The 56,221-nt window shown below is 64.5% G+C and carries 52 protein-coding genes and 1 tRNA gene (1 of these 53 running past the window's edge); 31 read left to right on the top strand and 22 right to left on the bottom strand.

The features are described 5' to 3' along the window. Positions 1 to 312: 312 nt before the first annotated feature. From QF118_RS13790 to QF118_RS13775, 4 genes are all read left to right on the top strand, one after another. Positions 313 to 1,557 carry an enolase C-terminal domain-like protein gene (locus tag QF118_RS13790; RefSeq protein WP_282299627.1) on the top strand — a complete coding sequence of 415 codons (1,245 nt, stop codon included), beginning with the start codon at positions 313 to 315 and terminating at the stop codon, positions 1,555 to 1,557. Between the two features lie 83 nt (positions 1,558 to 1,640). After that, positions 1,641 to 2,351: a FadR/GntR family transcriptional regulator gene (locus QF118_RS13785; protein WP_282299626.1), complete on the top strand. Its 711-nt coding sequence runs from the start codon at positions 1,641 to 1,643 to the stop codon at positions 2,349 to 2,351. Positions 2,352 to 2,412: 61 nt separating this feature from the next. Next, positions 2,413 to 3,573, top strand: coding sequence for an RsmB/NOP family class I SAM-dependent RNA methyltransferase (locus QF118_RS13780; protein ID WP_282299625.1), 1,161 nt, complete (start codon positions 2,413 to 2,415; stop codon positions 3,571 to 3,573). Positions 3,574 to 3,722: 149 nt separating this feature from the next. Next, on the top strand, positions 3,723 to 5,984 hold the full coding sequence (locus tag QF118_RS13775) for a hybrid sensor histidine kinase/response regulator (RefSeq protein ID WP_394357096.1): 2,262 nt from the start codon (positions 3,723 to 3,725) through the stop codon (positions 5,982 to 5,984). A gap of 64 nt (positions 5,985 to 6,048) precedes the next feature. On the opposite strand, the gene QF118_RS13770 is transcribed toward QF118_RS13775, so the two are convergent. Beyond that, complete coding sequence (locus QF118_RS13770) at positions 6,049 to 6,642, bottom strand: sulfotransferase family protein (RefSeq protein ID WP_282299623.1); 594 nt, start codon at positions 6,640 to 6,642, stop codon at positions 6,049 to 6,051. Positions 6,643 to 6,823: 181 nt separating this feature from the next. On the opposite strand from QF118_RS13770, the gene recA reads away from it, so the two are divergent. The 4 genes from recA (at position 6,824) to QF118_RS13750 (ending at position 11,866) form a co-directional block, all read left to right on the top strand. Then, positions 6,824 to 7,894 carry a recombinase RecA gene (recA, locus tag QF118_RS13765; RefSeq protein ID WP_282299622.1) on the top strand — a complete coding sequence of 357 codons (1,071 nt, stop codon included), beginning with the start codon at positions 6,824 to 6,826 and terminating at the stop codon, positions 7,892 to 7,894. 254 nt (positions 7,895 to 8,148) lie between these two features. Beyond that, positions 8,149 to 10,827 carry an alanine--tRNA ligase gene (gene alaS, locus QF118_RS13760; protein WP_282299621.1) on the top strand — a complete coding sequence of 893 codons (2,679 nt, stop codon included), beginning with the start codon at positions 8,149 to 8,151 and terminating at the stop codon, positions 10,825 to 10,827. Positions 10,828 to 10,831: 4 nt separating this feature from the next. Next, complete coding sequence (locus tag QF118_RS13755; protein ID WP_282299620.1) at positions 10,832 to 11,119, top strand: DUF1330 domain-containing protein; 288 nt, start codon at positions 10,832 to 10,834, stop codon at positions 11,117 to 11,119. Between the two features lie 477 nt (positions 11,120 to 11,596). Next, positions 11,597 to 11,866 (top strand): hypothetical protein, encoded by a 270-nt coding sequence (locus tag QF118_RS13750; RefSeq protein WP_282299619.1) that lies wholly within the window; start codon positions 11,597 to 11,599, stop codon positions 11,864 to 11,866. A gap of 99 nt (positions 11,867 to 11,965) precedes the next feature. On the opposite strand, the gene QF118_RS13745 is transcribed toward QF118_RS13750, so the two are convergent. Both QF118_RS13745 and typA read right to left on the bottom strand, forming a co-directional pair. Then, a complete protein-coding gene (locus QF118_RS13745; RefSeq protein WP_282299618.1) occupies positions 11,966 to 12,628 on the bottom strand; it encodes a DUF6639 family protein in 663 nt (220 codons plus the stop codon). Positions 12,629 to 12,760: 132 nt separating this feature from the next. Continuing rightward, the gene (gene typA, locus QF118_RS13740) at positions 12,761 to 14,584 is read right to left on the bottom strand and encodes a translational GTPase TypA (RefSeq protein ID WP_282299617.1); all 1,824 of its coding nucleotides are present in this window, start codon (positions 14,582 to 14,584) and stop codon (positions 12,761 to 12,763) included. Between the two features lie 262 nt (positions 14,585 to 14,846). Between typA and QF118_RS13735 the strand changes: the two genes are divergently transcribed. Then, positions 14,847 to 15,425: an outer membrane protein gene (locus tag QF118_RS13735; protein ID WP_282299616.1), complete on the top strand. Its 579-nt coding sequence runs from the start codon at positions 14,847 to 14,849 to the stop codon at positions 15,423 to 15,425. Between the two features lie 66 nt (positions 15,426 to 15,491). Here the strand turns inward: QF118_RS13735 and QF118_RS13730 are convergent, their stop codons facing one another. Beyond that, positions 15,492 to 15,821 carry an SMR family transporter gene (locus tag QF118_RS13730; protein WP_282299615.1) on the bottom strand — a complete coding sequence of 110 codons (330 nt, stop codon included), beginning with the start codon at positions 15,819 to 15,821 and terminating at the stop codon, positions 15,492 to 15,494. Between the two features lie 152 nt (positions 15,822 to 15,973). On the opposite strand from QF118_RS13730, the gene QF118_RS13725 reads away from it, so the two are divergent. Further along, positions 15,974 to 16,546 carry a hypothetical protein gene (locus QF118_RS13725; RefSeq protein WP_282299614.1) on the top strand — a complete coding sequence of 191 codons (573 nt, stop codon included), beginning with the start codon at positions 15,974 to 15,976 and terminating at the stop codon, positions 16,544 to 16,546. Positions 16,547 to 16,590: 44 nt separating this feature from the next. Continuing rightward, positions 16,591 to 18,363 carry a methyl-accepting chemotaxis protein gene (locus QF118_RS13720; RefSeq protein WP_282299613.1) on the top strand — a complete coding sequence of 591 codons (1,773 nt, stop codon included), beginning with the start codon at positions 16,591 to 16,593 and terminating at the stop codon, positions 18,361 to 18,363. A 41-nt stretch (positions 18,364 to 18,404) separates the two neighbouring features. Here QF118_RS13720 and gph read toward each other — a convergent pair whose 3' ends face one another. Together gph and QF118_RS13710 are read right to left on the bottom strand one after the other, a co-directional pair. Continuing rightward, complete coding sequence (gene gph / locus QF118_RS13715) at positions 18,405 to 19,061, bottom strand: phosphoglycolate phosphatase (RefSeq protein WP_282299612.1); 657 nt, start codon at positions 19,059 to 19,061, stop codon at positions 18,405 to 18,407. Beyond that, positions 19,058 to 19,609 carry a thioredoxin family protein gene (locus tag QF118_RS13710; protein ID WP_282299611.1) on the bottom strand — a complete coding sequence of 184 codons (552 nt, stop codon included), beginning with the start codon at positions 19,607 to 19,609 and terminating at the stop codon, positions 19,058 to 19,060. The genes gph and QF118_RS13710 overlap by 4 nt, the downstream gene beginning before the upstream one ends. Before the next feature lie 259 nt (positions 19,610 to 19,868). On the opposite strand from QF118_RS13710, the gene QF118_RS13705 reads away from it, so the two are divergent. Continuing rightward, a complete protein-coding gene (locus QF118_RS13705) occupies positions 19,869 to 20,828 on the top strand; it encodes a sugar phosphate isomerase/epimerase family protein (RefSeq protein ID WP_282299610.1) in 960 nt (319 codons plus the stop codon). Positions 20,829 to 20,916: 88 nt separating this feature from the next. Here QF118_RS13705 and QF118_RS13700 read toward each other — a convergent pair whose 3' ends face one another. The 4 genes from QF118_RS13700 to QF118_RS13685 form a co-directional block, all read right to left on the bottom strand. Beyond that, positions 20,917 to 22,602, bottom strand: coding sequence for a sulfatase-like hydrolase/transferase (locus tag QF118_RS13700; RefSeq protein WP_394357061.1), 1,686 nt, complete (start codon positions 22,600 to 22,602; stop codon positions 20,917 to 20,919). Between the two features lie 91 nt (positions 22,603 to 22,693). Continuing rightward, on the bottom strand, positions 22,694 to 24,934 hold the full coding sequence (locus QF118_RS13695; protein ID WP_282299608.1) for a glycosyltransferase: 2,241 nt from the start codon (positions 24,932 to 24,934) through the stop codon (positions 22,694 to 22,696). A 31-nt stretch (positions 24,935 to 24,965) separates the two neighbouring features. Continuing rightward, entirely contained in the window at positions 24,966 to 26,807 is a 1,842-nt protein-coding gene (locus QF118_RS13690) for a tetratricopeptide repeat-containing sulfotransferase family protein (RefSeq protein WP_282299607.1), read from the bottom strand. 195 nt (positions 26,808 to 27,002) lie between these two features. Beyond that, positions 27,003 to 28,034, bottom strand: a complete 1,032-nt coding sequence (locus QF118_RS13685) for a Hint domain-containing protein (RefSeq protein WP_282299606.1) — start codon at positions 28,032 to 28,034, stop codon at positions 27,003 to 27,005. A gap of 252 nt (positions 28,035 to 28,286) precedes the next feature. Between QF118_RS13685 and QF118_RS13680 the strand changes: the two genes are divergently transcribed. Next, the gene (locus QF118_RS13680; RefSeq protein ID WP_282299605.1) at positions 28,287 to 28,619 is read left to right on the top strand and encodes a DUF6916 family protein; all 333 of its coding nucleotides are present in this window, start codon (positions 28,287 to 28,289) and stop codon (positions 28,617 to 28,619) included. A gap of 3 nt (positions 28,620 to 28,622) precedes the next feature. Here the strand turns inward: QF118_RS13680 and QF118_RS13675 are convergent, their stop codons facing one another. The 5 genes from QF118_RS13675 to QF118_RS13655 all read right to left on the bottom strand — a co-directional run bounded on the left by QF118_RS13675 (position 28,623) and on the right by QF118_RS13655 (position 31,384). Beyond that, positions 28,623 to 29,102 carry a GNAT family N-acetyltransferase gene (locus QF118_RS13675; protein ID WP_282299604.1) on the bottom strand — a complete coding sequence of 160 codons (480 nt, stop codon included), beginning with the start codon at positions 29,100 to 29,102 and terminating at the stop codon, positions 28,623 to 28,625. Between the two features lie 99 nt (positions 29,103 to 29,201). Further along, a complete protein-coding gene (locus QF118_RS13670; RefSeq protein ID WP_282299603.1) occupies positions 29,202 to 29,732 on the bottom strand; it encodes a phage tail protein in 531 nt (176 codons plus the stop codon). A 157-nt stretch (positions 29,733 to 29,889) separates the two neighbouring features. After that, on the bottom strand, positions 29,890 to 30,366 hold the full coding sequence (locus QF118_RS13665; RefSeq protein ID WP_282299602.1) for a DUF6916 family protein: 477 nt from the start codon (positions 30,364 to 30,366) through the stop codon (positions 29,890 to 29,892). A gap of 28 nt (positions 30,367 to 30,394) precedes the next feature. Beyond that, on the bottom strand, positions 30,395 to 30,925 hold the full coding sequence (locus QF118_RS13660; RefSeq protein ID WP_282299601.1) for a phage tail protein: 531 nt from the start codon (positions 30,923 to 30,925) through the stop codon (positions 30,395 to 30,397). Positions 30,926 to 31,294: 369 nt separating this feature from the next. After that, positions 31,295 to 31,384: transfer RNA gene (locus tag QF118_RS13655), tRNA-Ser, on the bottom strand. A gap of 154 nt (positions 31,385 to 31,538) precedes the next feature. Between QF118_RS13655 and QF118_RS13650 the strand changes: the two genes are divergently transcribed. The 9 genes from QF118_RS13650 to QF118_RS13610 all read left to right on the top strand — a co-directional run bounded on the left by QF118_RS13650 (position 31,539) and on the right by QF118_RS13610 (position 41,302). Further along, a complete protein-coding gene (locus QF118_RS13650) occupies positions 31,539 to 32,348 on the top strand; it encodes a DUF2059 domain-containing protein (RefSeq protein ID WP_282299600.1) in 810 nt (269 codons plus the stop codon). Positions 32,349 to 32,672: 324 nt separating this feature from the next. Then, positions 32,673 to 33,767, top strand: a complete 1,095-nt coding sequence (locus QF118_RS13645) for a calcium-binding protein (RefSeq protein ID WP_282299599.1) — start codon at positions 32,673 to 32,675, stop codon at positions 33,765 to 33,767. 253 nt (positions 33,768 to 34,020) lie between these two features. Then, positions 34,021 to 35,562, top strand: coding sequence for a calcium-binding protein (locus QF118_RS13640; RefSeq protein ID WP_282299598.1), 1,542 nt, complete (start codon positions 34,021 to 34,023; stop codon positions 35,560 to 35,562). A gap of 243 nt (positions 35,563 to 35,805) precedes the next feature. After that, positions 35,806 to 36,507, top strand: a complete 702-nt coding sequence (locus QF118_RS13635; RefSeq protein ID WP_282299597.1) for a 50S ribosomal protein L21 — start codon at positions 35,806 to 35,808, stop codon at positions 36,505 to 36,507. A gap of 6 nt (positions 36,508 to 36,513) precedes the next feature. Then, positions 36,514 to 36,783, top strand: a complete 270-nt coding sequence (rpmA, locus tag QF118_RS13630) for a 50S ribosomal protein L27 (protein WP_189370744.1) — start codon at positions 36,514 to 36,516, stop codon at positions 36,781 to 36,783. 171 nt (positions 36,784 to 36,954) lie between these two features. Next, entirely contained in the window at positions 36,955 to 37,494 is a 540-nt protein-coding gene (locus QF118_RS13625; RefSeq protein WP_282299596.1) for a GNAT family N-acetyltransferase, read from the top strand. A gap of 329 nt (positions 37,495 to 37,823) precedes the next feature. Next, the gene (obgE, locus tag QF118_RS13620) at positions 37,824 to 38,876 is read left to right on the top strand and encodes a GTPase ObgE (RefSeq protein WP_282299595.1); all 1,053 of its coding nucleotides are present in this window, start codon (positions 37,824 to 37,826) and stop codon (positions 38,874 to 38,876) included. After that, positions 38,864 to 39,970, top strand: a complete 1,107-nt coding sequence (gene proB, locus QF118_RS13615; RefSeq protein ID WP_282299594.1) for a glutamate 5-kinase — start codon at positions 38,864 to 38,866, stop codon at positions 39,968 to 39,970. Before obgE ends, proB begins: the two co-directional genes overlap by 13 nt. Before the next feature lie 66 nt (positions 39,971 to 40,036). Next, complete coding sequence (locus QF118_RS13610) at positions 40,037 to 41,302, top strand: glutamate-5-semialdehyde dehydrogenase (protein ID WP_282299593.1); 1,266 nt, start codon at positions 40,037 to 40,039, stop codon at positions 41,300 to 41,302. A gap of 53 nt (positions 41,303 to 41,355) precedes the next feature. Here QF118_RS13610 and QF118_RS13605 read toward each other — a convergent pair whose 3' ends face one another. Beyond that, the gene (locus QF118_RS13605) at positions 41,356 to 41,961 is read right to left on the bottom strand and encodes a histidine phosphotransferase family protein (protein ID WP_282299592.1); all 606 of its coding nucleotides are present in this window, start codon (positions 41,959 to 41,961) and stop codon (positions 41,356 to 41,358) included. A gap of 24 nt (positions 41,962 to 41,985) precedes the next feature. On the opposite strand from QF118_RS13605, the gene QF118_RS13600 reads away from it, so the two are divergent. From QF118_RS13600 to QF118_RS13590, 3 genes are all read left to right on the top strand, one after another. After that, positions 41,986 to 42,171: a DUF3553 domain-containing protein gene (locus tag QF118_RS13600; RefSeq protein WP_282299591.1), complete on the top strand. Its 186-nt coding sequence runs from the start codon at positions 41,986 to 41,988 to the stop codon at positions 42,169 to 42,171. A gap of 136 nt (positions 42,172 to 42,307) precedes the next feature. Further along, complete coding sequence (locus QF118_RS13595) at positions 42,308 to 43,072, top strand: L-ornithine N(alpha)-acyltransferase (protein WP_282299590.1); 765 nt, start codon at positions 42,308 to 42,310, stop codon at positions 43,070 to 43,072. Next, positions 43,069 to 43,893 (top strand): lyso-ornithine lipid O-acyltransferase, encoded by an 825-nt coding sequence (locus QF118_RS13590; protein ID WP_282299589.1) that lies wholly within the window; start codon positions 43,069 to 43,071, stop codon positions 43,891 to 43,893. Before QF118_RS13595 ends, QF118_RS13590 begins: the two co-directional genes overlap by 4 nt. A gap of 3 nt (positions 43,894 to 43,896) precedes the next feature. On the opposite strand, the gene QF118_RS13585 is transcribed toward QF118_RS13590, so the two are convergent. Beyond that, positions 43,897 to 44,514, bottom strand: a complete 618-nt coding sequence (locus QF118_RS13585; RefSeq protein ID WP_282299588.1) for a thiamine phosphate synthase — start codon at positions 44,512 to 44,514, stop codon at positions 43,897 to 43,899. 172 nt (positions 44,515 to 44,686) lie between these two features. Here QF118_RS13585 and QF118_RS13580 point away from each other — a divergent pair, with 172 nt between their 5' ends. After that, positions 44,687 to 45,448 (top strand): RNA methyltransferase, encoded by a 762-nt coding sequence (locus QF118_RS13580; RefSeq protein WP_282299587.1) that lies wholly within the window; start codon positions 44,687 to 44,689, stop codon positions 45,446 to 45,448. Between the two features lie 50 nt (positions 45,449 to 45,498). Here the strand turns inward: QF118_RS13580 and QF118_RS13575 are convergent, their stop codons facing one another. Continuing rightward, positions 45,499 to 45,819, bottom strand: coding sequence for an SH3 domain-containing protein (locus QF118_RS13575; protein WP_282299586.1), 321 nt, complete (start codon positions 45,817 to 45,819; stop codon positions 45,499 to 45,501). Positions 45,820 to 46,039: 220 nt separating this feature from the next. Here QF118_RS13575 and ctaA point away from each other — a divergent pair, with 220 nt between their 5' ends. Then, positions 46,040 to 47,188, top strand: a complete 1,149-nt coding sequence (gene ctaA, locus QF118_RS13570; protein ID WP_282299585.1) for a heme A synthase — start codon at positions 46,040 to 46,042, stop codon at positions 47,186 to 47,188. A 3-nt stretch (positions 47,189 to 47,191) separates the two neighbouring features. After that, entirely contained in the window at positions 47,192 to 48,670 is a 1,479-nt protein-coding gene (locus QF118_RS13565) for a carboxypeptidase M32 (protein ID WP_282299584.1), read from the top strand. Here the strand turns inward: QF118_RS13565 and QF118_RS13560 are convergent. Together QF118_RS13560 and gyrA are read right to left on the bottom strand one after the other, a co-directional pair. After that, positions 48,667 to 49,017 carry a DUF6614 family protein gene (locus QF118_RS13560; protein ID WP_282299583.1) on the bottom strand — a complete coding sequence of 117 codons (351 nt, stop codon included), beginning with the start codon at positions 49,015 to 49,017 and terminating at the stop codon, positions 48,667 to 48,669. The two genes, QF118_RS13565 and QF118_RS13560, sit on opposite strands and share 4 nt — an antisense overlap. Positions 49,018 to 49,068: 51 nt before the next feature. Continuing rightward, on the bottom strand, positions 49,069 to 51,825 hold the full coding sequence (gene gyrA / locus QF118_RS13555) for a DNA gyrase subunit A (protein ID WP_282299582.1): 2,757 nt from the start codon (positions 51,823 to 51,825) through the stop codon (positions 49,069 to 49,071). Between the two features lie 194 nt (positions 51,826 to 52,019). On the opposite strand from gyrA, the gene QF118_RS13550 reads away from it, so the two are divergent. Then, on the top strand, positions 52,020 to 52,289 hold the full coding sequence (locus QF118_RS13550; RefSeq protein WP_282299581.1) for an usg protein: 270 nt from the start codon (positions 52,020 to 52,022) through the stop codon (positions 52,287 to 52,289). A gap of 177 nt (positions 52,290 to 52,466) precedes the next feature. On the opposite strand, the gene QF118_RS13545 is transcribed toward QF118_RS13550, so the two are convergent. Continuing rightward, complete coding sequence (locus QF118_RS13545) at positions 52,467 to 53,021, bottom strand: lipid-binding SYLF domain-containing protein (protein WP_282299580.1); 555 nt, start codon at positions 53,019 to 53,021, stop codon at positions 52,467 to 52,469. Positions 53,022 to 53,162: 141 nt separating this feature from the next. Then, the gene (hemB, locus tag QF118_RS13540; protein WP_282299579.1) at positions 53,163 to 54,161 is read right to left on the bottom strand and encodes a porphobilinogen synthase; all 999 of its coding nucleotides are present in this window, start codon (positions 54,159 to 54,161) and stop codon (positions 53,163 to 53,165) included. 123 nt (positions 54,162 to 54,284) lie between these two features. Between hemB and QF118_RS13535 the strand changes: the two genes are divergently transcribed. Together QF118_RS13535 and mfd are read left to right on the top strand one after the other, a co-directional pair. Then, complete coding sequence (locus QF118_RS13535; protein ID WP_282299578.1) at positions 54,285 to 54,812, top strand: component of SufBCD complex; 528 nt, start codon at positions 54,285 to 54,287, stop codon at positions 54,810 to 54,812. A gap of 49 nt (positions 54,813 to 54,861) precedes the next feature. Next, positions 54,862 to 56,221: the beginning of a transcription-repair coupling factor gene (gene mfd / locus QF118_RS13530; RefSeq protein WP_282299577.1), read on the top strand. 2,105 nt of this gene lie beyond the right edge of the window; only the first 1,360 of its 3,465 coding nucleotides appear in the window; its start codon is at positions 54,862 to 54,864; the stop codon falls past the right edge of the window.

Below are 56,221 nucleotides of genomic sequence, written 5' to 3'. Positions count from 1 at the left end.
TTTGCAAGCCCGGGGATGCGCCATGCGGGAAGTCCCCGAGTGGGCGCAGGATTCGTAAGGGGCTTGCGCTGTCATTTCCTTGTTTTCCATGGTGGTGCGGGTCAGGGCACGCCAAGTTGTCACATAGATTTCCATACCTGTCATATAAATTGGTTGACAGCTTGGCAATCCCGATGTCACCAATACCGCCAAATCGTGCCAATGCGGCCCGCCGCACCCGCACCATGCCACGGGTGCAGGGCGGTGAAACGGTCTGTTTGTCCCTTGTCCTGCCCTTGCCGCCCTTGGCAGGGCCCATCGAAAGCCCTGCCCATGCCCGACCTGCGCATCGCCGATGTCCGCATCACCCCCATCGCCTTTACCGATCCGCCCTTGCTGAACAACGCCGGTTGCCACCAGCCCTTTGCCCTGCGCTCGATCATCGAGGTCGAAACCGAGGATGGCGTGATCGGGCTGGGCGAAAGCTATGGCACCAAGGCGCTGATCGACGCGGTGGTGGCGCTGGCCCCCAGTCTGCGCGGACTGCCCGTGACCGACCTGAACGGGCTGCTGGCCCGGGCGCGGGCGCAGGACATGGGCGGGATCACCGGATATTTCGGAGTGCAGGCCCTGTTGCCCCGGGTGGTTTCGGCCATCGAGGTGGCGATGTGGGACGCGCTTGGCAAGGCGCTGAACATGCGGGTCTGCGATCTGCTGGGCGGGCAGGTGCGCGCGCGCGTGCCGTTTTCGGCCTACCTGTTCTACAAGTTCGCCGGTCACGCCGGGCAGGACGCCGACGACTGGGGCGAGGTCCTGACCCCCGAACAGCTGGTCGGCGAGGCGCAGCGCCTGGTGGACAGCTACGGCTTTGAGGCGATCAAGCTCAAGGCCGGCATCCTAGAACCCGAGGCCGAGATTGCCGGTCTCGAGGCGCTGCGCGCCGCGTTTCCAAAGGCGCCCCTGCGCATCGACCCCAATGGCGGCTGGACCGTCGAGACCGCGCTGAAGCTGCTGCCGCGCCTGACCGGGCTGGTCGAATACCTCGAGGATCCGACCAAGGGCATCGAGGGCAATGCCCGCGTTCAGGCGGCGACCGACATTCCCCTGGCGACCAACATGTACGTGGTAGCCGACGAACACCTGCCCGCCAACATGGCGCAGGGGGCGTTCCGGGTGATCCTGAGCGATCATCACTATTGGGGCGGGTTGAAGGCCAGTCGCGATCTGGCCCGGATCTGCGAGATCTGGGGCCTTGGCCTGTCGATGCATTCCAATTCCCACATGGGGATTTCGCTGGCGGCGATGACCCATCTGGCGGCGGCGACGCCGAACCTGACATATGACTGCGACACGCATTACCCCTGGCAGGTGGACGAGGTGATCGAGGGCGGCAAGCTGAAGATCGAGGGCGGCAGCCTGGCGGTGCCCGAGGGGCCGGGGCTGGGCGTGACGCTGGACCGGGCGCAGTTGGCGCGGCTGCATCGCAACTATCTTGATTGCGGCTATACCCGCCGCGACGACGAAACCGAAATGCAAAAGCACCAGCCCGGCTGGAGCTTTGCGCGGCCCCGCTACTGAGCGCAACACCAGGCGCCGCGCCCCGGGTCACGCCTGCCCTTGTCCCCGCGCGGGGGCAGGGCGCCATGAAAGGAAGGCACATCATGCAGCCCAAAGTGCAGGGCGGAACACTGGTTCACAGCACCAAGCAGGCGCTGTCGGCCCGCATCCTTGGCGGTGAATTCGCCCTTGGCGCGCGGCTGCCCTCCGAGGCACGGCTGTGCGAGGAATACGGCGTCAGCCGCACCGTGATCCGCGAGGCCATCGCCAGCCTGCGCGCCGATGGCCTGGTCGAACCGCGCCGCGGCGCCGGGGTCTTTGTGGTCAAGGACACGCTGGACAGCGGTCTGCCCTTTACCGACGTCGATTACGACCGGGTGTCCTCGGTCATCGAGGTGTTGGAGCTGCGCACCGCCATCGAAATCGAAAGCGCCCGGATTGCCGCGACGCGCCGCTCGGCGGCGCAGATCGAAAGGATCCTCGAGGCTGCGGATGACGTGCCGCGCCGCGCGCGCGATGGCCAGGCCACCGCCGAGGCGGACTTTGCCTTTCATCTGGCGATTGCCGAGGCCACGGGAAATCCGCGCTTTGTCGAGGTGCTGACCATGCTGGGGGCCGCCGCGATCCCGCGCAAGGCATTGCGCCCGGCCACCGAGCATCGGAGCCTGGACAGCTATCTGACCCTGATCGACGAAGAACACCGGCAGATCGTCGATGCCATCCTGGATCAGGACCCGGACGCCGCCGGTGTCGCCATGCGCCGGCACCTGGAAGGGGCGCAAAAGCGCTATCGCAAACTGCTGCGCCGGGCCTGAAGGCTGGACAGGGGCGGGCTGTTGCGGCACATGCCCGGGGGCACACCGCAGGAGAACGCACATGCAGCCAGCCGCCCGGGTACAGACCGCCATCGAGATCCTGGATCGCATCCTTGCCGGAGAGGCGGCCGAACGCGCCCTGACGAACTGGGCGCGCGGGGCGCGTTATGCCGGGTCCAAGGACCGCGCGGCGGTGCGCGACCATGTCTTTGACGTGCTGCGCTGCCAGCGCTCCTGCGCGGCGCTTGGCGGCGGCGAAAGCGGCCGGGCGCTGATGCTGGGGCATCTGCGCGCCACCGGTCTGGACATCGGCGCGTTGTTCATCGGCGGCAGCTATGGCCCCGCGCCGCTGGATGAGGGCGATGCCCCCGGGCAGGCTCCGCAGGGCTATGAGGCCTGGGACATGCCGGACTGGCTGGGCGAAAAGCTGTCCGCCAGCCTCGGCGCGCAGGCCGAATCCGCCGCCATGGCGCTGCGCCATCGGGCGGATGTGTTCCTGCGGGTGAATACCCTTGCCGGAGACCTTGGCGCCGCCATCGCCGCCCTGTCCGAAGACGGCATCACCGCCGAGCCGCACCCGCTGTCACCCACCGCCCTGCGCGTGACCGAAGGCGCGCGCGCGGTCGCGCGCAGCCGGGCCTATACCCAAGGGCTGGTGGAATTGCAGGACGCCGCCAGCCAGGCGGTTGTCGATCTGTTGCCCTTGCAGCCCGGCCTTCGGGTGCTGGATTTCTGCGCCGGCGGGGGCGGCAAGACGCTGGCCATGGGCGCACGGCTGAACGGCGGCCCGGTCGAGGCGCATGACGCCGATCCGGGGCGCATGGCCGATCTGCCCGCCCGCGCCGCGCGCGCCGGGGTGCAGGTGATCGCCGCCAATGCTCCGCAGGGCCCCTATGACCTGGTTCTGGCCGATGCGCCCTGTTCAGGCAGTGGCGCGTGGCGACGCTCGCCCGAAGGGAAATGGCGGCTGACGCCGCAGGCCCTGGATGAATTGGTGCAGATACAGGCCGGAATTCTGGCGCAATGCGCCGCGCTGGTCGCGCCCGATGGCGTTCTGGCCTATGCCACCTGCTCCATGCTGGACGAAGAAAACGAAGCGCAGGTTCGGGATTTCGTGCAGGCCAACCCCGCCTGGCAGATTGAACTGACCCGGCAATTTCTGCCCGATGACGGCGGCGACGGGTTCTTTGTCGCCTGTTTGCGCAGGACGATTGCCAAGTGATTGCCCGTGGGGGATAGTCAAACAGGGTTTTCTTCAGGACAGTTAACGCTTGCTTAATGCTCGGGGGTGTTTACTGGCCCTCGGGATTCGAGCCAGGAGACGTTGGATTGACCGCGACAGCACATCAGGGGGCCGCGCAGGGAACGGCCATGGCGTTCCGCTATGGGGCTTTTGCCCTGCTCATGATGGCCACCGCCGCCTATGTGGCGTCTATCTTCGTTCCGGCGGGCATCGTGCGCACCGGGCTTTTGGCCAGCACCGGCGCCATGGGCAGTCTGGGGATTGGCTGGCTGGCGATACGGACGCTGGCGGAATTGCGGTTGTCGCGCAAGACCGCGCTGCTGGTCGACCTGGTCGAGGGCGAACCGTCGTATTGCTTTGTCACTGATGGCGACGGGCGGCTTGTGGCGGCCAACAAGACCGCGCGAAACCGGTTTCCCGCGGAACGCGGCGTCGCCCTGGCGGTCATCCTGCGCGAGGTCTTTGCCAGCGCCGAGGGCGTGCTTTACCGGTTGCAGAACCGGGCCGAGGCGCAGGGATCGGCGGTCGAGGACATCACCAGCCACGCCGAGGGGTTCCGCGTCTATGCGCGGGTGTTCCCGGGGGCGGTGGTCTTTTGGCGGCTGGAACCGGACGCGGCGCAAAACAGCGCGGCGCGCGGCAGTTACCCTGTCCTGACTCTTGGGCGCAACGGCGCCATCCTTTACATGAACGCCCCGGCGCGCAAACTGGCCGGCCGGCGCGTCAAACGCGTCGAAGAGGTGATCGACGATCTGCCGCTGCGTCCGGGCGGCATTCACCGCGTCAAGACGGCGGACGGCACGGAACGGATGCTGCTGCAAAGCGCCGAGATCGGCGCCGGCCGGGTCGAGCTGAGCCTGACCAAGGTGGCGCAATCGGTGCCGGGCACCGACGCCCCGGAGGAAAGCGGCAGTTTCGACAGCCTGCCGGTGCCGCTGATCAAGGTCACGCCCGACGGTCATATCCTGAACGCCAACCCCGAGGCGCGGCGCATGTTGTCGATGCCCCCCGGCGAGGCGGGAAACCTGGCGGAATACATGGTTGGCCTGGGGCGCGCGCTGACCGACTGGCTGCAAGAGGCCGCCGAGGGCAGGGGGCTGCACCGCTCGGAATTCCTGCGCCTGACCCGCGAGGATCAGGAGATTTTCGTTCAGGTCACGCTGAAACGGGTGACGGAAAACGCCGAACCTGTGCTGGTGGCGGTGCTGAATGACGCGACCGAGCTCAAGACGCTTGAGGCGCAGTTCGTCCAAAGCCAGAAGATGCAGGCCATCGGCCAGCTGGCGGGCGGTGTTGCACATGATTTCAACAACTTGCTGACGGCGATTTCGGGCCATTGCGACCTGATGCTGCTGCGCCACGACCAGGGCGATCCCGACTACAGCGATCTTGTCCAGATCAACCAGAACGCCAACCGGGCGGCCTCGCTTGTCGGGCAGCTTCTGGCGTTTTCGCGCAAGCAGACCCTGCGCCGCGAGGTCATGGACCTGCGCGATACCCTGTCCGATCTGACCCACCTGCTGAACCGGCTGGTCGGAGAAAAGGTCACGCTCGCGCTCAAGCATGATCCGGTGCTGCCGCCGGTGCGCGGCGACAAGCGCCAGCTGGAACAGGTGATCGTCAACCTGGTGGTCAATGCCCGTGACGCCATGCCCGAAGGCGGCGAGATCGTCGTCGAAACCGAACGCCGCGTGCTGCGCGAGCCGCTGGAGCGCGACCGCGCGGTGGTCGAACCGGGGGTCTATGTTTCCGTCCGTATCACCGACCAGGGAACCGGCATTCCCAAGGACAAGCTGCAAAAGGTCTTTGAACCCTTCTTCACCACCAAGCGCCCCGGCGAGGGCACCGGCCTGGGCCTGTCCACGGTTTACGGTATCGTCAAGCAGACCGGCGGGTTCATCTTTGTCGACAGCGTCGTGGGGCAGGGCACCTGCTTTACCCTGCTGTTGCCCGCCTACGAGGCCACCGCCGAAGCCCAACCGGCCAAGCCCGAACCGGTCGAGGCCCGCAAACTGCCCGAAAAGGGGTCGGGCGTGGTGCTTCTGGTCGAGGACGAGGCGCCGGTGCGGGCCTTTGCCGCCCGCGCGCTGCGCCTGCGCGGCTATACCGTGATCGAGGCCGAAACCGCCGAAGAGGCGCTGAGCACCCTCGAGGACGAGGCGCTTGCGGTGGACATCTTTGTGACCGACGTGGTGATGCCGGGCATGAACGGCCCCAGCTGGGTACGCGAAGCGCGCAAGGCGCGCCCGGATGTGCGGGTGGTTTTCGTGTCGGGCTATGCCGAGGACGCCTTTGGCGAGGGGCACGAGGAAATCCCCAACTCGGTCTTTCTGCCCAAGCCGTTCTCACTGACGGACCTGACCGAAACGGTGCACCGACAGTTGAACTGAGCGCCCTTCGGCCCCGGGAAAACGTCCCGGTGAAAAGAGTTTTTACCGAAAACTCTGGCCTGCCTCAGGTCGCGCGGTCCCAGGCATCGAAGTCGGCGGCGCATTTGCGGCGCAGCTTTTCCTCGGTCTGGGGGGACAGGTCCAGATCGCGGCGGGGCGAGACGTTCTCGCGCGGCAGATCAATCTGAACCTTCAGCCGATCCTCCATGAAGGCAATCAGGCTGGCCTGGTTTTCGTATTTGAACAGATGCGTCACCGCGGTTCCATTGGGGCGCGGTTCGATGAATTTGGCCTGCGATCCGACATTGGCAAAGGGCGGGCGGTCGCCGGTGGCATAGGCCTGGCAGAAATCGTCAAAGCTCATCCCGCGGGTCGAGGTCGGCTTGCCCTCCAGAAAGCCGCGCTGGCGATAGCGGTACCACGACCCAAGCCAGCTGATCGGTTCGCGGATGACGGCGAGAACGTCCATGTGTTCGACGCCCATCTTGTCAAACATGGGGCGGAAAAACCGATTGTAGCGGTAAACCGGCGCGTGTTTGAGTTCCGGCGGGTCCAGCACCGTCATCGAGGCATGGGGCAGCAGCGCCGCCTCCCAGGCCGAGGTTCCCGTCTTGGGCACGGCAAGAAAGACCAACCGCTGCTTCCAGAAAACCAGCATTTACACCCTCTTTCACTGCCCGGGACCGTCATCAACACATCCTTAACCCTCCTGAGCCAAGCTGAGAAGATAAAGATTTGACTTGAATTGTTCTTGTTTTGATCTCATACCAAATGGAACAAGACAAGAACAAACCCAGTGATTGCCGCCAGCAACGGCGTGTGAAATAAGGACGGAAGTGATGGCAACGGCAGATCTCCTGACAATGGACAGCAAGCGTAACGCGGACAAGCAAAAGGCGCTGGATAGCGCCCTGGCCCAGATCGAACGGCAGTTCGGCAAGGGGTCGATCATGAAACTTGGGGCCGATAACGCCATGCGCGATATCGAATCGACCTCGACCGGATCGCTGGGGCTGGATATCGCCCTTGGCATCGGCGGTTTGCCCAAGGGGCGGATCATCGAGATTTATGGCCCCGAAAGCTCGGGCAAGACCACGCTGACGCTGCATGCGATTGCCGAAGAACAGAAGAAAGGCGGGGTTTGCGCCTTTGTGGATGCCGAGCACGCGCTTGACCCGCAATACGCCAAGAAGCTGGGCGTCGATCTGGACGAACTGCTGATTTCGCAGCCTGACACCGGCGAGCAGGCTTTGGAAATCACCGATACGCTGGTGCGGTCGGGGGCGGTGAACCTTGTGGTTGTCGACTCGGTTGCGGCGCTGACGCCGAAATCCGAGCTTGAGGGCGACATGGGTGACAGCAGCGTTGGCGTGCACGCCCGTCTGATGTCTCAGGCGATGCGCAAGCTGACCGGCTCGATCAGCCGGACCAATTGCATGGTGATCTTCATCAACCAGATCCGCATGAAGATCGGCGTCATGTTCGGGTCGCCCGAAACGACGACCGGTGGCAATGCGCTGAAGTTCTACAGCTCGGTGCGTCTGGACATCCGCCGCATTGGCGCGATCAAGGACCGTGACGAGGTTGTGGGCAACGCGACGCGCGTCAAGGTGGTCAAGAACAAGGTGGCCGCGCCCTTCAAGCAGGTCGAATTCGACATCATGTACGGTGAGGGGATTTCCAAGACCGGCGAGTTGATCGACCTGGGCGTCAAGGCCGGCGTGGTCGAGAAGTCCGGCGCCTGGTATTCCTATGGCGACGAGCGGATTGGCCAGGGGCGTGAGAACGTCAAGAACTTCCTCAAGGAGAATACCCAGATCGCGCTGGAGATCGAGGACAAGATCCGTGCGGCGCATGGACTGGAATTCGACATGTCATCGGATGACGATGTCGAGATGACCGAGGATTGACCGCGACCTGATCGCTGGTTTCAAGCCATGGGGGCGTCCGTTTTCGGGCGCCCTTTTGGTTTTGCGCCGCCGCTGGCGTCGCCCGGGAAAGGGGGCCAGCCCCCTCTTGGCCTGCGGCCAATTCACCCCCGGGATATTTGGAGCACAAAGAAACCCGGGGCGGGGGGCTTGTGAGGCTTGCGGGCTTATGGACACCGGGGGGCTGCGCCGCTACATCTGCGCCAATCCTTTTGCCCGAAACGAGGCCCGCGATCATGGCAAGTCTGAACGACATCCGCTCGACCTTTCTGAACTACTTTGAAAAGCAGGGGCACCAGATTGTCCCGTCCAGTCCGCTGGTGCCGCGCAATGACCCGACGCTGATGTTCGTCAACTCGGGGATGGTGCAGTTCAAGAACCTGTTCACCGGGGTCGAGACCCGCGATTACCAGCGTGCGACCAGCGCCCAGAAATGCGTGCGCGCCGGGGGCAAGCACAACGATCTGGACAATGTCGGTTATACCGCGCGGCACCATACGTTTTTCGAAATGCTGGGGAATTTTTCGTTCGGGGATTATTTCAAGACCGAGGCGATCCCCTTTGCCTGGGAATTGGTGACCAAGGAATTCGGGCTGGACCCGAAGCGGCTGTATACCACCGTTTATCACACCGATGACGAGGCTTTTGAAATCTGGAAGAAGGTCGGCGTGCCCGAGGATCGGATCATTCGGATCGCGACGTCGGACAACTTCTGGCAGATGGGGCCGACCGGGCCCTGTGGTCCGTGCACCGAGATTTTCTATGATCACGGCGATCACATCTGGGGCGGCCCTCCGGGCAGTGCGGATGAGGATGGCGACCGGTTCATCGAAATCTGGAACGTCGTTTTCATGCAGAACGAGCAGTTCGAGGACGGCTCGATGAAGGCGTTGGACATGCAGAGCATCGACACCGGCATGGGGTTGGAGCGCATCGGCGCGCTGCTGCAGGGCAGCCACGACAACTATGACACCGACACCATGCGCGCCCTGATCGAGGCCAGCGCCAATGCCACCAGTGCCGATCCGGATGGGCCGGGCAAGATGCATCATAGGGTGATCGCGGATCACCTGCGCTCGACCTCTTTCCTGATTGCTGACGGCGTGATGCCATCGAACGACGGGCGCGGCTATGTGCTGCGCCGGATCATGCGCCGGGCCATGCGGCATGCGCATTTGCTGGGCGCGCAGGACCCGGTCATGCACCGGTTGGTGCCCGCCTTGGTGCGCCAGATGGGCGCGGCCTACCCCGAGTTGGGGCAGGCGCAGGCGCTGATCGAAGAAACCCTGCGCAGTGAGGAAACCCGCTTCAAGACGACGCTGGATCGCGGGCTGAAGCTGCTCGACGACGAATTGGCAGACCTGCCCGAGGATGCGCCGCTGCCGGGCGAGGCGGCCTTCAAGCTGTACGACACCTTCGGCTTTCCGCTGGACCTGACGCAGGATGCGCTGCGCGAAAAGGGCCGCTCGGTCGATACCGATGGCTTCAACGCCGCCATGGCCGAGCAGAAGGCCAAGGCGCGCGCCGCGTGGAGCGGGTCGGGCGAGGCGGCGGATCTGGCGATCTGGTTCGACATTGCCGAAAAGCACGGGGCCACGGATTTCCTGGGCTATGACACCGAGGCCGCCGAGGGCCAGGTGCTGGCGCTGGTGCGCGATGGCGCCGTGGTGTCCGAGTTGAAGGCCGGGGAAAACGGCTGGGTCGTGCTGAACCAGACGCCGTTCTATGCCGAAAGCGGCGGGCAGGTGGGCGACACCGGCTGGCTGCGCCGGCTTGAGAACGAAGATGAAAGCGCGACGGTGACCGACACCCAGAAAATGGGTGGAGGCAAGGTCTTTGCCCATCAGGTGACGGTGGATGCCGGGATCATCCGCAAGGGCGATGCGCTGCAGCTTGAGGTGGATCACGGGCGGCGCAGCGCCATCCGGGCCAACCACTCGGCCACCCACCTGCTGCACGAGGCGCTGCGCGAGGCGCTTGGAGATCACGTGGCGCAGCGCGGCAGCTTGAACGCGCCGGACCGGCTGCGCTTTGATTTCAGCCACAACAAGGCGCTGAGCGCCGAGGAGGTGGCCAAGGTCGAACGCGATGTGAACGCCTATATCCGTCAGAACTCCAGCGTCAGCACCCGGATCATGACGCCCGACGATGCCCGTGCCATTGGCGCGCAGGCGCTGTTCGGTGAGAAATACGGTGACGAGGTGCGCGTGGTGTCGATGGGCGTGCAGCGCGGTTCGGGCAAGGGCAATGACGGGCAGACCTATTCGCTGGAACTGTGCGGCGGCACCCATGTGCGCCAGACCGGCGATATCGGGGCCTTTGTGGCGCTTGGCGACAGTGCTTCGAGCGCCGGGGTGCGCCGGATCGAGGCGCTGACCGGGCAGGCGGCGCTGGAATACCTGTCGCAGCAGGACAAGCGGTTGGCCGAGGTGGCGGGCGTGTTGAAGGCGCAACCGGCCGAGGTGACCACCCGGGTCAAGGCGCTGCTGGATGACCGCAAAAAGCTGGAGAACGAAGTGGCCATGCTGCGCCGGGAACTGGCGATGGCAGGCGGTGCCGGCGGCGCGGTCGCGGGCGGAGAGACGCGTGAAATCAACGGTGTACGCTTTGTCGCGCAGGTTCTGTCGGGGGTGACGGGCAAGGACCTGCCGCCGCTGATTGACGAGCACAAGAACCGCATCGGATCGGGGGCGGTGCTGCTGATCGCGGATGCGGGCGGCAAGGCGGCCGTGGCGGCTGGCGTGACCGATGACCTCAAGGGCAGCCTGTCGGCGGTCGATCTGGTCAAGGCGGCGGTGGCCGAACTGGGCGGCAAGGGCGGCGGCGGTCGTCCGGACATGGCGCAGGGCGGCGGCGCCAGCGTCGAGAATGCGGATGCAGCGATCAAGGCGGCCGAAGCCGTCATCGGAGGATAAGACAATGGCAGGACTTTGGATTGCCCATGTGACCGTCACGGATGACGAGGCCTATGGCAAATACGCCAAGCTGGCAGGCCCGGCGATTGCCGCCCATGGCGGGGAATTCCTGGCCCGCGGCGGGCGGTTCGTCCAGCTGGAGGGCAAGGAGCGTCCGCGCAACGTGGTCGCGCGCTTTCCCAGCCTAGAAAAGGCGGTCGAATGCTACAATTCGGACGCCTACCAGGAGGCGCTGAACCATGCGCGCGGCGCGTCCGAGCGCGAGCTGCTGGTGGTTGAAATCCCCGACTGACGCGCAGCACAGCGGTGATTGGACTTGGCGCGGTCCGGCCCCCCAAAGGCCGGGCCGCGTTTTTCATGACGGGACTGCGGAAAATGATCGGCGAAAGAAGGCCGATCAACGCCGGATCTGGCCGCTTCGGCGCCATTTCGCTTAGGCAATCCTATGCCTGCGCATAGGGGCGCCCATATCCGTCAGGGCAGCTTTCGGTGCTTGGTGATTCGTGTCTTGCGGGGTTAACTGTCTCATATCTGTGGACAGTTTTCCCGCGTCTCGGAATTGTTTCCGAATCGGAAATGAAAAATTCAACCGGGGGCAGCGCGAAATGTGGCATAATTATGGCATAGTTGGCACACATCTTGCCTCTGGCCCCTGAAAACCCCCGTTTTGGTTAATTTTCCTGCCGCAAGTCCGGAATTCCTGTCGCGCCAAAGCGCCGTTCTTCGTTAGACTTTTCCTACCTTCAATTAATGTCTTGGGAGAAAGATCATGAAGAAAGTTCTTGCCGGTGCAATTCTTGCAGTAACTGCGATGGCGGCCCCCGCCTTTGCTTGGGAAGGCCAGGTTGTGGCCTGCTACGACAAGGTCTGGGTTCCGGCCAAGTACAGCTATACCAAGACGCTGGTGATGGCGTCGCACACCGAGTGGGAGCATCAAAACGGCCAGATGGTCAAGATGCACTACCCGGCGGTCTACAAGCAGATGAAGCACCTGGAAACCGCAGGTCACTATCTGGCGGTCAAGGCCCCCTGCAAGTAAGCAACTGGACTTTTACACTTTTCTGGAAGGCGCGGGGACTGCCACCCCGCGCCTTTTGCTTTTCCAGCTGGGGGGGGCGCAGGGCGCTGGGGCGCGTGCTTAGGGGTGCAGGCGGTCAAGGAACATGCCGCCATCCATCATGTCCTGCCAGACCGCGCAGGCTTCGCCGCGGGCGGTGAAATGCGCCCAGGCCTTTCGGGCAAACACATCGGGCGCCATCAACAGGATCATCGCATTCAACGCCTCACGCGACACCGGTTCGGGAAAGTGGCTGCGCGCGGCGATCGGGGCGCGGTCCTGTTCGGTCAGGCCGGCAATCTGCTGGGTGTAGGCAAAGTATTCGGTGGTGGCCAGGCAACTGGCATGAGGGCAGGGCACGGTGTCGAACAGGGCATGGGCCATCTCGTGCTGGATCACGCTGGCAAACAGCCGGTCGGTGGGGATATGGGCAAACAGGCTTTGTTTCAGCCGTTCTGTTTCCAGCGCGCTGGGGGACAATACCTCGATCCAGTTTTCGCCGCAGTGGAACAGGCCGATGCAGCTGTGATCCAGCGTCTCGACGGTTTCGATCAACACGGGTGCGGGATCGGGCAGGGCACAGGCGCGGAATTGCGCCAGGGCGGCGTCGCTGTGGGTGCAGATGGTTTGCGCCAGCGCGGGGCTGCCGGCCTGGACTGAGACAAGCCCGTTGTCGCAGAGCAAAGGCTGGGCCATCGGGGCCGTGGCGATCAATCCAAGTCCGAGCAAAAGTATCCTGTGCATGGCAGCCGCTCCTTTCGGGGGCAGAGCCTAGCCTGCCTTGCCCGGGGTGGAAAGCCGCGCAAAAGGTCATGCCCAAACGCATCAGGGCCCCGCGTGGGGGCCCTGATGGTGGTTTCTTCGATCTGCGCCGGCTTATTGCTGGGGCGATTTCGACATGCGCTTGCGCTCATGCGGGTCCAGATAACGCTTGCGCAGGCGGATGGCGTTGGGCGTCACTTCGACCAGTTCGTCATCGTTGATGTAGGCAATCGCCTCTTCGAGCGAGAGGGTGATCGGCGTGGTCAGGCGCACCGCTTCGTCGGTGCCGCTGGCGCGCACGTTGGTCAGCTTTTTGCCCTTCAGCGGGTTCACTTCGAGATCGTTGTCACGCGAATGTTCGCCGATGATCATGCCGGTATAGACCTTGGCCTGGGCACCCAGGAACATCTTGCCGCGATCTTCCAGGTTCCACAGCGCATAGGCCACGGCCTCGCCGTCTTCCATGGAAATCAGAACGCCCGAACGGCGGCCCGGGATCGGGCCCTTGTGTTCGGTCCAGCCGTGGAACACGCGGTTCAGAACGCCGGTGCCGCGGGTGTCGGTCAGGAATTCGCCGTGATAGCCGATCAGCCCGCGCGACGGCACATGCGCAATGATCCGCGTCTTGCCTGCGCCGGCGGGTTTCATTTCGACCAGGTCGCCCTTGCGCGGGCCGGTCAGCTTTTCGATCACTGCGCCGGTGTATTCGTCATCGACGTCGATGGTGGCCTCTTCGACCGGTTCCATCAGCTTGCCGTCGACTTCCTTCATGATCACCTGCGGGCGCGAGATCGACAGTTCGAACCCTTCGCGGCGCATGTTTTCGATCAAAACGCCCATCTGCAGTTCGCCGCGGCCCGACACTTCAAAGGCCTCGCCGCCCGGGGTGTCGGCGATCTTGATCGCGACGTTGGATTCGGCCTCTTTCATCAGGCGATCCCGGATCACGCGCGACTGCACCTTTTTGCCGTCGCGGCCGGCCAGGGGCGAATCGTTGATGCCGAAGGTCACGGTGATGGTCGGCGGATCAATGGGCTGGGCTTCCAGCGGCTCATCGACGGCCAGCGCGCAGATGGTATCGGCCACGGTGGCCTTGGTCATCCCGGCAAGCGACACGATGTCCCCGGCCTGCGCCTCTTCGATGTCCTGCATGCCAAGGCCGCGGAAGGCCTGGATCTTGGTGATGCGGAACTGTTCGATCTTTTGACCGATGCGCGACAGCGCCTGCACGGTGGCGCCAACCTTGGCCTTGCCGGATTCGACGCGGCCGGTCAGGATGCGGCCGACAAAGGGGTCAGCGCCCAGCGTGGTCGCCAGCATCCGGAAATCTTCGTTCTGGTGCTTGATCTGCTTGGGCGCAGGGACGTGATCGACGATCAGCTTGAACAGCGCGTCCAGGTTCTTGCGCGGGCCGTCCAGCGTGGTGTCGGCCCAGCCATTGCGCCCCGAGGCATACATATGCGGGAAATCCAGCTGGTCTTCGTCGGCGTCGAGGCTGGCGAACAGGTCAAAGCATTCGTCCAGCGCGCGGTCGGGTTCGGCGTCGGGCTTGTCGACCTTGTTCAGCACGACGATCGGGCGCAGACCCAGGGCCAGCGCCTTGGAGGTCACGAATTTGGTTTGCGGCATCGGGCCTTCGGCGGCGTCCACCAGCAGCACGACCCCGTCAACCATCGACAGGATGCGCTCTACCTCGCCGCCGAAATCGGCGTGTCCGGGGGTGTCGACGATGTTGATGCGGGTCTTTTTCCACTCGACCGAGGTCGGCTTGGCGAAGATGGTGATTCCGCGCTCACGCTCCAGATCGTTGCTGTCCATGGCGCGTTCGGCCACGGCCTGGTTGGCGCGGAAGGCACCGGATTGTTTCAGAAGTTCGTCCACCAGAGTGGTTTTGCCGTGGTCAACGTGTGCGATGATCGCGATATTTCGCAGGTCCATGTATCTAGCCAGTCATATAAGGGTTGGGCGCGGCGTATAGCGCATTGCGCCAAAAGGCCAGAGGCGATGCGCCGCATCCCCCTAAAACCTGTTTCAAGGGTGTGACTTTTGTCGGCAAGGCTTTGCCGGTTCCCGGGCGGCGCGCCGCTGATCGCAGCAGCGTGATTGGAACTAAATGCCCGCTCTGCCCATTTACCTTTCAGACGGCGGGCCAAGCAAGGCCGGACGCCGCAAGATGCAAAAGAAAAGCAGGAGCAGAGATATGAAACGCATGATTGCCCTTACCGCCGCCGCAACCGTGATGGGCGGTGCGGCTTTTGCCGGGTCGATGCAGGATCCGGTCGTGGAACCCGTGCCGGCGCAGCCCGTTGCCGTGACCGTTCAGCCGGGCGGCGACTGGACCGGCCCCTATGCCGGTCTGAGCTTTGGCAACCTTGATGCCACCGCCGGTGCGCTGGACGAGGACGGCATGGTCTATGGCGTGTTCGGTGGCTACGACTATGACTTTGGTCAGTTCGTCATGGGCGCCGAGCTGGATTACCAGGCCACCGATGATTTCAGCCTTGGCGGCGTCGATGTCGACGACGTCTGGCGGCTCAAGCTGCGCGGCGGCTATGACGCCGGTCCGGCGCTGCTGTATGTGACGGCGGGCGGGGCCAAGGCGAACACCTCGATCGGCGATGCCGAAGGGGCGGTCTATGGCCTTGGCATGGATTACAAGGTGACGGAACGGTTCACCGTCGGCGCCGAGTATCTGCGCCATGACTTCAACGACGTTGGCAACACCAATGTCGATGTCGAGGCCGATACCATCTCGCTGCGCGGTGCGCTGCGCTTTTGATCGCGCGCCCCTGGCGGAGTTTGGCCCCCCGGGATCGGTCCCGGGGGGCTTTTTCATGCGCGCCGCTCAGTGCGATGCGCTGGCGGAAAACAGGTGGATGACAAGGATACCGGCCATGATCATCGCCATCCCCAGAACCGCCGGCAGGTCCAGTTTCTGGCCAAAGACCGCATAGCCGATGACCGCGATCAGCACGATCCCCAACCCCGACCAGATGGCATAGGCGATGCCCACCGGAAAGAACCGCAGCGCCTGGCCCAGCAGGTAAAAGGCGGCGGCATAGGCGATCACAACCACAAGGGAGGGCAGCGGGCGGGTAAAGGCCTGGCTGGCCTGAAGCGCCGTGGTGCCGATGGTTTCCGCCAGAACGGCCAGTGCAAGGATGAAATAGGGCATGATGCGGACAGTTTTCCCCAAACTTGAATGAAATCCGAGGTGAATCCTGCCTGAAAACCGGGGCCGAGGGAATGCGAAACCGGGCGGGATTAACGCTGTGTAAGGCGCAAGGACCTAGGGTCAACCGAGGATTTGACCCTGAGGAGACGTTGATGAAACCCGCATTCGTGTTGTCGGCCATGCTGGCCCTTGCCCCGATTTCCGCCCTTGCCGCTGAACCGAACCCGGCCATGCAGGCCTTTTTGCACGGTACGGTTCTGGCCTGGGCACATGACCCCGTGATCGTCGAGGCGGTCAAGGCGCAAAATGCCCAGACCGCGGGCTATGACGCGGCCCATATCGACGCGCTGGACAAGACCTGGCGCGCCGAGGTGGGCACCGCCGCGACCCCGACCATCGACCCGGTGCTGACCAATGCCGCGGCGGATTTCCTGCGCGGCCGCGTTGCCGCGAATGGCGCGATGATCACCGAGGTGTTCATCATGGACGCCCAGGGCCTGAATGTGGCGGCCTCGTCGGTGACATCGGATTACTGGCAGGGCGATGAGGACAAGTTCCAGCAGACCTTTCCCATGGGGCCGGGCGCCGAACACTACAGCGAAATCGAATTCGATGAATCCAGCCAAAGCTACCAGGCCCAGGTCTCGATCTCGCTGACCGATCCGGCCAGCGGCGAGGTGATTGGCGCCATGACCGTGGGCATCATCGCCGACGCCTTGATGTAATCGGCGCATCACAGACCCACGCGGCAGCCAACGGGAACAAGCACATGAAAGACGAGCAGTTGAAGGACAGGGCCGGTGTCACGGTCATGCGGTCGGTCTTTGTCCGCTGTGCGGCCATCATGGCGGTCACCACCATCGTGGTGGCCGGTATGATGGCGGTTCAATCCGCGCGGCTGGTCAACAGCCTGGCGGTGCGCGGCGTCAGCGATCAGGCCGCCACCGCCGCCAAGGTCGAGGCAGATGCACTTGTGAACCCGCTGCGCTTCAAGGCCGCCGCCAAGATCGAAGAGGTGGTTGTGTCAGCCATGACCGCGGCCGGGGAAAACGGCCTGGGGCTGGTGGTTGTCGATGCCGAAGGTCAGGTCGTCGGGCAGGCGGGCGACGACGCCGAAATCAATTCGGCCCTGCAGGCGCTGGCTTTGCAAAGCCTTCAGGCTGCGGCGCCACAAGACATCCATGGCGGTCTGTTTGTCGCCAACCCGGTGATGGTCCATGCACAAACCCCCGCACTTGGAGCGATTGCCATCGGCTTCAGCGATACCGCCGCCCTTGCCATGGTCGGCAGGGAAAAGCGCGATATCGTGCTTTGGGCGGTGGGCAGCTTTGCCTGCATGATGGGGCTGACCGTCCTGTTGCTGCGGCGTTTTCTGGGTACGCCCTTGAATGCGCTGGGGGCGGCAATCGGGCGCGTGTCCGAAGGCGACTATGACACGCCGGTGGCCTTGACGGGCCGGCGCGATGAACTGGGCCGGATCGCGGGCCACCTGGACACGCTTGTCAACAGGCTGAACAGCGCCCGCAGCGCCGAGGCCGAGCGCCTGCAAAAGGTCGAGGCGCAGGTTGCCGTCGTCAAACACCTGGGCGACGGGCTGGACGCGCTGGCCGACGGGGCGCTCGATCACCAGATCGACGTGGTCTTTGCCGAGGAATACGAAGCGCTGCGGCAGAACTACAACCGGGCGGTCGAAACCCTGCGCGGCGCCATCGCCAACGTGCTGAGCAACGCAGGCAACATCCTGCACAGCGCCGATGAAATCACCCGTGCCTCGGATGATCTTTCGCAACGCACCGAAACCCAGGCCGCCACGCTGGAACAGACGGCCGCGGCGCTGGAACAGTTGCTGGGCATCGTCAAACGCGCCGCCGAGCGGGCCAGGGATGCCGATGGCGCCGTGCGCACCGCGCGCGAGACAGCCATGCACAACGGCGAGGTGATGCAGGATGCGGTCGGCGCCATGGGCGCGATCGAGAAAAGCTCGGAACAGATCGGCGAGATCATCACCGTCATCGACGATATTGCCTTTCAGACCAATCTCTTGGCGCTCAACGCCGGGGTCGAGGCCGCGCGCGCAGGCGAATCCGGCAAGGGCTTTGCCGTCGTCGCCTCCGAAGTGCGTTCACTGGCGCAGCGCAGCGCCGAGGCCGCCAAGCAGATCAAGGAGTTGATCGAAGGGTCCTCGGGCCAGATCAAGGATGGAGTTCGGCTGGTGGAACGCGCCGGTGTCGCCCTCGAAGAGGTCGTGAAACAGGTCGGCTCGATCTCGAACCTGGTGACCGAGATCGCGGCCGGGGCCAGCGAACAGGCCGAGGGCCTGAACGAGATCAACACCGGTGTCAGCAACCTTGACCGGGTCACCCAGCAAAACGCCGCCATGGTCGAACAGACCACCGCCGCCGCGCATATGCTGCGCGGGGATGCCACCGAACTGAGCGAGGTCGTCGGACGTTTCCGCACCGAAGGGCAGGGCCGCGATGCCAGCGCCGATGCCGCTGCCGGGTCAGACCCGCAGGACGATCTGCAGGAAGACGCCGCATGAACGCAACCCCCCGGCCAGGTCAGCCTTGCCGGGGGATTGCATCAGGTGTCGGCCAGCAGCGCCGCGATCAACCCGGGCAGTTCGGCGAAATCGGCAAAGCTGGCGCTGTGCGGCAGGGCGTCGACCGGCGTCTTGCGATAGCCTTCGGTGAACAGAAGAAAGGGCACCCCGGCGCGATGCGCGGTTTCGGCATCCACTTCGCTGTCGCCCACATAGACCGCCGGCCCCTGGCCAAGCGCTGCCAGCGCCGCGTGCAGCGGCGCCGGATCGGGTTTGCGCTGTGGCAGGCTGTCGCCGCCGACGACGCAGTCAAAGGGCCCCAGCCCGGTCAGGCGCAGGATGTCATGGGCCGGCGCTTCGGGTTTGTTGGTGCAGATGCCCAGCACATGGCCCTGATCGCGCAGCGCGCGCAGGGTCTGCGGCACCGCCGGATAGGGGCGGGTGAGGGTGCCACTGACGGCGTTGTAATGCTCCAGCACCCGGGCGGAGAGTTCTTGTTGACGATCGGGGGCCAGCCCGGCGCGGGCCATCACCAGCCCGGTCAGATGCGGCAGCCCGTTGCCGATGAACGAAATGATGGTCGCCAGGTCCAGCGGCTCCAGCCCTTCGGCCTGCAACATCCGCGCGGAGGCGGCGTGGATGTCGGGGGCGCTGTCGATCAGCGTGCCATCCAGGTCGAATACGATGCGGGCGCTCATGCGGCTCTCCATTTGATCGAACATCCCATCGAGGGGATCTGGTCCTGTGGTCCCTGGCCGGTTTCGGCGATCTGGCGCATCGCCTCGAACAGATCGCGGCGCAGGTCTGGCCTGGCTTGCCGGCCGCCGCCATCCAGCCGCCCGCGATATTGCAGCCCCAGATCCGCATCAAAGCCGAAGAATTCGGGCGTGCAGGCGGCGCCATAGGCGCGGGCGACCTGCTGGCTTTCGTCATGCAGGTAGGGAAAGGCGAAATCGTGCTGACGGGCCAGCCGGACCATGTTGTCAAAGCTGTCCGCCGGATAGGTCGCCGCGTCATTGGCGTTGATCGCGGCCACGCCGACCCCCAGCGCCTGCAAGTCGCGCGCGTCGCGCAGGATGCGGTCCAGCGCCGAGATCACATAGGGACAATGGTTGCACATGAAGATCACCAGCGTGGCGGTCTTGCCGCGCAGATCGGCAAGCGACAGCAGGCGGCCATCGGTGGCGGGCAGCGTGAGATCCGGCGCGGTCCAGCCAAAATCGCAAACAGGGGATGATACGGCCATGGGATCCTCTTGGGTGGGGTGGTGGGCAGTCTTGCCGCAAGGCGCGCGATTGTCCATCGCTCCGGCCCCGGAAATGCGCGACCGCGACCCGCGCCGCAAAGCTGTTGCCATCTGGGTCAGGTCCAGGCGTCAAGCCCCTATAATTTCAGTAAAAACCTTGGTTTTTGGGTGGTCGTCGGATGCGATTTTCCGGGCTAAGCTGTTCGCGATGTGACCAGAGCGGGCAGCCAAGCCCGCCTTTTTCCCGTGAGGTGAGCAGATGAAATTGGGATTGGTATCCGACAGCCTTGCGTCGCTTGGCTTTGACGACATGCTGGACCACGCGGCGCGGCTGGGCATCACCGGGGTCGAGATGAACACCGGCGGCTGGTCCGCTGCACCGCATCTGGATCTGGAGGAATTGCTGGCCAGCAGCGAGGCGCGCGCGCGTTTCCTGCGCGGCTTTGACGATCGGCGCCTGCGGATCGTCAGTCTGAACGCCTGCGGCAACCCTCTGCACCCGACGGACCGTAGCCAGGCCGATTGCCTGGTCAATACCCTGCGGTTGGCGGGGGAGCTGGGCGTTCACACGGTCTGCGCCACTTCGGGCCTGCCTGCGGGCCGTGCCGATGACACCATGCCGAACTGGGTCGTGTCCTCGTGGCCGGCCGAGACCCGCGATATCCTGCGCTACCAGTGGGAAGAGGTCTTGTTCCCCTTCTGGACGGGCATTGCCGCCCTGGCGCGCGAAAACGGTGTCGAGCGTATCGCATTGAAGTTGCAGGGCAATCAATGCGTCTACAACGTGCCGACGCTGATGCAGCTGCGCGATGAGGTCGGGCCGGTGGTGGGCGCGACGCTGGATCCCGGTCAGCTTTTCTGGATGGGGGGCGACCCGCTGGTTGCCGCCGACGCCCTGGGCGAGGCGATCTATCACGTCCATGCCAAGGACACGATGCTGAACACGCCGGTGCAGGCAGTGGCGGGGCTGCTTGAAAACGGATCGGTGGTGGATGTGCCCGCGCGGTCCTGGTCCAGCGTGACGCTGGGCATCGGCCATGGGCGCGAATGGTGGCGGCAGTTCTGCTATCGGCTGAAGATGGCGGGATATGACGGCTGGATTTCGATCGACCACGAGGATGTGCTGATCAACTCGCTTGAGGGGGTCGAAAAATCGGCGGCCCTGTTGAAAAGCGTCATGCCGGTGCTGCCCGCCGATTTCACCGCGCCAGAGGACTGAGCGCAGGCCCTGGGACAAGACCCCGTCAGGCGCGCGGCGCATTCGTTGGGGCCGGCGGCACCAATGGCCCGCCGCCTGGCAGCGCCCGCTATTTCGGCCCGGCCTTCATGTTCGGAGCCTTGCGGCCGCGGTATTTCACCGTCAGGTCCAGGTCGGTGTCGTTCTCGTCATAGACGCCCAGGATCACACCGCGTTTGCGGCTTTTGGTGCGCATCTCGATCAGTTGCTCTTCGGAGCGGGTGGTGCGCTGGGACTGGCGGCGCGTCCATCGGAACAGCTTGTCGTACATCTCGGCGATGATTGGGGCGTGGTCGGCGCTGTCGCCAAGATCGCTCAGTTCCTGCGGATCGTTTTGCAGGTCGAACAGCATGGGGCGATGACCGCCCTCGAAATGCATCAGTTTCCAGCGCTTGTCGGCGACCATGAACATCACCGCATCGCGCACGGCGATGTCGTGCAGATGGGCAACCGGGGTGGCCGAGAAATCATATTCGCAGATCACGAAATCGCGCAGCGTGTCGCTGCGCTGTCCGTGCAGCAAGGGCAGCAGGCTTTCGCCTTCTAAGATGTGACCGGGCGGCTTGCCCCCGGCGACCTCGACAAAGGTGGGGGCGAAATCGATGCATTCGACCAGCGCGTCGCAGGTGGTGCCGCGCGTGGCATCGGCCTGCGGCGAGGGGTCATAGATGATCAGCGGCACCCGGGTGCTGGTGTCATGGAAAAAGGTCTTTTCCCCCATCCAGTGATCGCCCAGGAAATCGCCGTGATCCGAGGTCAGCACGATCATCGTGTCCGCGATGCGCCCGGTCTCCTCGAGCCAGCGCAGCAGGCGGCCCATCTGGTCGTCGGCCTGCTTGATCAGCCCCATGTAGGCCGGGATCACCGCGTCGCGCACATCCTGGCGCGAAAAGCATTCGCCCACCTTGGTGTCCATGAACATCCGAAATACAGGGTGGGCGTTCTGCCGCTCGGCCTCGCTGCGCACGGGGGGCAGCACGTGTTCGGGGCCGTACATGCTGGCGTAGGGTTCGGGCACGATATAGGGCCAATGCGGTTTGATATAGGACAGGTGGCAGCACCAGGGGCCGTTGTGGCCGGCCATGAAGTCGATGCCGCGCCCGGTCAGATAAGGGGTTTCGCTGTCCTCTTCTGCGATGTTCGCGGGTTCGGGCGCGTGTTTCAGAAACCAGCCCGACAGGACGTTGCCATCGTCATCCAAGCCGGAATTGGCAAAGTCGTGCCAGGGGTTGTCGCTGTGATAGCCCTTGGCGCGCAGGAACTTGTTGTATTCCTTGGCGCCGTCCGGATCATAAAAGCCGTCCGGTCCTTCGGGCAACATGCCGTCGTCGCGTTCAAAGACGTCAAAGCCGCATTCGGAGACGCGCGCGCCGATGATCGAATCCGGCGCCAGGCCCAGCCGCGCCATGCCTTCTTCGTCGGCGCGCATGTGGGTCTTGCCGACCAGATAGCAATCCATCCCGGCGTCGCGCAGGTGATCCCCCATGGTGCGTTCGCCTACCTTCAGCGGAATCCCGTTCCACGACGCGCCATGCGAATGCACGTAGCGCCCGGTATAGGTGCTCATCCGGGAGGAGCCGCAGATCGGCGACTGAATATAGGCGCGGGTAAAACGAACGCCCATGCCGGCCAGCCGGTCGATGTTGGGGGTGTGCAGATGCGGGTGCCCGTAGCAGCTCAGGTAATCCCAGCGCAGCTGGTCGAACATGATGAACAGGATGTTTTTCGCTTTGGCCAAGGGGGTTTTTCCCGGCATGGGCGCCGGGCTCCTGCTTTTGGTGACTTGTCCGGGCAGCCTAGCGAAGCTGGGGCGGCGCGGCAAAGCGGACTTTTCGTAAAATGGCCTGTCAGGCCGGATCGGCGGATTGCAAGGCGTCCAGAAGGTCGGGCCAGACCCGGTTTTCGCCTTTGCGTTTGCCGTCCGCGGCCCAGTGGCTGGGCAGGGTCTTGTAGCGCACCGGGTTATGCATGGCGACGACACGTCCAATGCGCGCCGCATCGACGATGGTGACGGGATGATCGGTCAGCGGAATGGCGACCTGCACCAGGAAATGCGCCAGCGCGCGGGTCAGGACGCCGGGGCCGGTCTTGCTCCAGGCGATATCGGCCGAGCGTTCCAGCAGCGCCGCGCGCACCAGCTTGGCCGCAAAGATCAGCGCCGGATGGCCGGGGGGCGCGGCGATGAAGTTGTTGCCAAGCGTGCCGCCCAGCGGCTCTCGGTACAGGGTCAGCCCATGGGCGCCGTCCAGCAGTGCGCCCAGATCGCCATACAGCCAGTCATCGGCATCGGCCCAGACGCCGCCGAACTTGACCAGCAGGCACAGCCGCAGCAGGTCCGCCTCTTCGGCGGGGTTGCGCGCCATGTCAAAGGCCCGCAGCCAGACCGGCCCAAAGGTCTCGCGCAGGAACCGCTGGGCGCGCGGGCGGTCATACAGGTCGTGCTCGAATCCGGGGGCCTCGGCCCAGCTTTGACACATGCGGCTGACGATCTGCGGCGGCGGGGATTTGTCCCAGTACTGAAAGATGCGCCGGGGAATGGCGGGCTGGTGCGGCCAGTCGGGCGCATTGGCGCGCCAGTCGTCGATCAGCCGGATCGCGGCCACCACCGAATGCGGCCGGGTGTGGCGCCAGTCCGCAAGGCAGGCATAGCCGCCCCGCGCGGCGTAATCGCGGCTTTCCAGCTGCAGTTCCAGCGCCATGGCTCCGGGCAGACCAGCGCGGTGCAGCAGCCCGCCCTTTTCGCCCAAGGGATCGCCGATGCGGGTCTTGATCGCCTCCAGCCGGGTGATGTCGGCCAGGCTGAAGATCAGCTTGGCCATGTGTCGGCGCTGTTCCTCGGTCAGATCCTTGTTGGCGCGCAGCCGGGCATAGCTGGCGATGGCGCCGTCCAGATCGTTCTGCATGCCGGCCAGCAGGAAACGGTGCGCGGTCAGGACCGCCTCGGGCAGTTTGCCGTCGCAGGCCTCGATGGTGCGGCGGGCATCCTCGATCCGGCCCAGTTTGAGCGCCCAGATGATGTGAAAGGACACCAGCCCCGGCGCCTGCGGCCAGTGCCGGGTGCAGCGGCTGAGGTAGCGCAGGGCCAGGGCGTGGCGCCCCTGACCGATCAGTGCCGTGGCCAGCATCTGCGCCTCGTGCGGGGCCTTGCCCTGCGCGCTGTGCGCCCGCAGCAGGGTGCTGGCGGTGTCGAAATCCATCAAGGTCAGGGCCAGCTGGCTGGCCAGTTCGGTGTGCAGCCGGTCGGGAATGCGGGATCTGAGCGCGCCGACCACCGTCGTCAGCGTTTCGCTGTCCGTCGTGGCCAGCTGGGTGTCGAACAGATAGCGCAGCAGGTCGGGCGCCGTGGGGTGATCCCGCACCGCCTGCTGCAAGACCGCCTCTTGTTTGTCGGCGACGCCCAGTTGGCGATAGATCCGCGCCAGGCGCAGCAGGAGGCCCAGATCGCCGCCCTGGCTTTGTTGCACGAATTCCAGCCCCGGGACGGCGGCTTCGGGGGGGCAGGTGGTGGTCAAAAAGGTGATGAACGCTTCGAGCAGGGGCCTGTCGTCCGGGGTGGCCTGCAGGGCCTCCTGGTACAGCGGCACGGCCTGCACGGCGCCGCCCGGCATCGCCGCCAGTTGCGCCAGCACCTGCGCGTTGTCGATGGTTTGCGGTGCCAGCGCCATCAGCGCGCGATAGGCCCGCACCACCCCGGCAGGGGATTGCGCCGCAAGGCTGACCTCAAGATCCAGCGCATGCAGCGGCAGCAGGTCGGCACGCGGCCCGGCGGCGTGGCACAGGTCGAAATACTGCGCCGCCTGGGCGCTGTCGCCGCGCGCGTGCAGCAATTGCGCCAACCGGTAGGGCGGCCAGAAATTGGCCGGAAAGCTGATGCAGGCGACGTCCAGAACCTCTTCGGCCTCGCGCACTGCGCCGCGCCGGGTCAGCACCTCGGCCTGCAGCAGCCACAGCTTGGCCGGAACGGTTTCGGCCACCGCCAGGGCGGATTGCAGATAGGCCTCGGCGGCGGGCAGGTCATCCGCCTCGAGCGCATCGTCGCAGGCGGCGGCATGGGCCATCCAGGCGGGGGGCGCGGGAGTATCCGTCATGGCGCAGTCATCGGCTTTGGCGGCGCCGGCGTCAGGCGGCGGGGGCCACGCCGCAGGCGGCCAGCTCGTCGTCGCTCAGCACGTCGCGCAATTCGGCGGCCAGGTCGTGCAGCAGCGGGCCATAGCGCCGCCAGCGCGCCACGGCGCTGCCATAGATCGGCTGACGCACCTGCGCCATCGAGGCCGTGTTGACCTGGTGCGAAGACCGGGTGTGATCCAGCACCGCGTCGCTCCAGTCCAGCCCGGCAAAGGCGATGATCTCGCGCATGCGGGCCTCGGGCTCGGCCACCACGGCTTCGTAAGGCACTTCGCGCACGCGGTCGGGCAGCAGCGCGCTCCAGTGCCGGGCCAGCCGGTCAAAGCTGCGATAAACCTGGGCCAGGTCGGAAAAGCGCGTGCTGAAGGGCTGGTTCTGCCCAAAGTTCTGCATGTAGTTGGACAGCAGACAATCCAGCGGGTGGCGGCGCATGATCAGGAACCTGGCGCGGGGCAGGGCCATGGCCAGTAGCCCGACATAAAGGTAGTTCGCCGGCATCTTGTCCGAGACATAGCCCGCCCGCAGCCCTTCGGCGTGCAGCCCGGCGATGTAATCCTCGCCCAGGCGGGCGAAATCGTCAGCGGTCAGATCATCCGGGCTGATTTCCTGTTCGAGCGCGGCGCGGATGCGGGCGTTGCGGCGCAGCGCCCGGGGCGAGGCAGCCAGTTCGCCGCCCGCCTGCACATCGGGATGGCGCGAAAACATCTGGTCCATCAAGGTGGTGCCAGAGCGCGGCATGCCGACAATGAAGATCGGCGCGATATCACTGATCCCCGCGCCGCCGCAGCGGGTGATCAGGTCGGGCGTGACCAGCTGTTCCAGGCGCGTGGCACGGGTGCGAAAGGCGTCGATGTCATAGGGATGCAAGGCGCGGCTTTCGGCATTGGCCTTGTGGTAATGCTCCATCGCGGCGGCATGGTTGCCAAGGTCGTCCTCGGCCTTGCCAAGGGCGAATTGCAGGGTGCTGCGGTATTCGGGCACCAGATCAGCAAGGCGGGCCTGGTATTGGCGCAGAATGGCCAGTTCGGGGCTGTCCTCGGTCGTCTTGCGCAGATGCACCAGCCGCGACAGGGCGGTCGCCCCGGTGGGCGGTTTGCCGGCGATCTCCAGCAGCAGTTGAACCGCCTCGTCCATCCGGCCGGCGGCGGCCAGGACATTGCCCAGATGCAGCTTTGGCTCGGCCGCGTCGGGGGCCAGTTCGATGGCGCGGCGGGCGTGGTGTTCGGCACTGTCGTGGCGTTCGCGGCGGAACAGGGCGGCGGCCAGGTGGCTGTGGGCGGCGGCGCTTTTGGGGTCGATGGCCAGCGCCTTGTACAGCGTGTCGATGGCCGGATCAAAATTGCCGACGCGGATCAGGGCCTGCGCCAGGTTCAGGTGCACGTCCAGCACCCGGTTGTCCAGTTCCAGCGCCTTTTGCAGATGCGGGATCGCGGCACGGAATTGCTGGTTCAGCAGCTGCGCCGCGCCCAGATTGGCATGGGCCAGCGCATAGTTCGGCGCGATCTCGACCGCCTGTTGAAAGCTGTCGAGGGCGCGGGGCAGATCGCCGCTTTGCGCCCGCAGCGTTCCGGCATCGACCAGCACCACCGGATCGGGGCTATCGGCGATCACCGCGTCCAGCAGGGCCAGGCCGTCGGCCACCTTGCCGGTCTGCGCCAGGTTCAACCCCTTGAGATGCAGCAGCCGGGGGTGGCCGGGGTAGCGGATCAGCAAATTGTCCAGCATGGCACCCGCCTCGGCAAGGCGGCCGGCGGTCTGATGCTGCGCGATGCGCTGAAGATCGGCGTTCACGGCATCAAGGTCGGCGGATTGCTGTTCAGAGGCAGAAAGGGTCATGTGGGCCAGTCCGATGGTTGAAATCTTTGGTCAAAAGGGGCGGAAACACAGCACCGAAAAACAAGGTGGCCGGGGGGGCCGGGCGCAAAACGCGCGCCCTGCGCCGCAAGGTATCCACCAAAGCGCCCCATCCGCAAGAAGAACGGCCAGAGGCGGAACCCCTGGCCGTTGTCGTCATGCCTTGGCCGGTCGCGATCAGGCGGCGCGGCGTGCCGGTTCCAGTGCTCTGGCGCGCTCGGCCAGCTGGTCCTGGATGTCCTGCGGCACCAGCCGGGCGGCGGTGATGCGGGGCAGGTTCATTTCCTCGATCATCGGCGCATCGGCGCGTTCGGCCCCGTTCACGAAACTGCTGCGGTCGGGCATGTCCAGATAGCTTTCGGAAGGGCAGCCTTCGGCCAGGATCACCTCGTGGTGGTCGGTTTCGACGTGGTAATAGGTAAAGCCCTCAAGCGGCATCCTGGCCACCCGGTAGATCGAGCCGCCATTGACCAGCGCGCTGGCGTTGAACAGCAAGCCGTTGATTTCAATGGCGTGATCGGGCGAAACAAACAGGTCGCGCTGCGGCACGTCGGGAGCGATGGCGCCGGCGCGCAGGCAGATCGGGTTGACCTTGGCGGGGTGGGTCAGGCGGGTTTCGACCGGCTGGACACCGACCCATTTGACAGTGGTCTGGTTGCCATCGGCGGTCAGGATCGTATCGCCCGGGCGCAGATCCTGCACGGCGACGCGGCCCTTGGGCGTGTCGATGCCGGTGTCTTCCAGATAGCAGACGATGCTGGCGGACAGGCTGTCGATGGTGATGTAGTTGCCCGACCCGGTCGGCGTGAAACGGATGGCAGAAAATTCCGCCGACGTGGCAAAGCTGAGCGCCGCATCCTCTGCGACGTTGTTGAACACCTGGTTCAAACCCGCATTGGTGGCGTGCACAAAGGTGACATTCCATGTCCCGCTGATGGTGCTCGAACCAAGGTTCAGCGTGATATTTCCGCCGGTTGCGGCAAACTTGTTGTTCACCGGATCGTTGACTACCAGCGTAAAGGGGCCATTGACCGACGAATCCGTCAAGGAAATCAATCCGTTTTCCGGCACGTCGTCGGGATTGTAGAAGATGTTGTTCGCGCCGCCATTGCCCGAGGTGCTGAGCGTGAAGTTGACGCTGTCATCGGTAAACGACACGGTTGTCGGGCTAAAGCTGTCCAAGCCGTCGTTGAAGTCGAATGTTGCCACGAATGCCTCCTGTAAAATTCCATTAGCAGCCGTGACTGCCGTTGCGGAACATTAACAGTTTTCAACCGGTTTGAAAGTCTTTTTGCCGCCGTTGACGGCGCAAAAGCGGCCCGATGACCGGGGTTCCGGGGCAAAAGGGACGTTGCGGGGCGGATTGCCGGGTTTTCGGGCGGTGCGCGGGGGACTATCGGTTTGACCTTTGCCGGTGCGGCGGCCAGTCTGACGGTATCCCAGCCCTTCAGAGGACCGCCCATGATCGACCTTGCAGCCCTGACACCGCAGGATTTCGAACCGCTGGTCGGAAAGGGCTTTGTCGTCCGGGGCGATGAGGGCGCGCTTGTCCTGACGCTGGACAATATCAAGCTGCTGTCCGAGGCGACGATCCGCGACAGCCACATCGAGATCGACGGCAAGGTCCTGCCGCCGCGCCGGGCCTTTTCGCTGGTGCTGGAAGGCCCGCGAGAGCCGCTTTTGGACGGCTGCATGCACGAGGTCGAGATCCCCGGCCTGGGGCAGGCCGCGCTGTTCGTGTCGCCCTTTCGCCAGGATCAGACCTGCGCGCTGTACGAGATCAACTTTAGCTAGGCCTCAGATTTCGCGCGGGCCGGTCTGCGGGCGCCATTCCAGGGCGTAATGCGTCGCGGTTTCCGACAGCGCCCGAAAGCCCAGCCGCAGGTACAGGTTCAACGCCGGGTTCTGTTTTTCGACGCTTAGCCGGACCGGCACCTTGCCGCCGTGCGCCTCGTTCAGCAGTGCCTTGAGGATGTCAGACCCGATGCCGCGCCCGCACCATTCCGGCGCCAGCGTCAGGTCGATGATATGCATGTGGGTGTCGGGCCGATCGACATACAGGCGCCCGATGTCGACGCCGTCCATCTGGATGATGCGAAAGGCCGCGCCCAGGAAATTCATCCGATAGGACATGTCCTGCGCTTTGAACTGGCTTTTCAGGAAATCGTGCTTGTCGGCCTCGGTCCAGGTGGTCAGCTGGAATTCCCATTCGCGGGTGCTGGCGAAAAGCCCGAACAGAAAGTCGCGGTCGCTGTCCTGGATCGGACGAAAGGTCACCTTACCTTTTGGAAAAAGTGGTTGCATGCGGGGCCTCGAAAGAAAAACCGCCGCCTTGCCGGTCAGGGTGGGGCGGCGGCCTGGATGTTTGTGCCTGGATCATTCGCGGGACGGATAAGCCCCGTACAGGCAGATCTGGTAGCTCATCACCAGGTAGGGGGGCATGTTGTCATGCGGCTGGTTGCCACCGACGGTGTCCGACACGACCGAAGCAGGGCTCATCGGGACATCTTCGGCCGGGACGTTGGGGCGAAAGCCGCCCGAATGGTTGGCGATCATGTTGCCCGCGGGGGAATCGGCGTTGCCATTGCGGCCTTCGGCCATCAGCCGGGCATTGTGGGTGTGCGCCGGCATCTCGCTGGCGTTCAGGGTTACATGTTCCTGTCCCGCACGCTGACCGACACTACGAGGGCTCAGGCCATTGCCGATGCCCTGGTGCATCGGCACGCGGCCACGCAGATCGGGCAGCGCAAAGTTGTGTACTCCATTGCCGCCGTAGGCTGTTCCGAGCAAGGAGAACAGCGCAGAATTTGACGAAATCTCCAGCAACTGGCCATCGCACAGCGCAAAGTTACGCATGGCCCAATTGAAACCAACCAACACAATCTGACCAGTGTAGAACTCGGACATATCAACAACTCCCTTTTATATTAATGAATTATCAAGGAATAAAAGCGGAGTTGACGTTGTGTAAAGCACTGATTGCGCGAGAAGGTGGATATCGATGCAATTTATTGGGTAAATGCGCCGGGGTCACCGCGACCGGCGGGCGGTCGCGGCGGTTGGGTCAGTTCAGCACCAGTTCGACATAGGCCCGGCCATCGCGGCGCGGCGCGGCGCTCAGGTACAGATCGGCGCTGCCGATGCGGGGGTGCGATACGCGGTAGGTGCCCGACTGCTCCGCCACCAGCGGGCCCATGTCGGGGCTTTCGAACAGGGCGGTCACACCTTCGCGGCGCGGCAGCTGCCCTGGCCGGGCAGGGCCCGAGGCATGGGGCTCCAACGCCACCAGTTTCAGAACAACCGTGCCATGGCGTTCCGAGGTGACGCGGAACCGGTCGCCGATGAAATCGGCCAGCTCGGTTGCGGTGGCGCTGGTCCATCGCGCGGGCAGGCAATGCGTGACCGCGTCCTGCGCTGGCGCGGCGCAGGACTGGCTGGCCCGGCCAAGCGCGCTGGCGGCCTGCGGCGCCGCCGCCAGACCAAGAAAGGCCGCCTGGCAAGCCAGGGCGCTGCGGCGCGTGACTTGTTGGAAAAGGCTCATCGTAAGCTCCCTTGCTTTCGGCAGTCGGTCAGCTGCGCGACGGGTAGACCCCCGCCAGGGCGATCTGGTAGTTCATCACGATGTAGGGCTGCATGTTTGCATGGCCCTGTCCGCCGCCGGCGTTCTCGACACTGACCGAAGCGGGGTTCAGCGTGACGTCCTCGGCCGGGACCTGTGGGCGGAAACCGCCGGCGTTCTTGGCAATCATGTTGCCGCCGGGATCATCGGCATTGCCGTTGCGCCCCTCGGCGCGCAGGCTGGCTGTATGGGAATGCGCAGGGATCTGCGCGGTGGTCAGGGTGACGGTTTCGGTGCCGCCCTTTTGGCCGATGTTCCTTGACGTCAGGCCAGGCCCATCGCCAAAGCCGATGGCGGTCCGTCCGCGCATGTCCGGCAATCCAAAGTTCGTCCTGCCGTCGCCGCCATAAAACGTCCCCAAAAGCGAGAAGAGCGCGGAGTACTGCGCGATCGGCAACAGCTGACCCTGACAAAGGGCAAAACCGCGTGTCGCAAAATTGTAGCCGACCAAATAGACCTGACCGAGGTATGGTTCTGACATCGTGAGCCCTTTCCATAAATTAATAAATTATTAACGAAGGTTAAGGCGGGCCGCGGTGATCTGTAAAGGAATTTTGAAGGCGGCTCGCGTCATGGGAGAGTGGCCTTGGCGGGCGGCACGACAGCGCCCAAGGCGCAAGTCCGCCGTGCCGGGTCGGCGGCGCCCCTGGCCGGCCCGGTCGGCAGAGGCAATCGGCCCGACGTTGCAGGGGCAGGCTTCGTGAAACACCACGGCGCACAGGCCCGATCGTCACGCGGACGCGGGCCACAACAACGATGCGACGATGCAATCTGTGGGTGATCAGGGATTTGGTCGCCATAGGCCGACGCATCCGGCCTCAACGGGCGGTCATCGGCATATGGGGGGTAATGGCGGAGAGACAGGGATTCGAACCCTGGGTGGACTTGCGCCCACAACGGTTTTCGAGACCGCCCCGTTCGACCACTCCGGCACCTCTCCGCGGGGGTCTGGTGGGGGGCGTTTAGCGTCTCGTGGCGCGGCATGCAACAGGGAAATCCACTGCAATCGGCAGGTTCTTTCCTGACGGCGCGAACCGCCCTTGGATTCCCCCGGTCCGAGCCCTAGATTTAGCGATGCCCTGAAAGGATTCCCGATGCGCTCTCGACTGTTTGCCTGCCTGATTTCCATGACCCTTGCCGCCCCCCTGGCCGCGGCGCCGGTCGATGACGTGATGCAGGCGGTGCGCATCGACGACATGGTCGACATCATGCGCGACGAAGGCCTGCTGTACGGCGAGGAACTGGCCTTTGACATGTTCGGCGGCCCGGGCAACGCGCAGTGGAACGCCATGCTGTCGCAGATCTACGACACCGAGAAGATGGGCCAGATCGTGCGCGACACCTTTCGCGCCAGCTTTGGCGACGCCGAGGCCGCGCCGCTGCTGGAGTTCTTTGAAAGCGGGCAAGGCGAACGCATCGTGCGGCTGGAGCTGGATGCCCGCAAGGCGATGATCGACGATGACGTCGAAGAGGCCGCCCGGGCCAGTTTCCAAGATCTCGACGGCAGCGACGACCGCCGGCTGGCGCAGGTCGAAACCTTTGTCGAATCAAATGACCTGATCGAGGCCAACGTGGCGGGGGCGATGAATGCCTCGTTCCAGTTTTACCGCGGGCTGGTGGACGGCGGCGCCTTTGCCATGACCGAACAGGACATCCTGTCGGACGTGTGGTCCCAGGAAAGCGACACGCGGCAGGACACGCGCGAATGGCTGTTCGCCTTCCTGCTGCTGGCCTATGGCCCGCTCGAGGATGGGACGCTGGACGATTATATCGCAATGTCCGTCTCGCCCGAGGGGAGGGCGTTGAACCAGGCCCTGTTCGACGGGTTCAACAAGATGTACGACGAGATTTCCTATGCTCTGGGGCTGGCGGTTGCCCAGCAGATGCAGGGCGAAGACCTGTAACAGCGCAGGTGGGGTTTTCCCGCCCGGGCATTCGGGGTCAGGCAAAAGCGGGCGCACGCCAAATGGCGGCGCCCGTTTTGATTCGGACAGGGCGTCAGGGCGATTCAGGCGGCGCGGAAACAATCGCCCGCCAGTCCGGGTACGGTTTCCAGACGCGATAACAATGATCCGCACCCCAGCCCCTGAAATCGGCGAATTTGCCCCTAAATCGTCTAAATCCTTGCGATTTTTGACGAATTGCGGCGGTTCTAGGGCATGTCGTGATCTTGGTGGGTGGGCCGGGACCGCGGGTCAAACCGTGATAAAAATCTGAGGGACTGTACCGTGGGTTATTCTTATTCTTCTTGGGGCGGCTGTAGCTACAGCAGCAAATATTCTTACTCGAGCTGGGGCAACCATTCCTCCTCCAGTTGGGGCAGCAACTATTCGAGCTGGGGCAGCTATTCCTATGGCAGCTGGGGCAGCAAATCCTGGGACAGCTGGGGCAAGTACAGCTGGAGCAGCAAATACAGCTGGGGTTCCAAAAGCTGCTATTCCTGGGGCAACACCGGCACCGATGGCGAAGACACCGTTTCCAGCGGCGAGGACACCGTCGCCGGGGGCGAGGACACCGTGGCATCGCTGGATGATTACATCACCGGCACCTCGGCGGGTGAAATCCTGGACGGCGGCGACGGCAATGACACGCTCAAGGCGGGCGAGGGCGCCGATACGCTTTATGGCGGCGCGGGCGATGATGAACTGGTCGGCGGCGATGACGCGGACGAAGCCTATGGCGACAGCGGCAGCGATACCCTGTACGGCGAGCAGGGCGACGACACCCTGAACGGCGGCGACAATGGCGATGCGCTTTATGGTGGCACCGGCAACGACCTGATCCAGGGCGGCACCGGCGATGACCTGCTGGAAGGCAACGAAGACGACGACACCCTGATGGGCTGGGACGGCAACGACACCATGGATGGTGGCACCGGCAACGATTCCATGACCGGCGGCACCGGCAACGACCAGATGGAAGGCGGCGACGGCGACGACACCATGGACGGGCAGGAAGACGACGACATCCTGCACGGCGGTCTTGGCAATGATGACATCGGCGGCGGCACCGGCGACGACACGCTGTATGGCGACGACGGGGACGACATCCTGAACGGCGGCGAAGGCGCGGACGTGCTGGAAGGCGGCGCCGGCAACGACACCTATGTTCTGGCCAAGGACGGCAGCTCGGACCAGATCGTCGGCTTTGAACAGGGCGCCGACGTGATCGACCTGCGCGACACCGGCATCACCTACGAAGACCTGATGATCAGCACCGACGACGAAGGTGTGACCCGCATCAGCTTTGATGACGAGGAACTGGCCCGGCTTGACGGCACCGATGCTGCCGACTTCGAGGAAAGCGATTTCATCTTCGGCTGATCCGGTCCTTTTTGCATGACATTGATGCCGGCGCGTCCTCTGGGCGCGCCGGTTTTCTTTGTGCGGCCACCATGCTCAGACTGTCCCGAAAGCGGCCACACAAAGGGCGCCCGCAGCAAAGGGCAGGGGGCAAGGACACCTGCAAACGCCGGATTTCCCAACAAATTGAAAGAAATGGCCACATTCCGGTCGGATTATTGACCTAGCGTCGCTTGGAACTGCAAAGGCAGACAGGTGCGAGTAGGAGGCAAGAATGCTGGCAAGCTTGATCGCGGGAAAGACGCGCTACGATGGAACGAACGCGAGCGATGTGCTCGAATTCGACGACACTCAGGGGCAGTATGTGGTCCTTCACGACGGTGATGACCTGGCCCGGCTGGGGGCTGGCGACGACGTGGCCGAAGGGCTTGGCGGCAGTGACACGATCTATGGCGGATCGGGCGATGATTTCATCGACGATGAATCCGGCTCCGGCAATGGTTCGGGCGATGACTTCTTCTTTGGCGGATCGGGCAATGACACGATCTATGGCGGTCATGACAATGACAGCGTCGATGGCGGCAGCGGCAACGACCACCTGTACGGCGAAGAGGGCAACGATTCCGTCTGGGGCGACAGCGGCAGCGACTACATCGACGGCGGCAGCGGCGACGACTCCCTGCGCGGCGAAATCGGCGACGACACGCTGTTTGGCGGTGATGGCGCCGACACGCTGTTCGGGCAATGGGGCAACGATTACCTTGGCGGTGGTGATGGCAACGATTCCCTTGCCGGTCACATCGGCGATGACACCCTTGTGGGCGGTCTGGGCGATGACACGCTTTGGGGCCATGACGGCGCCGATGTCCTGCTGGGCGAGGACGGCAAGGACACGCTGTCGGGTGGCGGCGGCGCTGACTACATGGACGGCGGCGCGGACGACGACGACCTGCGCGGCGGCGACGACAACGACACGCTGCACGGCCAGAACGGCAACGACACCGTCTATGGCGGCAACGGCGACGATCTTGTCACCACCGGGTCGGGCAATGACTGGCTCAGCGGTGGCTGGGGCATGGATACGCTGTCTGGCGGCGGCGGCGACGACTTTTTCCTGGCCGGACCCGAGGCCGACCTTGTCTATGGCTGGAACGGGGCCGACACCATCGACGGCCACTGGGGCTATGACACGCTGGACGGCGGCGCCAACGACGATTCGATCACCGGCCACAACGGCAACGACGTGATCTATGCCGGGACGGGCAATGATTTCGCTGACGGCGGCCGCCAGGATGACCTGATGTTCGGCGATGACGGCAACGACACCCTGCTGGGCGACAAGGGCGAGGATTCGATCTATGGCGGCGAGGGCGATGATTACGCCGAGGGTGGCCTTGGCAACGACCTGCTGCAGGGCGAGGCCGGCAATGACACCGTCTGGGCCGGCTGGGGCGACGATACGGTCCATGGCGGGCTGGGCCACGACGCGCTGAACGGCGATCTGGGCGACGACACGCTTTATGGCAACGACGGCGATGACGTGCTGAACGGCGGCAAGGGCTTTGACGTGCTCGAAGGCGGGGCAGGCAACGACACCTATGTGCTGGCGCAGGACGGATCCTGGGACCAGATCGTCGGGTTCGAACAGGGCGCCGACATGATCGACCTGCGTGGATCGGGCATCACCTACGAAGACCTGATGATCACCGCCGACGAAGAGGGCGTCGTCAGCATCAGCTTTGACGACGAGGAACTGGCCCGGCTGGACGGCGTCGATGCGTCGGAATTCGGCGAAGAGGATTTCATGTTCGGCTGATCCCCTCCGCCCGTCTCGCCGCTTGCACCGGGCGGCAAAGGCGGGGCAAAGGGCGCTTGACTCCGCCCCGCGGAATGGGGATAAGGCGCCACCAAAGGACGGGGCCTCGGCTCCGCCTTTCGTTTTTATGGCAATGAATGTCCCGAGAGGGGCACGCAGTTTGCGGCGATCCTGACTTGGCAGGGTCATGAACACCGGGCGATCCCGGCGGCCACAGGACGCGACAGAACAAGGACAACGCGCATGTTCGCGGTACTTAAGACCGGCGGCAAACAGTACAAGGTTCAGTCGGGCGATACGCTCCGGGTGGAAAAGCTGGCCGCAGACGCGGGTGAAACCGTGCAATTCAACGAAATTCTCATGCTGGGTGGCGACAAGGTTGTTGTCGGCGCGCCGCTGGTTGCTGGCGCAGGCGTTCAGGCCGAAGTCGTCGACCAGATCAAGGGCGAAAAGCTGATCCACTTCGTCAAGCGTCGCCGTAAGCATGGCTCGCAGCGCACCAAGGGCCACCGCCAGAAGCTGACCCTGATCAAGATCACCGAGATCCTGGAATCGGGCGCAGACAAGTCGGGCGTCAAGGCCGCTGTTGGCGCAGGCTCGGTTGCCGGTGTGGCTGTTGCCGCTGCCGCTGCTTCCAAGCCCGCCAAGAAGGCCGCCGCGCCGAAAAAGGCCGCTGCCGAGGCGCCCGCCGCCGAAGGCACCAAGCCTGCCAACCTGCTGACCGAAGCCCGTGGTGGCAAGGCCGACGATCTCAAGAAGATCTCGGGCGTTGGTCCCAAGCTGGAAGGCCTGCTGCACGAAAACGGCGTCTTCCACTTTGATCAGGTCGCCGCTTGGAACGCAGAAGAGATCGCCTATATGGATGACAAGCTGTCGTTCAAGGGCCGCATCGAACGCGACAACTGGATTGAGCAGGCTGCAAAGCTTGCCGCAGAACAGGAGTAACACCCCATGGCACATAAAAAAGCAGGCGGTTCCTCCCGCAACGGTCGCGACTCAGCCGGACGCCGTCTTGGCGTCAAGCTGTACGGCGGCCAGGCCGCAATCCCGGGCAACATCATCGTGCGTCAGCGCGGCACCAAGTTCTGGCCGGGCGAAGGCGTGGGTATGGGCAAGGATCACACCATCTTTGCAACCGTCGATGGCGCGGTGACCTTCCACAAGGGCCTCAAGGGCCGCACCTTTATTTCGGTTCTCCCGGCGGCGGAGGCCGCTGAGTAAGCCGACCTTAAGGTCTTGTAGACAAAAGGGGGATCGGCATGTCAGCCGGTCCCCTTCGTTTTTCCGGGGCCCGAATGCCCGAGCAGGAAGGACAGTTTCCTGTCACACGGCTTTTACGGACTGGTGAGACAGCATACATCGCATCGGTCAATGCACAGGAGGAGCGTGCAGATGAGCCTTGATACATTGCAAAAACAACCGCTTGTCGAAACCGACCGTTTCGATTTGCGCCCCCTGCACCTGTCGGACATGGGGCTGCTGGGCCATTACGCCGGCGACAAGCGGGTTGCGCAGATGACCGCGTCGATCCCGCATCCGCTGCCACCCGGCGCGATCGAGGCCTTTGTCAAACGGGCCACCGCACCGGACCGCGACGAAATGATCTGGGCCATCGACGGCACCAAGGCCGAGGGCCCGGAACTGATGGGCGTCATGTCCCTGAAGGTGATGGACAAGGCCCAGGCCGAGCTGAGCTATTGGGTCGGCCCGCCGTTCTGGAACACCGGCCTTGCCTCGCTTGCGGCCAGCGCCATCGTCGAGGCGAACCCGCTGGGCAACGAGACGCTGTTCGCCAGCGTCTTTCAGGACAACCCGGCCTCGGCGCGGGTGCTGACCAACTGCGGTTTCGAATATATCGGCGACGCCGAGGCGTATTCTGTCGCGCGCGGCGCCACCGTGCCAACCTGGACCTATATCAACCGTCTGACCTGACCCTGCCGGGGTGCGGGGCAGAGCCCCGCCCCAAGGCTCCATGGCTCTGTGATCGCGCCTCGGTGACATGCCGACCCTCTCGCGGGGCGGGGCTATGCCCGCCTTGCGCCAAGATCAAGGAACCCGCCATGACCCGCGCCATGACATCCGATCCGTTCCTGCCCGCCCTGACGCGTCCTGGCCCGGGCTTTCGCTGACGCGACAAGCCTGTTACGCCGCGCGGCAGGCCGGCGCCTGGGGTGTCCTGCGCCCCTGTCTTCACCAAGGCCCTGCTTGAGCGTGGGGACAAACCCGGCTACACCGCCCGAAACACCGAGAAAGCCCAACCCATGAAGTTCCTCGATCTCTGCAAGGTCTACATCCGCTCCGGCGCGGGCGGCAACGGGTGCATCTCGTTCCGGCGCGAAAAGTTCATCGAATACGGCGGCCCCGATGGCGGTGACGGCGGCAAGGGCGGCGATGTCTGGGTCGAGGCCGTGGATGGCCTGAACACCCTGATCGACTTTCGCTATCAGCAGCACTGGTTCGCCAGGAACGGGCAGGGCGGCATGGGCCGCAACCGCACCGGCAAGGATGGCGATGACATCATCCTGCGCGTTCCCGTCGGTACCGAAATCCTCGAAGAGGACGAAGAAACCGTCGTCGCCGACCTGACCGAACTGGGCCAGCGCGTGCTGCTGGCCAAGGGCGGCAACGGGGGCTGGGGCAACCTGCATTTCAAGACCTCGACCAACCAGGCGCCGCGCCGCTCCAACCCGGGGCAAGAGGCGGTGGAACGCACGCTTTGGCTGCGGCTCAAGCTGATCGCCGATGTCGGCCTTGTGGGCCTGCCCAACGCCGGCAAATCGACCTTTCTGGCCGCCACCTCGAACGCGCGCCCCAAGATCGCCGACTACCCCTTTACCACGCTGCACCCCAACCTTGGGGTCGTGGGCATCGATGGCGGTGAATTCGTCGTGGCCGACATTCCCGGCCTGATCGAGGGCGCCCACGAAGGCCGCGGCCTTGGCGACCTGTTCCTTGGCCATATCGAACGCTCGGCGGTTCTGCTGCACCTGATCGACGGCACCTCGGGCACGCTGATCGAGGATTACCAGACCATCGTCTCGGAACTCGAAGCCTATGGCGCGGGTCTGGCGGACAAGCCGCGCGTGACGGTGCTGAACAAGATCGACGCGCTCGACGAAGAAGAGCGGACCTTCCTGCGCGACGAACTCGAAGCGGCGGGCGCCAGGGACGTGATGCTGATGTCCGGCGCCTCGGGAGAAGGCGTGCAAGAGGTGCTGCGCGCATTGCGCCCGCATGTGGTCAAACTGCGCAAGATCGAAGCCGACGCCCTGCGCGGCGCGGACCCCGAAGAGGACGGAACATGGACGCCCTGAGCACCGCCAAGCGCGTTGTCATCAAGATCGGCTCGGCGCTTCTGGTAGACCGGGCAACAGGCCAGCTGCGCGCCGACTGGCTGCGCGCGATGGCGCAGGACGTGGTCGCGCTCAAGGCGCGCGGCGCGGATGTGATCCTGGTCTCCTCGGGCTCGATCGCACTGGGGCGCGGTGTGCTGGGCCTGCCCGCGACCGCCTTGTCGCTGGAACACTCCCAGGCCGCGGCCAGCGTCGGCCAGATCCGCCTGGCCCGCGCCTACGAAGAGGTGCTGGCCCCACACGGGCTGACCGCCGCGCAGGTGCTTCTGACGCTCGAAGATACCGCCGACCGCCGCCGTTACCTGAACGCCCGCGCGACGCTGGAAACCCTGCTGGGCTTTGGCGCCGTGCCCATCGTCAACGAAAACGACACGGTGGCGACCGATGAAATCCGCTATGGCGACAACGACCGGCTGGCGGCGCAGATCGCGGTGACGGTGGGGGCCGATGCGCTGATCCTGCTGTCGGATGTCGACGGGCTCTATACCGGCAACCCCAATGACGACCCCGCTGCCACGCGCTTTGACGTGGTGGAACAGATCACCCCGCAAATCGAGGCGATGGCCGGCGATGCCGGCTCGGGCCTGTCCAAGGGCGGCATGAAGACCAAGCTGATGGCAGCGAAAACCGCCACCGCCTCGGGCTGCGCCATGGCGATTTGCCACGGCTTTGAAAACCACCCGCTGCAACGGCTGGCCAATGGCGCCCCGGCGACCTGGTTCACCCCCCAGCTTGACCCGCATGCGGCGCGCAAACGCTGGATCGCGGCGATGAAACCGCAGGGCGCGGTGCTGGTCGACGAAGGCGCCGCCAAGGCGCTGAGCGGCGGAAAATCCCTGCTGCCCGCCGGTTTGCGCGGCGTCGAGGGGCGCTTTGGCCGCGGCGATCCGGTGACCATCCGCGTCACCGACGGGCGCGCGCTGGGGCAGGGGTTGTCCCGCTACACCCATGACGAGGCCCGCGCCATCGCCGGCCACCACAGCGCCGAGATCGAGGAAATCCTCGGCTATCCGGGCCGCGCCGTTCTGATCCACCGGGACGACATGGCGCTCTAGAACGACCCCCTGTCTTCTTCTTGGCAAAAATACTCAAAATCCAACATCCCCCACACGAGGCCCCACATGACGGATATGACCAACATTCCCGCCCTCATGCAGGACATCGGTGCCCGCGCCAAACACGCGGCTGCCGAACTGGCCTTTGCCCCGGCGCAGGCCAAGCAACAGGCGCTCGAGGCTGCCGCCGATGCGGTCTGGGCCGCCCGCGCCGACATCATCGCCGCCAACGCCAAGGATCTTGAGTTCGGCCGCGACAAGGGCCTGTCCGATGCCATGATGGACCGCTTGATGCTCAACGAAGCGCGCATCCAGGGCATCGTCGACGGGCTGCGCGCGGTGGCGGCGCAGGACGATCCCGTTGGCCAGGTCATGGAGGAATGGGACCGCCCCTCGGGCCTGCATATCAAGCGCGTGCGCACGCCTTTGGGCGTGATCGGGGTGATCTATGAAAGCCGCCCGAACGTGACGGCGGATGCCGGCGCGCTGTGCCTGAAGGCGGGCAATGCGGTGATCCTGCGCGGCGGCTCGGAAAGCTTTCACAGCTCGGGCGCGATCCATGCCTGCCTGGTGCAGGGGCTTGCCGCCGCCGGTCTGCCGCAGGACGCGATCCAGCTGGTGCCGACCCGCGACCGCGCGGCCGTGACGGAAATGCTGACGATGATCGACTATATCGACGTGATCGTGCCGCGCGGCGGCAAGGGGCTGGTCGGACTGGTCCAGCGCGAGGCCCGCGTGCCGGTCTTTGCCCATCTCGAAGGCATCGTGCACATCTATGTCGACAAGGAGGCCGACCCGGTCAAGGCGCTCAAGGTGGTGATGAACGCCAAGACCCGGCGCACCGGCATCTGCGGTTCGGCCGAATGCCTGCTGATCCACCGCGATGTGCTGGACACCATCGGGCAAGGGCTGATCAAGGCGCTGCTCGAAGCCGGGGTCGAAGTGCGCGGCGACGCAACGCTGCAGGCCATTCCCGGCGTGACGGCGGCGCAGGACAACGATTGGGGCCGCGAATATCTGGACATGATCATCGCCGCCCGCGTGGTCGATGACATCGACGCGGCAATCACCCATATCAACACCTACAGCTCGAACCACACCGATTGCATCCTGACCGAGGACGACGCCGCCGCCGAGCGGTTCTTTCAGCGGCTCGACAGTGCCATCCTGATGCGCAACGCTTCGACCCAGTTTGCCGATGGCGGAGAATTCGGCATGGGCGCGGAAATCGGCATTGCCACCGGCAAGATGCACGCGCGCGGCCCGGTTGGGGCGATGCAGTTGACCAGCTTCAAATACCTGGTGACCGGCGACGGCACCGTGCGCGGCTGATCAGGGCAGGGCGGCCCCGGGTCCGGGGGCGCCTGCCGAAGAAAAACGTGTTTTTACAGGATTTCCATCCGCAGGGATTCGGTGCCCTTGTGGACGCGGATCTTGCGGCCGCGGTCCTGCGCCAGCAGTGCCAGAACGGCAAACTGCACCTTGTCGGCGGTGATCTCTTCGGGGCCGGGGCCCCCTGTCAGGTGATCCCAAAGCGCGGCGTTGACATTCAGGCGCGGCCCCGAGGCGGCGATCGACCAGCCAGTCTGGCCCTTGGCAAAGCTTACAGTGCCGCCCTGCGGCAGGGCCGCCTCGCTGCACAAAAAGGCCAGAAAGGCCATCTGCACCTCGGTCCGGGGCAGGTCGCGGTCCGGCCGCCAGTCCGCCTTGACGCGGCCATGGCGGGTCAGGTCGGCCATGATCGACTGGATTTCCCGGTGTCCCATGGTTTGGCTGTCCCCGGCGCTGCCAAAGGCAACCCGAAAGAACCGGATGCGCGCGGCCGCATTGGTACAGCTGTCGCGGATCAACTCCAGTTCGGGCACGTCGCTCATGCCTGACAGTTCCAGCAATTCAAGCCCGTTCTGGATTGCACCAACGGGGCTGATCAGGTCATGGCACAGACGGGACCCTACCAATGCGGCAAGGGTGGCGCTATCTTTCGGCATCATGTGCTCCGCTCAAAAGGAAAATCCATGGAAGAAGTGAACGCGTTACTTGAACCTGGGATGCTGGTCACGCATCCGGACAGGCCCGATTGGGGGGTAGGCCAGGTGCAATCCAACATCGGCGGGCGTATCACGGTCAACTTCCGTGAAGAAGGAAAAGTTGTCATAGATGCCCGGCGCGTCTTGTTACTTCCGATCTATGGTCACGATTAGTAGAGACAGGTTTAAGAAAAGTTAATCAAAACGCTTTGGAAATGCAAAGTGCCGTTACGGTTCGGGCTCTGTTGCATTGCGCATGCCGGGTGCGCTGACTAGAAACCCCCGAAAGGGACGGCGGCAGGAACCCAGGATGAAGGCTCAGGCCCAGCAAAGCTTTTCGGTGCGGCTTGCCGCCTCCGAGCAAGAGGTGCATGCGGCGCAGCGGTTGCGCTACCAGGTCTTTGTCCAGGAACTGGGCGGCGACGGGCCGCTGGTCGATCATGGCGCGCAACTGGAGCGTGACCGCTTTGACCCGTATTTCGATCACCTGCTGTGCATGGACCGCGATCGCGGTGATGCGGTTGTCGGGGTCTACCGGCTGTTGCGCGGCGATCAGGCCCGCGCGGCGGGGCAGTTCTATTCCGAGGATGAATATGACCTGACGGCGCTGCGGGCGGGCGGTCGGCGGTTGTTGGAACTGGGTCGGTCCTGCCTGCATCCCGACTATCGCGGCGGGTCGGCGATGTTCCACCTGTGGCAGGGGCTGGCGGGCTACGTCCAGCAACACCGGATCGACATCCTGTTTGGCGTCGCCAGCTTTCATGGCACGGACCCTGCGGCGCTGGCGCAGCCGCTGTCGCTGCTGCATCACCGGCACCTGGCCCCGCCCGACCTGCGCGTGCGGTCGCGCGCCTTTCAGACGATGGACCTGATCCCCGAGGCGCAGCTGGACCGGCGCGCCGCCATGGTGCAGGTTCCGGCGCTGATCAAGGCCTATCTGCGGCTGGGCGGTTTTGTCGGCGAAGGCGCGTTTGTCGATCATGGGTTCAACACCACCGATATCTGCCTTGTGATGGACACGGCGCGGATGAACGCCCGGCAAAAGGGGCTTTACGTCAAGGAGACCGGCGCATGACCACCTGGGACGGACCGACGCCGCCTGCGGCGCAGCCGCTTGGCCTGTCTGGCTGGGCGCTGGTGCTGCTGCGCGGCGTGCCGATGGCGGTGGTGGTCTTTGGCGGGCTGGCGGTTCTGCTGCTGATCCGCCAGATCGAGCGGCCGCTATGCGGGCTGGACCGCCCCGTGACGCCCTGGATCACCCAAGGCGTCTGCCGCACGGTGCTGCGGATCTTTGGTCTGCGCCTGCGGGTCAGCGGGCCGCGCATGAAGGGGCCGGGGGCGATCGTGGCCAACCATTCGTCCTGGCTGGACATCTTCGTGCTCAACAGCCGCAAGAACATCTATTTCGTGTCCAAGGCCGAGGTCGCGGGCTGGCCCGGCATCGGCTGGCTGGCGCGCGCCACCGGCACCGTATTCATCAAACGCGACCGGCGCGAGGCCAAGGCGCAGATGGCGCTGTTCGAAGAGCGGCTGATGCATGGCCACCGGCTGCTGTTCTTCCCCGAGGGCACCTCGACCGACGGGCTGCGGGTGCTGCCGTTCAAGACCACGTTGTTCGGGGCCTTCTATTCCGACCGGCTGGAACATGCGCTTCAGATGCAGGCGGTCAGCGTCGTCTACCATGCGCCCAAGGGGCGCGAGCCGGCCTTTTACGGCTGGTGGGGTGACATGGATTTCGGCAGCTCGCTGCTGCGGATGCTGGGCACCTGGCGGCACGGATCGGTTGATCTGCTCTATCACCCGCCAGTGCGGGTGGACCATTTCGCCAACCGCAAATCCCTGGCCGCGCACCTGGAAAAGGAAGTCCGGAGCGGCCATCACGCCGCGCAGGGCTGATGTTCAGAGCATGGCGGCGCGCAGGCGGCGCAGACTGGCCAGGGCATCCTCGGTCGACCAGATTTCCTCGCCCACGGCAAAGAAATCGGTGATCGGGGCCAGGGCGCGAATGCGCTCTTCGGTCAGGCCGCCCTCGGCGACCACGGGCAGTTCGATCATCTGCGACCACCAGGTGAACAGATCATCGCCCGCGATGGCGCCGTCGCCAAGCGCACCGGCCACCGGCCCGAACGAGATGTAGTCGGCGCCAGCCTCGCCTGCGTTCATGCCTTCGTGGCGGGACTGGCCGCAATAGGCCCCGACGATGGCGTCGGGGCCAAGCGCCTTGCGCGCATCGCGCACAGACCGGGCGCCATCGGTCAGATGCACGCCGTCCAGCCCCAGCCGCTGCGACAGCACCACATGGGTGTCGATCACCAGCGCCACGTCGAATTGGTGGGCAACCTCGCGCACCGCGTCGGCGGCGCGCATCAGGCGGTCTTCGTCGCGGGTGGCCAGCGACAGGCGCAGGCAGGCGACGGGTTCGGCCTCCAGCACCTGGGTGAGCCGGGCGGGAAATGTGCCCAGGTCGAACTCGGGCGGGGTGACCAGGTAGATCTGCGGGGCGTCCTGCTCGGGCATGAAAGGCTCCTGTCGTGCGTTTGAGGCGGTTTATCGCGCGGAGGGGGCTTTGACCATGGGGATTTGCCCGTTGCGGGCGGAGCAAATGAGTATTTGGACCAAGAAGAAGCAGGGCCGGGTTGCGATTTGCGCGGCCACTGGGTATCGCAGGGCGGTTTTTCAGGAGACAGCCATGCCGACCGATACCCCTCAGCCGTCCTTTGTCCTGGTGCGTCCGCAGATGGGCGAAAACATCGGCGCGGCGGCGCGGGCGATGTGGAACTTTGGCCTGGACCGGATGCGCATCGTGGCACCGCGCGACGGCTGGCCCAACCCCAATGCCACCGCCATGGCCAGCGGCGCCGGGCGGCTGCTGGACGAGGCGCTGTTGTGCGAGGACATCGCCGGGGCGGTGGGCGATTGCACCTATGTCTTTGCCACCACCGCGCGGTCGCGCGATCTGACCAAGCCGGTCTACAGCCCCGAAGAGGCCATGGCCGAGGCGCAGCGGCGCATCGCCGCCGGGCAGAAGGTGGCGGTGCTGTTCGGCCCCGAACGCGCGGGCATGGAGAACGAGGACATCGCCCAGGCCAATGCCATCATCTCGGTGCCGGTGAACCCGGTCTTTGCTTCGCTGAACCTGGCGCAATGCGTGTTGCTGTGCGCCTATGAGTGGCAGCGCGCCAGCACCCAGGTCACCGCCCTGCGCGAGGAGCTGGCCGGGACCGACTGGGCCGCCGTGCAGGAGGTGGATCACCTGGCCCGCCATTACGAAGAGCAACTGGACGAGGCGGGCTTTTTCTTTCCGGCGCACAAGGCGGACAGCATGAAGCTGAACCTGCGCAACATGTGGAGCCGCATGCCGCTGACCCGGGTCGACGTGCAGACCCTGCATGGCATCATGCGCCAGATGGTGCGCTGGAAGGAGCGCGGCGCGCAGCAAAAATCGGACTGAGCGCGGGGCCCAGTCCGAAGTCAGACTGATCGGTCAGGGAGTTGGACGGATCAGTAGTTGTTGTAGCCGCCGGATTTCTTTTTCGGCGCGGGCTGGTGATAGCCGGTGTTGCAGGCATGGTTTTGCAGGTACTTGGCCGACACCCAGTAATAGCCGTTGTTGTAGGACAGCTTGGCCCAGCCGTGCTGGTGGGCGATCACGTGCACTTTGGTGCAGGGAGGGAACGAGCCAAGCACGTGGTAGTTCGTCCCCGGGCCCGACCGGGCGTTCAGGGTGATGCCATTGTCGACCCAATAGGGCGTGGCGAGGGCGGCGCCGGCAACAAGGCTGGTGGTCAGGGTGATGGCGGCGGCGGTCAGAATGCGCTTCATGGTATGAATTCCTTGGGTTGAATGAGCGGCGAAAGCCTTGGGCGGATGCTTGAAATCTTGCTGTCTATGGGTCCAAGGCTAATACGCCGCGGGCAGCGGCATAAGTCAGGAATGCCTGACCGGGGAAATCCTGACCCCGTGCCCCTGCGGCAAGGCGCCCGGGGCGCTTGAAGCCCTGGGGTCCGGGCACTACTGTCCTGCCAGAATTTGGAGGCAGGACATGGCTGGAAAACGCAAGCTTTTCGAGGAAGTGGCGCCGGGTGCGCAGGCGCAGGTCACGCAGCCCGCGCGGGGCATGATCGACGCGGGCAAACGCGGGGCGCGCGGCGCCGTGCGGCTGTGGCTGATGCTGCTGTTTGCGCTGGTGGTGGTGATGATCGGCGTGGGCGGGCTGACACGGCTGACCGATTCCGGGCTGTCGATCACCGAATGGCGCCCGGTGACCGGGGCCTTGCCCCCGATGAGCGACGAGGCCTGGGCCGCCGAATTCGACAAATACCGCCAGATCCCCGAATACCAGTTGCAGAACAAGGGCATGTCCCTGGCCGAGTTCCAGTTCATCTATTGGTGGGAATGGGGCCATCGGCAATTGGGCCGGGTGATCGGCCTGGTCTGGGCCATCGGCTTTTTCGGCTTTCTGGCGGCGCGGCGCATTCCGACCGGCTGGACCGGGCGGCTGTTCGGGCTGGGCGTGCTGGGCGGATTGCAGGGCGCTGTCGGCTGGTGGATGGTGTCCTCGGGGCTGGGAGGAGAGCGTCTGGATGTCGCCTCGTACCGGCTGGCCACGCATCTGGGCCTGGCCTTCGTGATCCTTGGGTTCATCGCCTGGTATGTCTATGCTCTGGCGCGCGAGGAAAAGGACCTGATGCAGGCCCGCCGCGACGCCCAGCCCAGGCTGTTTTCGATGTCGACCGGCCTGATGCATTTCGCCTTTTTGCAGATCCTTCTGGGCGCCCTTGTGGCGGGGATCGACGCCGGGCGCACCTATAACGACTGGCCGCTGATGGCCGGGGCGTTCTTGCCGCCGTTCCCCTTTGACCTGGACCCGCTGTGGCGGAATTTCTTTGAAAACGCCGGGCTTGTGCAGTTCATGCACCGAATGGCGGGCTATGGTCTGTTTGCCTTTGGGCTGGTGGTCTGGCTGCGCGCGCGCAAGTCGGCCAATGCCGATACGCGCTTTCGCTTCAATGCGGTATTTGCCATGTTGCTCGTGCAAGTTGTGTTGGGTATCGTCGCAGTTGTCTATGGGGCGCCGCTGGTGATTGCACTGCTGCATCAGCTGGGTGCGGTGATCCTGTGGGCCTTGATTTTGCGGGCGCGGTTCGCGGCGCGATATCCAATGAAGCAGTCCATTCGAAAGGGCATTTGAAGAATGCAGGCATTTGACGATTTGATGGCGTTCCAGCGCGAAACCGAGGCATTGGCGCAGGTCGCCGGTCGGCTTGGATGGGATCAGGAAACCATGATGCCGCGCGGTGCCGCCGATCAACGCAGTGATGAACTGGCGGCGATGGAATCGGTGCTGCATGCACGCCGGGTGGCGCCGCAGATCGGTGACTGGCTGGCCGCGATCGACCCCGAGGCGCTGGACCCGGCCGGGCGCGCCCAGCTGCGCGACATCCGCCGCAGCCACGCCCGGGCGACCCGGATCCCGGCGCGGCTGGCCGCCGAACTGGCGCGCCTGATCAGCCGCGCGCATGTCATCTGGGCCGAGGCCCGTGCCGATGACGACTACAACAGCTTTGCCCCGGCCCTGGCCGAGATCATCGCCCTGCGCCAGGAAGAGGCCCAGGCCCTGTCGGATGGCGGTGACATCTATGACGCGCTGCTGGAAGACTATGAACCCGGCGCCAAGGGCCGCGACCTGGAGGCGATGTTCACCGCCCTGCGGCCGCGTCTGGTGGCGCTGCGCGAGGCGGTGCTGGCGCGGCCGTCGCCGCAGGGTGTCAAGGGCACCTTTGACGAACACGGCCAGATGAAGCTGGCGCGGCTGGTCGCGCGCAGCTTTGGCTATGATTTCAAACGGGGCAGGGTGGACAAGGCGGTGCATCCCTTCAGCTCGGGCAGCGGCGATGATGTGCGCATCACCACCCGCACCGCGCCGCTGGACCCGTTCGGCTGCCTGTATTCGACGATCCACGAGGTCGGCCATGCCAGCTATGAACAGAACATCAACCCCGCCTACCGCCTGACCCCGCTGGGCAAGGGCGTGTCGATGGGGGTGCACGAAAGCCAAAGCCGCATCTATGAAAATCAGATCGGGCGATCGCGGGCCTATACCGGCTGGATCTATGGCAAGATGCGCGACACCTTTGGCGATTTTGGCATCGCTGACGAAGACGCGTTCTACGCCGCCGTGAACGAGGTCAAGAACGGCTATATCCGCACCGAGGCGGACGAGGTGCAGTATAACCTGCACGTGCTGCTGCGCTTTGATCTGGAACGCGCGCTTATCCGGGGCGATCTGTCCGTCGGCGATCTTGAGGCCGCCTGGAACGACCGTTTCAAGGCCGACTTCGGCTATGCGGTGGACAAACCGTCAGACGGGGTTCTGCAGGATGTGCATTGGTCGGCCGGGCTGTTTGGCTATTTCCCGACCTATTCGCTGGGCAATGTCTATGCCGGCTGCCTGTACCAGTCGCTGCGCGACGCGGTGCCGGGGCTGGACGACCAGCTGGCCGAGGGCGACACCAGCGGCGCCACCGACTGGCTGCGCGACAACCTGCAACACTTTGGCGGCCTCTACGAGCCGCGCGAGGTCATCACCCGCGCCTGCGGCGGCACGGCCCCCAGCGAAGGGCCGCTGCTGGACTATCTCGAAGAGAAGTTCGGCGGGCTTTACGGGCTTTAAAGCAGCGCCATCCTCTCGGCCCGCTCAGGGTCGGGGAAGGGGCGGTACAACCCGAATTCGGCGTGCATGATCTGGTCGTGCACGGCCCGATACAGCATGTCGACGGTTTCGTCATGTTGCCCCAGCGTGCGAAAGGCCTGGTCCAGTTGGGCCAGGTCCTGAACCGCGATCTGCAGCAGGAAATCGCGGTGCGAGGATGAGGCCAGGTTCAGCTTGCGGCGGTACAACTGCCAGCTGAGGATGACCTTGCGTTCCTGCAAATGGGTCATCCATTCATCCAGCGCCTTGGCGAATTTCAGCGCCACGCCGTCGTTCCGCAGGTCGATCGAACAGGTATAGAGGTTCATGGGGTGTCTCCCTTCCCGCGTGACTATGGGGAAGGGAGGTTAAATATTGGCTTATTCCGCCGCGTCTTCGGGGGCGCCGGTGCCGTCGTCGTCTTCGTCGCCCTGATCGGCGATCCAGGCCACGGAAACGACCTCTTCGTTCTTGCCGGTGTTGAAGACCTTCACGCCGCCCGCACTGCGCGAACGGAAGGAAATCCCGTCGACAGGCACGCGGATCGACTGGCCGGTCGAGGTGGCCAGCATGATCTGATCGTCCATCTCGACAGGGAAGCTGGCCACGATGTCGCCGCCGCGCATGGATTTTTCCCAAGCGGTGACGCCCATGCCGCCGCGACCCCGAACCGGATAGTCATGGCTGGACGACAGTTTGCCAAGACCCTTGGCGGTGATCGTGAGGATCAGGTTTTCCGCCGCCGACATTTCGGCATAGCGCTCGGGCGACAGCGGGCTGTCGGCATTGCCATCCTCGTCGGTGCCCTGTTCGGCATCATCGGTGATCCCGGCCATGGCGCGGCGCATCTTCAGATACGAGGCACGCTCGTCGCTTTCGGCGTCGAAATGGCGGATGACCGACATCGACACGACCTCGTCATCGCCAAGCAGGCGCACACCGCGCACACCGGTCGACGCGCGCGAGTTGAAGACCCGCACATCCGGCACTGCAAAGCGGATCGCCCGGCCCGAATTGGTGACAAGCATCACGTCGTCGTCTTCCGAGCAGATGCGCGCGTTGATCAGGCGGGTGTTCTCGTCCTCACCCTCGAACTTCATCGCGATCTTGCCGTTGGATTTCACGTTTGTGAAATCGGACAGGCGGTTGCGCCGTACCGAACCCTTGGACGTGGCAAAGACGATCTGCAGGTCGTCCCAGTCTTCCTCGGCGCGGTCGACGGGCATGATGGCGGCAATCGACACCCCTGTCGGGATCGGCAGGATGTTGACGATGGCCTTGCCCTTGGATGTCCGTCCGCCCAGCGGCAGGCGCCAGGTCTTGAGCTTGTAGGCCATGCCGTCGGTGGTGAAGAACAGCAGCTGGGTATGCGTATTGGCGACAAAGAGGTTGGTGACCACGTCGTCGTCCTTCATGGCGCCGCCCGACAGCCCCTTGCCGCCGCGCTTCTGGGCGCGGAAATCGGCCAGCGCGGTACGCTTGATCCAGCCGGCGGCGGTGATGGTGACGACCATGTCCTCTTGTTCGATCAGGTCCTCGTCGTCCATGTCGCCGGACCAGTCGACGATCGCGGTGCGGCGCGGCACGGCGAAATCATCGCGGACCTGGCGCATTTCATCGCCGATGATCTGCATGATGCGGTCGCGGCTGCCCAGGATGTCGAGGTAATCCTTGATCTTGGCGGCCAGCTCTTCCAGCTCGTCGGTGACTTCCTTGACGCCCAACTGGGTCAGGCGCTGCAGGCGCAGTTCCAGAATGGCGCGGGCCTGGGTTTCCGACAGGTTGTAGGTGCCGTCCTCGTTGGCCTTGTGGGTGGGGTCGTCGATCAGCGCGATAAAGGGTAGGATTTCTCCTGCCGGCCAGCGGCGCGCCATCAGTTTTTCTCTTGCCTCGGAGGCATCGGCCGAGGCGCGGATGGTGGCCACGACCTCGTCCACGTTGGACACGGCGACCGCCAGGCCGCACAGGATATGTGACCGCTCGCGCGCCTTGCGCAATAGATATGCTGTCCGGCGCGCGATCACGTCCTCGCGGAAATCCACAAAGGCGGTGAGGAAGGCGCGCAGCGTCAGCTGTTCGGGTTTGCCGCCGTTCAGGGCCAGCATGTTGCAGCCAAAGGAGGTCTGCATCGGGGTAAAGCGGAACAACTGGTTCAGCACCACCTCGGCGGTGGCGTCACGCTTGAGCTCGACCACCACGCGCACGCCGTCCCGGTCGGATTCGTCCTGGACGTGGGCGATGCCTTCGATCTTCTTGTCGCGCGCCGCTTCGGCGATGCGTTCGATCATCGTCGCCTTGTTCACCTGATAGGGGATCTCGTCGATGATGATGGCGTAACGGTCCTTGCGGATCTCCTCGATCCGGGTCTTGGCGCGGATGATGACGCTGCCGCGCCCTTCCAGATAGGCCTTGCGCGCGCCCGACCGGCCCAGGATCACGCCGCCGGTGGGGAAATCGGGGGCAGGTATGTACTGGTTCAACTCTTCCGAGGTCAGATCCGGGTTTTCCATCAGCGCCAGCGTCGCGTCGATCACCTCGCCCAGGTTGTGGGGCGGGATGCGCGTGGCCATGCCCACGGCGATGCCTTCGGCGCCATTGACCAGCACGTTGGGATAGCGGGCGGGCAGAACCGTGGGTTCCATCCGTTCGTTGGCATAGTTGGGAACGAAATCGACGGTTTCCTTGTCGATGTCCTCAAGCAGCGCCTCGGCCGATTTCTGCAGCCGCGATTCCGTGTACCGGTAGGCAGCGGGCGGATCACCATCCATCGAGCCAAAGTTGCCCTGACCGTCGATCAGCGGCAGCGACATGGAAAAATCCTGCGCCATGCGGACCAGCGCGTCATAGACCGCGCTGTCGCCATGCGGGTGATAGCGGCCCATCACGTCGCCGACGGCCGTCGCGCATTTGCGATAGGGCTTGGCGCGGGTCTGGCCGTTTTCCCAAAGCGTATAAAGGATGCGCCGGTGCACAGGTTTCAACCCGTCACGAAGATCGGGAATCGCACGGCTGACGATCACGCTCATGGCGTAATCGAGATAGCTGTTCTTCATCTCGTTTTCGATCGAGATCGAAGGCCCGCTGTGCGGCGCGCGAATTACTTCTTCATTATCAGGGGTTTCGGGCGTATCGCTCACGAGTTTTGCCTGTCCGTTGCTATGCCATATCTTGTTGTCAGCGGTTATACCCTAGACAAGTTGTAGGGTGCAATGGCGGCGGTATGGGGGATTTTGGCACTCGGGTCCGGGTGCTGCTAACACACTGTTTTCATTGAAAAGTAATGAATGCGCGCACAGACTTCTTTTTACACAAGAAACCATGAGGTCACGCGATGCAGGAAAGCGAAACGGAACTGATGCTGAAGGGCTATGGGCTGACCACGGCAGAGTTCTTTTACCACATGCCCGACTATGCCCATGTGCTGAACACCTTCATCTGGCAGGACTACGATCTGGCCCCGGATCACCCCCGGTTGTTCAAGTTCATCGAGTTCTGGCAAGACGAGATCGAAGGCCCGCTGCATTCGGTCCGCTTCAACCACCGCAAGATGATTTCACCGGGCGAATGGCGCAACGTGGTGGGTGAATTCCACTATCACTGAACGGGGCGCGCGCAGGGAAAAGCGCGCGCCACCCTATGCCATGACATGCCCAGTAACACGCGCGCTGGGACGCGCGTGCCGGGGCTGTGTCTGGAATGGTGAGGGAGTTGGCTGTGGATCTTTTCGTGCCGAAAAGACCACCTTGCCAACGGTAACACGCGCGCTGGGACGCGCGTGTTACGGAATGATCCGGGTGTATTTGACGCCTTCGAGGGTCGCGCCGATCTGCAGGCCGGCCTGGCCAAAGATCACCGCGATGACCGGCGCCAGCGAGGTTGTCGTCTCGGCTGCCAGGGTCTCTCCGCGTTCGGGAATGGCGTATTCGATGTTGGCGCCCGCCGCATAGCCGGGCGAGCGGCGGAAGGTCTGCAGCGCGTCCTCGGTCATGAAGAACAGAACGTGCGAATACTGCTTGCCGCCGATCTGCAAACCGCCCGAGGCCTTGGCGACCGAGTAGTAATCCACCGTCGCACCGCCCACACGCAGCGCGCCGCGGCCAAACCCGCCGCCGATGCCGAAACCGGCCTCGGTCACCAGGGGCATGACCAGCATCCCGGTCGACTTGGCCGCCAGGTCGCGGGTGCCGGGATAATCGGCGTACATCTGGCTCAGCGTGGCGTCGACACGGGCGTCGATGGTGCTGGCGCCGCGTCCGCCTACTCCGTTGCCGCAGGCGGCCAGAAGGGAGGTGGCGCAAAGGCCAAGGGTCAGGGTGCGTCGTGTAACTGTCATCTGTCTGCTCGTTCTTTTCTGGACGTTCGGGAAAGGCCTCAAATCCGGCTTATGTGCCGGTTGCGTCATGTTATACGCAGGGCGTGTGGGTTTGTCACCACATCATGTGGCGCGTCGGCGATGCACCGCTAAGCGCAGCGCTCAGCCGTTCAGAATCCGGGCCGCGGCGGGGGCGAAATAGGTCAGAACGCCATCGCATCCGGCGCGTTTGAAAGCCATCAGGCTTTCGATCATCACCTTGTCGCCATCGACCCAGCCGCGCTGCCCGGCGCCCGCCAGCATCGCGTATTCGCCGGACACCTGGTAGGCAAAGGTTGGCGCGCCGAACATCTGTTTCGCGCGCTGGCAGATGTCCAGATAGGGCATGCCGGGTTTCACCATGACCATGTCGGCGCCTTCGCTCAGATCGCGGTGGATCAGGCGCATCGCCTCGTCGGAATTGCCGGGGTCCTGCTGATAGGTCTTCTTGTCGCCCTTCAGCGCGCCGCTGGCGCCAACGGCATCGCGGAACGGCCCGTAAAAGGCCGACGCATATTTCGCGGCATAGGACAGCAGCAGCACATTCTGGTGGCCAGCCCCTTCAAGCGCACTGCGCAGCGCGCCGATGCGGCCATCCATCATGTCGGACGGCCCGATGATGTCGGCCCCGGCCTGCGCCTGCGACAGCGCCTGTTTCACAAGCGCCTCGACGGTGCGGTCATTGACCACTTCGCCATTTTCGACAAAGCCGTCGTGGCCGTTGATGTTGTAGGGGTCCAGCGCCACGTCGGTCATCACCGCCATGTCGGGCACCGCCGCCTTGATCGCACGGGTGGCGCGGTTGGACAGGTTTTCGGGGTTCCAGGCCTCGGCGCAATCTTCGGTTTTCAGGGCCGGGTCGGTGTAGGGAAACAGGCAGATCGCCGGGATGCCAAGGGCATGCGCCTCGATCGCGGCCTGCACCACATTGTCGATCGACAGCCGGTTCACCCCGGGCATCGAGGCGATGGGTTCCACCACGCCTTCGCCATCGCGGACAAACACCGGCCAGATGAAATCGGCAGGGCTTAGCGTGGTTTCCTGCACCAGCGCGCGGATCGCCGGGGTGCGGCGCAACCGGCGCAAACGGGTGGCAGGGAAAGCGGCAATTGTCGGCTTCATGGGCTTGGTCCTTGTAAACGCCTTGTTTGGGTGGCATGGAATGGCCGGTCCTATCAAGTCCCCAGCGCCAATTTGCGCCGGGTTCGCGGCGGGACTGGCAAGGGCAGGAAGAAAGACAGACGCTTGGATTGGTACAGTACCGTATTTGAAGTGATCGACATGCGATCGTTCTCGAACCTGTGGTTCTGGATCGTTCTGGCGGTGGTCTGGTCCTCGGCAAGCCATTGGGTCCTGGGCGTGCCCTTCGACATGGTGGCCCGGGCGCGGCGCAACGGCGGGCAGGCGGAACAGGATCTTGAAGACCTGGTTCGCATCAACACCAACCGGCTTTTGTTCATCGTCGATGAGGCGGGGCTGTGGCTGACGGCGCTTGGATCGGCCTTCCTGACCGGGCTGGCGCTGACCGGCTTTGTCTATGACGTCGAGATGGCGCAGGCGCTTTTCCTGCTGGGCTTTCCGCTGACGCTGGTCGGGCTGCTCAGCATCGTGTCCTCGCGGCGCATCCAGAACGGCGAAGGCGAGGGCGAGGCGCTGTGGCGCCGGCTGCGCATTCACCGCACGCTGGTGCAGTTCATCGGCATGGCGTCGATCTTTTGCACGGCGCTTTGGGGTATGTACCAGAACCTTTCGGCGCATGTTCTGGGCGGATAGGCCCCGTGTGCCATTGACGTGGCAGGGCGGTCGGGCCATGTGACCGGCCATGGCACAGAACACGATCACCATCGGCGGCGCCCCCGAGGGCTTTGACGCAACCCTTTTGCTGAAAGAGATGGCCAAGGCGGCAGGCCCGGTCATCCATGTCGCCCGCGATGACAAGCGGCTGGCCTCGATGCGCGATGCGCTGGCGTTTTTTGCGCCCGATGTGCCTGTGCTGTCCTTTCCGGCCTGGGATTGCCTGCCCTATGACCGCGTTTCCCCCAACGCCGACATTTCCGCCGCGCGCATGGCGACGCTGGCGGGGTTGGTGCACGGGATGCCGGGGCAATACATCCTGCTGACCACGCTTGCCGCCGCCACCCAGCGCATCCCTGCGCGCGAGGTGCTGCAAGAGGCAGCCTTTACCGCGCGCGTCGGTGACCGCGTCGACGAAGAGGCGCTGCGCATGTTCCTGGTGCGCATGGGGTTCAGCCAGGCCCCCACGGTGACCGAACCGGGCGACTATGCCATTCGCGGCGGCATCGTCGATATTTTCCCGCCGGGGCATGGCGGGCCTGTGCGGCTGGATTTCTTTGGGGATGTGCTGGACGGCGCGCGCCGCTTTGACGCCGCGACCCAGCGCACCACCGAGGCGCTAGAAGTGGTCGAACTGGCCCCCGTGTCCGAGGTGATCCTGGACGAAGCGGCGATCACCCGGTTCCGGCAGAATTACCGCATCGAATTTGGCGCCGCCGGCACCGACGATCCGCTGTACGAGGCGGTCAGCGCCGGGCGCAAGCATCAGGGCATCGAACATTGGCTGCCGTTCTTCCATGCGCGGCTGGAAACCCTGTTCGACTATCTGCCCGGCGCGCCGGTGGTGATGGACGACCAGCTGACGGCCTCGCGGCTGGCGCGCTGGGACAGCATTGCCGACCAATACGAAACCCGGCGCCTTGCCATGGCGCAGAAAAAGACGATGGGCAGCTCGGTTTACAAGCCGATCCCGCCCGATCAGCTGTATCTTGACGATGCGGGCTGGCTGACGGCGCTGGGGGACCGCCGCGCGGTGCAGCTGCACCCGCTGCCGCAGGCCAGCGGGCCGGGTGTGGTGGACGCGGGCGGGCGCATCGGGCGCAGCTTTGCCCCCGAACGCCAGCAGGAAACCCTGAGCCTTTTCGGGGCTTTGGCCTCGCACGTTAAAGCAAGGATAAAAGACGGCCCGGTGCTGATCGCCTCCTACTCCGAAGGCGCGCGCGAACGCCTGACCGGGTTGATCGAGGACGAAGGCCTGGCCGAGGCGATCCCGATCCAGAACGGCACCCGGCTGGGCAAGCGGGGCTTGCACCTGGCGGTCTGGGCGCTTGAGGCGGGGTTCGAGGCACCCTGGATGGATGGCCGGATCACCGTCATTTCCGAACAGG

Source organism: Tropicibacter oceani, from assembly GCF_029958925.1.
GTDB lineage: Bacteria > Pseudomonadota > Alphaproteobacteria > Rhodobacterales > Rhodobacteraceae > Pacificoceanicola > Pacificoceanicola oceani.
The sequence above is the reverse complement of the archived record's forward strand: the minus strand, read 5'-3'. Positions and strand labels throughout refer to the sequence as shown.

Excerpts from the sequence above, each read along its gene's own strand:
- QF118_RS13720 (WP_282299613.1), top strand. The coding sequence starts at position 16,591 with ATGAAAGACGAGCAGTTGAAGGACAGGGCCGGTGTCACGGTCATGCGG.
- alaS (WP_282299621.1), top strand. The coding sequence starts at position 8,149 with ATGGCAAGTCTGAACGACATCCGCTCGACCTTTCTGAACTACTTTGAA.
- QF118_RS13670 (WP_282299603.1), bottom strand. The coding sequence starts at position 29,732 with ATGTCCGAGTTCTACACTGGTCAGATTGTGTTGGTTGGTTTCAATTGG.
- QF118_RS13665 (WP_282299602.1), bottom strand. The coding sequence starts at position 30,366 with ATGAGCCTTTTCCAACAAGTCACGCGCCGCAGCGCCCTGGCTTGCCAG.
- QF118_RS13705 (WP_282299610.1), top strand. The coding sequence starts at position 19,869 with ATGAAATTGGGATTGGTATCCGACAGCCTTGCGTCGCTTGGCTTTGAC.
- QF118_RS13695 (WP_282299608.1), bottom strand. The coding sequence starts at position 24,934 with ATGACGGATACTCCCGCGCCCCCCGCCTGGATGGCCCATGCCGCCGCC.
- proB (WP_282299594.1), top strand. The coding sequence starts at position 38,864 with ATGGACGCCCTGAGCACCGCCAAGCGCGTTGTCATCAAGATCGGCTCG.
- QF118_RS13785 (WP_282299626.1), top strand. The coding sequence starts at position 1,641 with ATGCAGCCCAAAGTGCAGGGCGGAACACTGGTTCACAGCACCAAGCAG.
- gph (WP_282299612.1), bottom strand. The coding sequence starts at position 19,061 with ATGAGCGCCCGCATCGTATTCGACCTGGATGGCACGCTGATCGACAGC.
- QF118_RS13690 (WP_282299607.1), bottom strand. The coding sequence starts at position 26,807 with ATGACCCTTTCTGCCTCTGAACAGCAATCCGCCGACCTTGATGCCGTG.
- rpmA (WP_189370744.1), top strand. The coding sequence starts at position 36,514 with ATGGCACATAAAAAAGCAGGCGGTTCCTCCCGCAACGGTCGCGACTCA.
- QF118_RS13660 (WP_282299601.1), bottom strand. The coding sequence starts at position 30,925 with ATGTCAGAACCATACCTCGGTCAGGTCTATTTGGTCGGCTACAATTTT.
- QF118_RS13745 (WP_282299618.1), bottom strand. The coding sequence starts at position 12,628 with ATGCACAGGATACTTTTGCTCGGACTTGGATTGATCGCCACGGCCCCG.
- obgE (WP_282299595.1), top strand. The coding sequence starts at position 37,824 with ATGAAGTTCCTCGATCTCTGCAAGGTCTACATCCGCTCCGGCGCGGGC.
- QF118_RS13560 (WP_282299583.1), bottom strand. The coding sequence starts at position 49,017 with ATGAACCTCTATACCTGTTCGATCGACCTGCGGAACGACGGCGTGGCG.
- QF118_RS13700 (WP_394357061.1), bottom strand. The coding sequence starts at position 22,602 with ATGCCGGGAAAAACCCCCTTGGCCAAAGCGAAAAACATCCTGTTCATC.
- ctaA (WP_282299585.1), top strand. The coding sequence starts at position 46,040 with ATGGCTGGAAAACGCAAGCTTTTCGAGGAAGTGGCGCCGGGTGCGCAG.
- QF118_RS13635 (WP_282299597.1), top strand. The coding sequence starts at position 35,806 with ATGTTCGCGGTACTTAAGACCGGCGGCAAACAGTACAAGGTTCAGTCG.
- QF118_RS13750 (WP_282299619.1), top strand. The coding sequence starts at position 11,597 with ATGAAGAAAGTTCTTGCCGGTGCAATTCTTGCAGTAACTGCGATGGCG.
- QF118_RS13770 (WP_282299623.1), bottom strand. The coding sequence starts at position 6,642 with ATGCTGGTTTTCTGGAAGCAGCGGTTGGTCTTTCTTGCCGTGCCCAAG.
- QF118_RS13610 (WP_282299593.1), top strand. The coding sequence starts at position 40,037 with ATGACGGATATGACCAACATTCCCGCCCTCATGCAGGACATCGGTGCC.
- hemB (WP_282299579.1), bottom strand. The coding sequence starts at position 54,161 with ATGAAGCCGACAATTGCCGCTTTCCCTGCCACCCGTTTGCGCCGGTTG.
- QF118_RS13600 (WP_282299591.1), top strand. The coding sequence starts at position 41,986 with ATGGAAGAAGTGAACGCGTTACTTGAACCTGGGATGCTGGTCACGCAT.
- QF118_RS13710 (WP_282299611.1), bottom strand. The coding sequence starts at position 19,609 with ATGGCCGTATCATCCCCTGTTTGCGATTTTGGCTGGACCGCGCCGGAT.
- QF118_RS13725 (WP_282299614.1), top strand. The coding sequence starts at position 15,974 with ATGAAACCCGCATTCGTGTTGTCGGCCATGCTGGCCCTTGCCCCGATT.
- QF118_RS13680 (WP_282299605.1), top strand. The coding sequence starts at position 28,287 with ATGATCGACCTTGCAGCCCTGACACCGCAGGATTTCGAACCGCTGGTC.
- QF118_RS13780 (WP_282299625.1), top strand. The coding sequence starts at position 2,413 with ATGCAGCCAGCCGCCCGGGTACAGACCGCCATCGAGATCCTGGATCGC.
- QF118_RS13650 (WP_282299600.1), top strand. The coding sequence starts at position 31,539 with ATGCGCTCTCGACTGTTTGCCTGCCTGATTTCCATGACCCTTGCCGCC.
- QF118_RS13590 (WP_282299589.1), top strand. The coding sequence starts at position 43,069 with ATGACCACCTGGGACGGACCGACGCCGCCTGCGGCGCAGCCGCTTGGC.
- QF118_RS13550 (WP_282299581.1), top strand. The coding sequence starts at position 52,020 with ATGCAGGAAAGCGAAACGGAACTGATGCTGAAGGGCTATGGGCTGACC.
- recA (WP_282299622.1), top strand. The coding sequence starts at position 6,824 with ATGGCAACGGCAGATCTCCTGACAATGGACAGCAAGCGTAACGCGGAC.
- QF118_RS13640 (WP_282299598.1), top strand. The coding sequence starts at position 34,021 with ATGCTGGCAAGCTTGATCGCGGGAAAGACGCGCTACGATGGAACGAAC.
- QF118_RS13730 (WP_282299615.1), bottom strand. The coding sequence starts at position 15,821 with ATGCCCTATTTCATCCTTGCACTGGCCGTTCTGGCGGAAACCATCGGC.
- QF118_RS13605 (WP_282299592.1), bottom strand. The coding sequence starts at position 41,961 with ATGATGCCGAAAGATAGCGCCACCCTTGCCGCATTGGTAGGGTCCCGT.
- QF118_RS13575 (WP_282299586.1), bottom strand. The coding sequence starts at position 45,819 with ATGAAGCGCATTCTGACCGCCGCCGCCATCACCCTGACCACCAGCCTT.
- QF118_RS13790 (WP_282299627.1), top strand. The coding sequence starts at position 313 with ATGCCCGACCTGCGCATCGCCGATGTCCGCATCACCCCCATCGCCTTT.
- QF118_RS13775 (WP_394357096.1), top strand. The coding sequence starts at position 3,723 with ATGGCGTTCCGCTATGGGGCTTTTGCCCTGCTCATGATGGCCACCGCC.
- QF118_RS13565 (WP_282299584.1), top strand. The coding sequence starts at position 47,192 with ATGCAGGCATTTGACGATTTGATGGCGTTCCAGCGCGAAACCGAGGCA.
- QF118_RS13625 (WP_282299596.1), top strand. The coding sequence starts at position 36,955 with ATGAGCCTTGATACATTGCAAAAACAACCGCTTGTCGAAACCGACCGT.
- QF118_RS13755 (WP_282299620.1), top strand. The coding sequence starts at position 10,832 with ATGGCAGGACTTTGGATTGCCCATGTGACCGTCACGGATGACGAGGCC.
- QF118_RS13580 (WP_282299587.1), top strand. The coding sequence starts at position 44,687 with ATGCCGACCGATACCCCTCAGCCGTCCTTTGTCCTGGTGCGTCCGCAG.
- QF118_RS13735 (WP_282299616.1), top strand. The coding sequence starts at position 14,847 with ATGAAACGCATGATTGCCCTTACCGCCGCCGCAACCGTGATGGGCGGT.
- QF118_RS13595 (WP_282299590.1), top strand. The coding sequence starts at position 42,308 with ATGAAGGCTCAGGCCCAGCAAAGCTTTTCGGTGCGGCTTGCCGCCTCC.
- QF118_RS13585 (WP_282299588.1), bottom strand. The coding sequence starts at position 44,514 with ATGCCCGAGCAGGACGCCCCGCAGATCTACCTGGTCACCCCGCCCGAG.
- typA (WP_282299617.1), bottom strand. The coding sequence starts at position 14,584 with ATGGACCTGCGAAATATCGCGATCATCGCACACGTTGACCACGGCAAA.
- QF118_RS13545 (WP_282299580.1), bottom strand. The coding sequence starts at position 53,021 with ATGACAGTTACACGACGCACCCTGACCCTTGGCCTTTGCGCCACCTCC.